At 35.9% G+C, this 57,671-nt stretch carries 39 protein-coding genes, 1 tRNA gene and 5 pseudogenes (1 of these 45 running past the window's edge); 2 read left to right on the top strand and 43 right to left on the bottom strand.

Translation table 11 applies throughout. The annotated features are described in order from the left end of the window. From G634_RS0102710 to G634_RS0102570, 30 genes and pseudogenes are all read right to left on the bottom strand, one after another. A protein-coding gene (locus G634_RS0102710) for a DUF5717 family protein (protein ID WP_026504007.1) crosses the window boundary here: on the bottom strand, positions 1 to 2,000 show its 5' portion. The gene continues 1,654 nt to the left of window position 1, outside the view; only the first 2,000 of its 3,654 coding nucleotides appear in the window; it begins with the start codon at positions 1,998 to 2,000; its stop codon lies off the left edge, out of view. A gap of 314 nt (positions 2,001 to 2,314) precedes the next feature. Beyond that, a complete protein-coding gene (gene htpG / locus G634_RS0102705; protein WP_026504006.1) occupies positions 2,315 to 4,402 on the bottom strand; it encodes a molecular chaperone HtpG in 2,088 nt (695 codons plus the stop codon). Between the two features lie 489 nt (positions 4,403 to 4,891). Beyond that, the gene (locus tag G634_RS20090; protein ID WP_051233639.1) at positions 4,892 to 5,944 is read right to left on the bottom strand and encodes an acyltransferase family protein; all 1,053 of its coding nucleotides are present in this window, start codon (positions 5,942 to 5,944) and stop codon (positions 4,892 to 4,894) included. A gap of 3 nt (positions 5,945 to 5,947) precedes the next feature. Next, positions 5,948 to 6,949: a peptidylprolyl isomerase gene (locus tag G634_RS0102695; RefSeq protein ID WP_196805273.1), complete on the bottom strand. Its 1,002-nt coding sequence runs from the start codon at positions 6,947 to 6,949 to the stop codon at positions 5,948 to 5,950. 314 nt (positions 6,950 to 7,263) lie between these two features. After that, positions 7,264 to 9,261: a 2-isopropylmalate synthase gene (locus tag G634_RS0102690; protein ID WP_026504004.1), complete on the bottom strand. Its 1,998-nt coding sequence runs from the start codon at positions 9,259 to 9,261 to the stop codon at positions 7,264 to 7,266. 442 nt (positions 9,262 to 9,703) lie between these two features. Continuing rightward, positions 9,704 to 10,162: a low molecular weight protein-tyrosine-phosphatase gene (locus G634_RS0102685; RefSeq protein WP_026504003.1), complete on the bottom strand. Its 459-nt coding sequence runs from the start codon at positions 10,160 to 10,162 to the stop codon at positions 9,704 to 9,706. Positions 10,163 to 10,304: 142 nt separating this feature from the next. Beyond that, positions 10,305 to 10,472 (bottom strand): annotated as a pseudogene (locus G634_RS21495) (tyrosine-type recombinase/integrase); the annotation flags it as partial. Between the two features lie 133 nt (positions 10,473 to 10,605). Beyond that, positions 10,606 to 10,668: pseudogene (locus tag G634_RS21945) on the bottom strand (integrase DNA-binding domain-containing protein); the annotation flags it as partial. Positions 10,669 to 10,837: 169 nt separating this feature from the next. Further along, positions 10,838 to 11,131: a helix-turn-helix domain-containing protein gene (locus tag G634_RS22065; protein WP_051233638.1), complete on the bottom strand. Its 294-nt coding sequence runs from the start codon at positions 11,129 to 11,131 to the stop codon at positions 10,838 to 10,840. Between the two features lie 74 nt (positions 11,132 to 11,205). Beyond that, positions 11,206 to 11,666: pseudogene (locus G634_RS0102670) on the bottom strand (IS110 family transposase); the annotation flags it as partial. Between the two features lie 124 nt (positions 11,667 to 11,790). Further along, entirely contained in the window at positions 11,791 to 12,078 is a 288-nt protein-coding gene (locus tag G634_RS0102665) for a helix-turn-helix domain-containing protein (protein WP_026504000.1), read from the bottom strand. Positions 12,079 to 12,322: 244 nt separating this feature from the next. Then, a complete protein-coding gene (locus G634_RS0102655) occupies positions 12,323 to 14,131 on the bottom strand; it encodes a GmrSD restriction endonuclease domain-containing protein (RefSeq protein WP_026503999.1) in 1,809 nt (602 codons plus the stop codon). A gap of 22 nt (positions 14,132 to 14,153) precedes the next feature. Beyond that, positions 14,154 to 17,406, bottom strand: a pseudogene (locus G634_RS21940) (DEAD/DEAH box helicase family protein). A gap of 142 nt (positions 17,407 to 17,548) precedes the next feature. Further along, positions 17,549 to 18,694 (bottom strand): protein kinase, encoded by a 1,146-nt coding sequence (locus G634_RS0102645; RefSeq protein WP_026503998.1) that lies wholly within the window; start codon positions 18,692 to 18,694, stop codon positions 17,549 to 17,551. A 170-nt stretch (positions 18,695 to 18,864) separates the two neighbouring features. Then, positions 18,865 to 19,488, bottom strand: coding sequence for a hypothetical protein (locus tag G634_RS0102640; protein ID WP_026503997.1), 624 nt, complete (start codon positions 19,486 to 19,488; stop codon positions 18,865 to 18,867). A 13-nt stretch (positions 19,489 to 19,501) separates the two neighbouring features. Then, entirely contained in the window at positions 19,502 to 20,086 is a 585-nt protein-coding gene (locus G634_RS0102635; RefSeq protein ID WP_026503996.1) for a restriction endonuclease subunit S, read from the bottom strand. After that, positions 20,083 to 21,582 (bottom strand): annotated as a pseudogene (locus tag G634_RS17715) (N-6 DNA methylase). The gene G634_RS0102635 and the pseudogene G634_RS17715 overlap by 4 nt, the downstream one beginning before the upstream one ends. Positions 21,583 to 21,594: 12 nt before the next feature. Next, positions 21,595 to 22,653, bottom strand: a complete 1,059-nt coding sequence (locus tag G634_RS0102625) for a Fic family protein (protein ID WP_026503995.1) — start codon at positions 22,651 to 22,653, stop codon at positions 21,595 to 21,597. Positions 22,654 to 23,022: 369 nt separating this feature from the next. Then, positions 23,023 to 24,495, bottom strand: a complete 1,473-nt coding sequence (locus tag G634_RS0102620) for a transposase (RefSeq protein ID WP_026503994.1) — start codon at positions 24,493 to 24,495, stop codon at positions 23,023 to 23,025. Positions 24,496 to 24,877: 382 nt separating this feature from the next. Next, positions 24,878 to 27,976, bottom strand: a complete 3,099-nt coding sequence (locus G634_RS0102615; protein ID WP_026503993.1) for a YARHG domain-containing protein — start codon at positions 27,974 to 27,976, stop codon at positions 24,878 to 24,880. 49 nt (positions 27,977 to 28,025) lie between these two features. Then, entirely contained in the window at positions 28,026 to 29,495 is a 1,470-nt protein-coding gene (locus tag G634_RS21330) for an AAA family ATPase (protein WP_196805272.1), read from the bottom strand. A gap of 665 nt (positions 29,496 to 30,160) precedes the next feature. Then, a complete protein-coding gene (locus G634_RS0102605) occupies positions 30,161 to 30,721 on the bottom strand; it encodes a DUF2087 domain-containing protein (protein WP_026503992.1) in 561 nt (186 codons plus the stop codon). 14 nt (positions 30,722 to 30,735) lie between these two features. Then, positions 30,736 to 31,092 carry a hypothetical protein gene (locus G634_RS0102600; protein ID WP_026503991.1) on the bottom strand — a complete coding sequence of 119 codons (357 nt, stop codon included), beginning with the start codon at positions 31,090 to 31,092 and terminating at the stop codon, positions 30,736 to 30,738. Positions 31,093 to 31,153: 61 nt separating this feature from the next. Next, on the bottom strand, positions 31,154 to 32,131 hold the full coding sequence (locus G634_RS0102595; protein WP_026503990.1) for an aminopeptidase: 978 nt from the start codon (positions 32,129 to 32,131) through the stop codon (positions 31,154 to 31,156). A gap of 250 nt (positions 32,132 to 32,381) precedes the next feature. After that, positions 32,382 to 32,474, bottom strand: coding sequence for a HepT-like ribonuclease domain-containing protein (locus G634_RS21935; protein ID WP_334291184.1), 93 nt, complete (start codon positions 32,472 to 32,474; stop codon positions 32,382 to 32,384). Further along, positions 32,471 to 34,966, bottom strand: a complete 2,496-nt coding sequence (locus G634_RS0102590) for a beta-mannosidase (protein WP_026503989.1) — start codon at positions 34,964 to 34,966, stop codon at positions 32,471 to 32,473. Before G634_RS0102590 ends, G634_RS21935 begins: the two co-directional genes overlap by 4 nt. A 199-nt stretch (positions 34,967 to 35,165) precedes the next feature. Further along, the gene (locus G634_RS17705) at positions 35,166 to 36,626 is read right to left on the bottom strand and encodes a S1C family serine protease (RefSeq protein ID WP_051233637.1); all 1,461 of its coding nucleotides are present in this window, start codon (positions 36,624 to 36,626) and stop codon (positions 35,166 to 35,168) included. A gap of 139 nt (positions 36,627 to 36,765) precedes the next feature. Continuing rightward, positions 36,766 to 37,275 (bottom strand): dihydrofolate reductase, encoded by a 510-nt coding sequence (locus G634_RS0102580; RefSeq protein WP_026503988.1) that lies wholly within the window; start codon positions 37,273 to 37,275, stop codon positions 36,766 to 36,768. 27 nt (positions 37,276 to 37,302) lie between these two features. Further along, on the bottom strand, positions 37,303 to 38,295 hold the full coding sequence (thyA, locus tag G634_RS0102575) for a thymidylate synthase (protein WP_026503987.1): 993 nt from the start codon (positions 38,293 to 38,295) through the stop codon (positions 37,303 to 37,305). Between the two features lie 124 nt (positions 38,296 to 38,419). After that, the gene (locus G634_RS0102570; protein WP_026503986.1) at positions 38,420 to 40,021 is read right to left on the bottom strand and encodes an MBL fold metallo-hydrolase RNA specificity domain-containing protein; all 1,602 of its coding nucleotides are present in this window, start codon (positions 40,019 to 40,021) and stop codon (positions 38,420 to 38,422) included. 236 nt (positions 40,022 to 40,257) lie between these two features. On the opposite strand from G634_RS0102570, the gene G634_RS0102565 reads away from it, so the two are divergent. Continuing rightward, positions 40,258 to 40,330 (top strand) — tRNA-Gly (locus tag G634_RS0102565). A gap of 105 nt (positions 40,331 to 40,435) precedes the next feature. Here the strand turns inward: G634_RS0102565 and G634_RS0102560 are convergent. The 7 genes from G634_RS0102560 to G634_RS20080 form a co-directional block, all read right to left on the bottom strand. Beyond that, positions 40,436 to 40,774 (bottom strand): hypothetical protein, encoded by a 339-nt coding sequence (locus tag G634_RS0102560; protein ID WP_026503985.1) that lies wholly within the window; start codon positions 40,772 to 40,774, stop codon positions 40,436 to 40,438. A 271-nt stretch (positions 40,775 to 41,045) separates the two neighbouring features. Next, positions 41,046 to 42,503 (bottom strand): methyl-accepting chemotaxis protein, encoded by a 1,458-nt coding sequence (locus tag G634_RS0102555; protein WP_026503984.1) that lies wholly within the window; start codon positions 42,501 to 42,503, stop codon positions 41,046 to 41,048. Between the two features lie 499 nt (positions 42,504 to 43,002). Next, positions 43,003 to 43,830 carry a sugar ABC transporter permease gene (locus G634_RS0102550; RefSeq protein WP_026503983.1) on the bottom strand — a complete coding sequence of 276 codons (828 nt, stop codon included), beginning with the start codon at positions 43,828 to 43,830 and terminating at the stop codon, positions 43,003 to 43,005. Beyond that, positions 43,827 to 45,113 carry a carbohydrate ABC transporter permease gene (locus G634_RS0102545; protein WP_026503982.1) on the bottom strand — a complete coding sequence of 429 codons (1,287 nt, stop codon included), beginning with the start codon at positions 45,111 to 45,113 and terminating at the stop codon, positions 43,827 to 43,829. The genes G634_RS0102550 and G634_RS0102545 overlap by 4 nt, the downstream gene beginning before the upstream one ends. Before the next feature lie 186 nt (positions 45,114 to 45,299). Beyond that, positions 45,300 to 46,751 carry a sugar ABC transporter substrate-binding protein gene (locus tag G634_RS0102540; protein WP_026503981.1) on the bottom strand — a complete coding sequence of 484 codons (1,452 nt, stop codon included), beginning with the start codon at positions 46,749 to 46,751 and terminating at the stop codon, positions 45,300 to 45,302. Further along, positions 46,748 to 48,430 carry a glycoside hydrolase family 13 protein gene (locus G634_RS17700; protein WP_035798650.1) on the bottom strand — a complete coding sequence of 561 codons (1,683 nt, stop codon included), beginning with the start codon at positions 48,428 to 48,430 and terminating at the stop codon, positions 46,748 to 46,750. The genes G634_RS0102540 and G634_RS17700 overlap by 4 nt, the downstream gene beginning before the upstream one ends. A gap of 12 nt (positions 48,431 to 48,442) precedes the next feature. Next, positions 48,443 to 49,177: a hypothetical protein gene (locus G634_RS20080; RefSeq protein WP_051233636.1), complete on the bottom strand. Its 735-nt coding sequence runs from the start codon at positions 49,175 to 49,177 to the stop codon at positions 48,443 to 48,445. A gap of 270 nt (positions 49,178 to 49,447) precedes the next feature. Here G634_RS20080 and G634_RS0102525 point away from each other — a divergent pair, with 270 nt between their 5' ends. Continuing rightward, positions 49,448 to 50,338, top strand: a complete 891-nt coding sequence (locus G634_RS0102525; protein WP_026503980.1) for a LacI family DNA-binding transcriptional regulator — start codon at positions 49,448 to 49,450, stop codon at positions 50,336 to 50,338. Between the two features lie 148 nt (positions 50,339 to 50,486). On the opposite strand, the gene pyk is transcribed toward G634_RS0102525, so the two are convergent. The 6 genes from pyk to G634_RS0102495 all read right to left on the bottom strand — a co-directional run bounded on the left by pyk (position 50,487) and on the right by G634_RS0102495 (position 57,265). After that, the gene (gene pyk / locus G634_RS0102520) at positions 50,487 to 51,914 is read right to left on the bottom strand and encodes a pyruvate kinase (RefSeq protein WP_026503979.1); all 1,428 of its coding nucleotides are present in this window, start codon (positions 51,912 to 51,914) and stop codon (positions 50,487 to 50,489) included. 132 nt (positions 51,915 to 52,046) lie between these two features. Beyond that, on the bottom strand, positions 52,047 to 52,907 hold the full coding sequence (locus G634_RS0102515) for a YitT family protein (protein ID WP_026503978.1): 861 nt from the start codon (positions 52,905 to 52,907) through the stop codon (positions 52,047 to 52,049). Between the two features lie 29 nt (positions 52,908 to 52,936). Continuing rightward, positions 52,937 to 55,096 carry an ATP-dependent helicase gene (locus G634_RS17690; protein WP_035798648.1) on the bottom strand — a complete coding sequence of 720 codons (2,160 nt, stop codon included), beginning with the start codon at positions 55,094 to 55,096 and terminating at the stop codon, positions 52,937 to 52,939. Between the two features lie 65 nt (positions 55,097 to 55,161). Beyond that, positions 55,162 to 56,550 carry a MocR-like pyridoxine biosynthesis transcription factor PdxR gene (gene pdxR / locus G634_RS0102505; protein ID WP_026503977.1) on the bottom strand — a complete coding sequence of 463 codons (1,389 nt, stop codon included), beginning with the start codon at positions 56,548 to 56,550 and terminating at the stop codon, positions 55,162 to 55,164. A gap of 8 nt (positions 56,551 to 56,558) precedes the next feature. Then, entirely contained in the window at positions 56,559 to 57,059 is a 501-nt protein-coding gene (locus tag G634_RS0102500) for a hypothetical protein (RefSeq protein WP_026503976.1), read from the bottom strand. A 2-nt stretch (positions 57,060 to 57,061) separates the two neighbouring features. Next, positions 57,062 to 57,265: a helix-turn-helix transcriptional regulator gene (locus G634_RS0102495; protein ID WP_026503975.1), complete on the bottom strand. Its 204-nt coding sequence runs from the start codon at positions 57,263 to 57,265 to the stop codon at positions 57,062 to 57,064. Between the last annotated feature and the right edge of the window lie 406 nt (positions 57,266 to 57,671).

Below are 57,671 nucleotides of genomic sequence, written 5' to 3'. Positions count from 1 at the left end.
ATGCTAGGCTTGATAAGTCTTTGATATAAAAAGCCAAGCGCAGGACATATATTTCCTTTATCAATCTGCTGCAAAAGATACTGCTCTATTTGAGGTTTATACACATCATAAAGCTGCTTGTAATCATCTTGATGTTCATACATGTATCTATACAAAACAGCATTACTTTCCCAATTCAAATCGCTTTGATATGAAAAATACATCAAGGCAAGTTTGCTTAGTTCAACAGTAGGTCTGCCTTCATTATCTGTCGTAACAGACAAAAGATAATACTCATACAGCCTTGTTACACGAAGCTGACGCTCAATTCCCCTTTGATACCAGAGAAAACTTTCCGGATCAGTTTTATCTCCTTGAATCAGCAAAGCACATACAGCCTCAAGAATCTCATCACAAGGATGTATGTCATAACTGTTTTTTAAAATCTTATACAGCTTTTTATCATATTTTTTGGAACGAAGCGCCAAATAAGTCATCTGTTCCATAACAGGAATGGTCATAATACCATATCTTGTTGCAAAATATAGCACTGATAAAGAAAAATCATTTAAGACTCGCAAAAGTGCTGGACATAGCCTCATACACTGCATCGCATCCAGATACAAAATTGGTGACCTACATCCCCTCTCAAACTGTTCTTCCAATAAATCAAATCTTCTTTGAACATTACTGTTCCCAGAATATTTGTTAGATACATACAAAAGCAGCCATGCTATTCTCCAACTGTCCGGATTCTTCTTGTATAATTCTTCTATCTTGAGAGCCACTTCTCCTATCTCATCTTCCTGTCTGGAAATAAGTGTTTCCAAATATAACTCATATGCCTTTATTTCATCGGCATAAATAGTTTTTGTACTATCTAACATTTCCATTACAGGCTTTAACTGTTCAAGTGCAAACTGAGCCTGACTATTCTTGTCAGCTGTGACAAGGTATTGAACATTATAAAGACCATATTCTAAATCATTGTTAGAAGAAGCAATCATCTTCTGAATAAGCTTACCAGTATCTAAAAGCCACTGTTTAGAATTAAGTTTTCTACAACGAAAATCAATGTAAAGTTTCATCAATTCAACTGTCATGAGCTTTTTTTCATGATACCCTTTACTCAAAGGCTCTTTATTAAGCACAAGACAGGTAATAGGTATAACAATATCTGTAGAAATATTCTGTAAACGAATTCTTCCAAGATTCTTACCACTATGAAGTTTACTGCTGTCTATTCTAATATGAAAATATCCTGTTCCATCTATAAAATCTTCATTTACAAGCTCTGTTTTATCAACTTCAAGAAAATCTCCGTCGCAAACAATATTTAATTTAGAATATCCCCATCCACTTCTATGTACAGGAACTTCATAGTCATCTACATTCTCACCTTCCTCTAAGATCATTTCAATATTCTCAGATTCAGTAAGATAAACCATCGGCTGCTTTTTACTTATTCCTATAAGAAACTCTTCCATGTTGCTCTCAGAGCCCGGAATCTTAACAAGACCACGGTATAAACCTTCATACTGAGCATCGTTTCCGCTTAAAATATGATGAAATAATGAAGGCGTATAAAAAAGACGCAATGCCTCTTCCCATTTTGCCTTAGCCAGATTAGCAAAATGAAATAGATTTCTGATATCTCCAAGACTTGATGAAGCTGTAATATTCTTAATGGTAACTGTATACGGAATAATATACTCTCCTCTATTAGATATTATCCTAAAATTACCATTTATAACATCACCGCCAACAAGTCCTTCACTCTTGAATCTGTATGATATCTCATCCTTTTCTCCAGAAAAAGCATCATTCAAAACAACCATTCTAAGTTCTGTAGATGACACAATTCCTTCTGTAACCTTATCTACAGGTCCTACTATCTGAAAGCTTCCTTCATACTCTTCACCTTCATTAATCTCTAGTTCGATTCTTTTAGTAGAAAAGTCAAGATCGCCTCGATTATATTCAAACTGTCCATTTAATAAACGTTCAACTATTTCTTTCAAAATTATGTCATTCCCCTTGATTCAAAACTATTTCTTATATCACCGACTATTATTTTACTTTTGTCAGCAACATTTACCTACTCTTCAACATTTGTTATCACAAAGAATTCCTCACAGATTACTTTCTGCCTATATCATGCTGTAAGCAATCTTTATCCAACTACTCAAAATCCTATATCATATATTTTACCATAAATCAATAAATAAAAGGGAATTTGTTAATTATTCTTAAAAACAAAAAGAAAAATATCTGAAATTCAGTTAAAAATCTGAATCTTCAAATATTTTTCTTTTTTCATTGCCTTTATAGACTATCAGTTTTCTTTTGTAAGAAGTACCATAATGTCATTTGAGCGAGAAATAAACTTAGCCATTTCATCACCTGTAAGAGGTGCATTCTGAATCTTAGCCAAATCATAAAGCTGCTCACAAATCATTCTGTTGTCTTTCGCATCTTCATGCTCTAAAACATATTTTACAAGAGGATGATTAGCATTAAGAATAAGAGTTTCATCATCCTTTAGCATATCTTCTGGCATTCCACCCATTCCGTTAAGTGCATACATACGCATCATATCTTGCATACGGCGACTCTGCTCAGATACAGTAAGAATTGAAGAAACTTTCTCATCTACAAGCTTCTGAATCTTAACTGTAAGCTTATCATTTCCAACTGCTTTGCGCATCTTCTCCTGAAGCTTTGTGGAAGCCTCTTCGAGCTCTTTCTCTGTTTCCTTAGAAGTTTCTGATGTAAAGCTATCTGTAATCTCAGCATCAATTCTCTGGAATCTAATATCTGTATTCTTTGACTCCAAAGCCTGAATGAAAGGAGTATCAATATGAGAATTCAGAATAAACGCTGTCATATTATGAGACTTAAACATACTTATGTACTGACTCTGCTGCTGAGGATCTGTTACATAATAAATAGTTCTCTGCTCTTTCTCTTCTTCCTTCTTATCCTTGTTATCATCTACTACTTCTGCCTCAACCTTCTTACCATCTTCATCAGTAGCATTTTCTGTTGATTCATCCTTTGCATCATTTATTTTGAGTGCTTCAGGAATTGTAAGATATTTGCCATCAAGATCTTTAAGAAGAATAAAGTCATTCATCTTCTCAGCAAATTTCTCATCCTTAAGATAACCATACTTAATGAAAGGAGCTATATCATCCCAATACTTATCATAAGTTTCTTTCTCTGTCTTACACATACCAGAAAGCTTCTCAGCAACCTTCTTGGAAATGTAATCACAAATCTTCTTTACAAATCCATCGTTCTGAAGAGCACTTCTTGATACGTTAAGCGGAAGATCAGGACAATCAATAACACCCTTTAAAAGCATAAGATAATCAGGAATTACTTCCTTTATATTATCTGCGATAAATACCTGATTGTTATAAAGCTTAATCACGCCCTCTGCAGATTCAAATTCCATGTTAATTTTAGGGAAGTAAAGAATTCCCTTAAGATTGAATGGATAATCCATATTAAGGTGAATCCAAAACAAAGGCTCTTTATAATCATGGAAAGTCTTGCGATAGAAATCCAAATATTCATCTTTTGTGCAATCCTTAGGAGTTTTGGTCCAAAGAGGATGAATATCATTAATCAGCTGAGGTCTCTTGCGAATCTTAAACTTTTTCTCTTCCTCTTTTTTCTCTTCGCCTTCTTTTACTTCCTCTTTCTTTGGTTCAGGGATAACTTCCTCGAGAACTATATCACTATCAAGTTTCTCAGACTCTTTAATAATCTCGTCTCTGTCTTCATTTGCCTTTGACAAATAGATTTCATAAGGCATGAAGGAGCAATACTTCTCAATTACTTCTCTTGCCTTATACTCATTACAAAATTCAAGACAATCATCAGAAAGATGCATAACGATAGTAGTACCAACACTATCCTTGCTTCCCTCACTCATCTCAAACTCTGAGCCGCCATCACATGTCCAGTGGACAGCTGTTGAACCTTCTTTATATGAAAGAGTCTCAATATCTACACTCTCTGAAACCATAAATGTTGAATAGAAACCAAGACCAAAATGTCCAATAATCTGGTCATCACTAGCCTTATCCTTGTATTTCTCAAGAAATGCAGTTGCACCAGAAAAAGCTACCTGGTTAATGTATTCCTCTACTTCCTCGGCAGTCATACCAATACCATTATCTGTAATAGTGATAGTCTTTGCCTTATCGTCAAGAATAACATCAACCCTTGGCTTAAAGTCTTCCGGAAGTGCATAATCTCCCATTGCATCCATCTTTTTAACTTTTGTAATAGCATCGCATGCATTAGAAATAACTTCACGATAAAAAATATCATGATCAGAATACAACCACTTCTTTATGATTGGAAACATATTTTCACTGTTAATTGAAAGATTACCCTTTTTTGAAGCCATAGTTACATCTTCCTTTCCTGAAATATAATTAACGGGATTCACTATCCCTACATAAGAACAAGTTTATATCCCTTATGACCAAAAGTCAATAAAAAATTAGCACTCAATTATAAAGAGTGCTAACAAAAACAAAATACAAAAAATTCAAATTGCCTATTGCATTAATTTGCTGTTGCATTTATAATAGCGGAGCGTTGAAAAAGTTTAAGCATTTCCAACTTCAGCGCACATAATATACACCTATTGTAACGCATATGAGTGCAGCTTATTTCCCCTAATATATAAGCTGCATTGTGATACAATTGATTGTTTTCTACATTGCACATAGAGCACTCCATGTTCTAGGATTTATGCTTTATAAATCCAGTGCAGCAAAAAGAGCCTTTAACAGGCTCTTTTTTGTTTTGCAATATAATATCTATAAATACATTTATATCGCTTGATTCCTATTTTAGAAACCAGCAATAATTGTAATCTTCTAAAAAACAATCAAGATTCAATTTTTTTATTATTTATTCCATTTTTTTGCATCATCGATACAGTTTTCCATGGATTAAAGAAAAAGTATGGAAAAATCAGTTTTTTCATAACCATAGCTGTTAATATGGATCCAAAAAATCCAGCACAAAATCCCAGCAAAAAATGCAACTGTATTGACTTTATATCAAAAAATAATAGAGCATTTCTAATTGCCGCTGCATAAATTGTATGAAGAAGATAGATTGGAAGAGTATACGGTACAAGCCATTCTATTATTGGATTCTCCCCTCTTTTGTAGCAGGCAAACCTAGTAATAAGGCAAATTCCCACAACAGCAACAAATCCTAGGAGAATTGTCCAGGGACTAAATCTATCTCTAATAAAGTTTTTGTACAACAAAAAACTCAAGACCGCAAATATACATTCAAATACAATTCCTGCTATAAATACATCTTTTCGAGATGAATCCATAGATAAAAAAATTCTTTCCAAAAGCATTCCAAGCACAAACCAAAATCCGTACTCTGCGATTGATAATAAAAAGAAATTACCTGCAAAAGAACCAGATATAAGGTACAACATGTAGAAAAACAAATTAAGCGCAAGCAGTTTCTTCATATTGTGTGTGTTAGGAATAAGCACAAACAAGAAGAATAATGTATACAAATACCAGTATGGCGTAGTTCCCGGAGACAGAAACAAAAAACTCACCATATCACCCGTTCGTATATTGGTTAAATCAGTAAAAATATTCTTTAAAAGCCATGTAAGTATTGCAAAAGAAAAATAAGGTACACCCAGTAGTATCAATTTGTGATAAAAGTGCCTAATCCAGGTTGAAAAGTCACAAATATGTTCGCTCTTACCATAAAGATATCCACTACACATAAAGAACAGCTGCACATGAAACAGATACATTGCATACAGAATGTAGCCTCCCAAAAAGGTCTGTTTCATAATACCAGTATTCTGTAATCCCTGCATTAAATGTCCCACTAGAATCAGAACACAGGCAATCACTTTTATATGGTCTATCCAAAATTCTCTTTTACCTGTCTGCATAGATTACTTTTCTCCAAAATATTTCTCAAAAACATCAAAAAATGTATGTGTTGTAGCCTTTTTATCAGTACACAAAGTCACCTTTTTCCATAGCTTTTTGTTAACTTCTTTAGATAAAGATGTTGCAAATGAATCATATTCCTTGCTGAAAGCTTCGCTTTTTCTCTGCTCAACAATTTTCTCTTTATTTGCTTTAGTTTCCTCTTTATTAAATGTAGTTACGCATTTCAAAATAATATATCCATCAGAAGTTTCCACTATATTACTAATCTGACCTGTAGACAGGTTAAAAGCAGCATTCTCAATTGCCTCTTCCTTGTCACCTTTTCCAAAAGAAATTGTGTCTTCTGCAGCCTCATTATAAGTGCTTATAAGTGCCTCAAACTCAGCTCCATCAGCAATCTTTTTCTTAACTTCTTCCATTTTTTTATAAACAGCTGCTTTCTGCTGTTTAGACATTTCTTTCTTGTTACCGTCAACATCTTTGACATACGTTTTCTTATAAATCTGCTCAACAGTTAAGGTTCTTGCCTCATCATCGCTTACTTCAGGATTAATGTCACGTATCATGTACTTATATAACTTCTTAGAAAAAGCTATATCTTCGTATAGATGCTGAATATCTTCTTGAGTTATATCATCCATTTGCGATATGTCAGCATCTGACAAAGATTCATAATACTCTTTGGCAGCTTCTAAAACCCTCTTTTCTTCATCTTTTGTAAGCGTAATCTTATACTTTTCAGCCAAAAGGCGCATTGTCTTAATCTGTGCTATTCGTTCAAGAGATGATGAACAAATCTTTTCTTCAAGGCTCTCACCATTTTGTTTTGCATTCCAGATATCACTTCCTAGAAGCTGCTGGTATGAATTCTGCGTATTAAGCAAAAAGACCTTAAGCTCTTTTAAAGAACATGACTTGTCTTCTATTCTAAATACTTCATTTCTTCCAAAGCCTGTTGTAAAAACAACTTTTGTCTTTTCATCCTCTTTTGTTTGTTTCAAATTGCACCCTGAAAGCTGGGGCATTAGTAACAATAAGAGTAGTAAATATATTGAATTTTTTTTGATTTTTTTCAAAAACATGATGATGTACTTCCTGTCTAAAAACTAATGATATCACTAGAAGGCTTCACACTTTATAAGTAGATTCTCAGATTTTTTACAAATAACTAGAATTGTAAATCCTTCTTTAAACCGACAAAAATATATCGTTTCCATTATATCATAACTCCAAAAAAAATTAAGCCAAATCCAAAATGGACCTGACTTAATTTAATGTTAGTGCTTTCTTTTGAGTATACCAACACAGTAACGATTTAATTTTTTACATTGCTTCTGTACTGAACTGGTGTCATTCCGTACTTTTTCTTAAAAAGCCTATTGAAGTGTTCAACATTCTGATAACCTGCTGCCTCTGCGACTCGTTCAACTTTCATATTTCCATTTTTAAGCAGAACAGAAGCTTTTTTTAGTCTGATAGCTTTAACATTCTCTCCAAAAGTTTTACCACTCTTTTCCTTAATGTATTTGGAAAGATATGGTTTTGACAAGAAGAACTGGTTAGAAAGATCTTCAAGTGTTACTGTTAAATAATTGTCTTGAATATAATTCATGATAGAATTTATTCTCTCATCTTGTCCATCTCCATTATTTTTCATCGAATCAAGTGTATTCACTGCAGAACAAAGCGCATCAATTGAAGATGTAATAATATCTTCGTTCATGCCTACACCCCAATAAGTCTTTCCATCCTGATTAATTCCAACATACGAAATAGCTTTTGAAGTAGATCCATGTGTAAGCGCATGCTCTTCATAAGTAACTACCTCATAAGTAATATCAAAATACTGCTTCAAAGCATTGCTGACAGCATCCAATCGACCATTACCCATGCTTTCAATCACATGTTCTTTTCCACCATACAAAACAGTAATCGTTGCAAATATTCCATCTCCCTGGCGGAAATGTGCATCCAATATTTGGAAAATTTCTGTATTCTTGACGTATTTTTTCTCAAACTCTTCATAAATCCTAGCAGGAGAAAGTTCAGCATGCTCTTTATCAGAAATATCCTTCATAGTATAGCTTACATCTGCCTGCATATCTTTTGGAATTGTAAGTCCATAATTGGTCTTAAGAATAAAGCTGACACCACCTTTTCCAGACTGACTATTGATACGAATGACATCACCGTCATAATTTCGCCCAACATCTTTTGGATCAATCGGAAGATATGGTACAGTCCAAAGTCCATTATCCTTTTCATCTTTATGCCATGCAAAACCTTTGGCAATAGCATCCTGATGTGATCCAGAAAAAGCTGTGAATACTAAGCCTCCAGCATAAGGAGCACGATCATAAATAGACATTCTAGTAAGACGTTCATATGTTTCTCCAATTTCTGGAAGATTAGAAAAGTCAAGTTTTGGATCAACTCCATGTGAGAACATATTAAGAGCAAGTGTAACAATGTCTACATTACCTGTTCTTTCACCATTACCAAAAAGAGTTCCTTCTATTCGGTCAGCTCCTGCCAATATACCAAGTTCAGCATCACTAACTCCGCTTCCTCTGTCATTGTGAGGATGAAGTGACAAAGTAACCGCATCTCTATACTTCAAATTTTTGTGAATATATTCAACCTGAGTAGCAAACACATGTGGCATTGCATTTTCAACCGTTGTAGGTATATTGATAATAACTTTATTATTCTCTGTTGGAGTCCATACATCCAAAACGGCATTACATACTTCAACTGCATAATCAACTTCAGTTCCTGGGAAACTTTCCGGTGAATACTCAAAAGAAAAGTTTCCACTTGTCTCATTAGCCAGTTTTTTCAAAAGCTGTGCACCATCAATTGCTATCTGTTTTACTTCCTCTTTGTCTTTGCCAAAAACCTGCTGTCTTTGAGCAACAGATGTAGAATTATACAAATGAATAATAGCTCTTGGTGCACCCTTTATAGCATCAAAAGTCTTTCTTATAATGTGCTCTCTAGCTTGTGTTAACACCTGAACCGTCACATCCTCAGGAATCATATTTCTCTCAATAAGAGTACGAGCAAATTCAAATTCTGTTTCTGAAGCTGCAGGAAAGCCAATTTCAATTTCTTTAAATCCAAGCTTAACCAGCATGGTAAAAAATTCTAGTTTTTCATCTAGACTCATCGGCTCAATAAGTGCCTGATTTCCATCACGCAAATCAACACTGCACCAAATAGGTGGTGTATCGATATAATCTTTTTGAACCCAATCATAGGTACAAATAGGTGGCATAAAATACTGTCTAGTATACTTCTGAAAATTTTCCATACTGCACTTCACTCCTTAGATTATCAAACATGATTTTATTTCAAATATCTTGATGTATATTATCATATCATATAGACATTTTTTAACTAGTGATAAATTTAATCGTTTTGATTGATTTATTTTAATCTAGTCAATATATCGTCAGAGTGCATTGCATTATTTAGAGTATTTCTCAGATTATTATAATCAGTAAACATGCTAACAGTTTCAGCTTGACTTTTGTTCTCACGAAACTCGCAGTAAATGCGAGTTTCTGAATGTAAGTGACAAGAAGTCATGACTTCTTGCTGAGATTTAGGATAATCATCAGCAAGAATCCTGCTTCGCAGGACAAAATTTCTCTTGACGACAAATTTTGGTCTGGTACGGTTCTTGATTTTCCTGATGAAAACAAGAACCTATGACTTCTTGCTGAAATTTAGGATAATCATCAGCAAAAAGACTACACCCTTACAATTGTCTCTAGGAATTTTTCACAGCCTTCTTTAATTTCCTGATAGCAAGTTTCAAAATCTCTGGTATACCATGGATCTTCTACATATCCTTCTTTTCCGGAATAACTCTTTATAAAGTGAATTTTGTGACCCAAGTCAGATCCCCAGATTTTCTTAGTTTCTCTCATATTCTCTTCGTCGAAAACTATAATATAATCCCAGTCCCAATATTCATCAGCTTTAAGCCTTCTTGCTTTATATCCGCTGCAATTAATACCATGACTTTCTAATATTTTCCTTATTGGAGGATATACCGGATTTCCGATTTCCTCTGCTGAGGTTGCTGCACTTTCAATATGAATATCAGCTTCACCCCATCCTTTTCTTGCTGCTATGTCTCTTAATAGATATGCCCCCATAGGGCTTCTGCAAATGCTGCCGTGGCAGACGAATAATATCTTTATCATATCGTTTTTCCTTGTTTTATCAGGGCTTAGACACCTTTTTCATTTTCATTTACCGGCATAATATATGCATATTTTGGCATATTTACACCGGCAAAAGGTGTAAAGTAAGGTGTAATTATTTTTCGTTTACACCTTGAGTTTTTCACTGGGAATTCAGCTTCTCAATCTCCGCTTTTGCATCCTCTAAATTCACGTGAGTATAGACATTAAGCGTGGTTCCGATGTCAGCATGTCCCATAAGATACTGAAGCGTTTTCGGATTCATCCCAGACTTTGCCATGTTGGAACAGTAGGTATGGCGGCATACATGAGAACTCCGAGATGCGAAGCCCCGTATGGAAAAGAATATAAATCCCTTCATAGTATTTGCAAAAATGAGGATCCTCTTTTACAAACTTCTCTTTTCCGTCAGCATCAATATACTTGAACTGATATCTGCCATCTTTACGCTGTATCTCTCCGTTGTGTAAAACTCTTCCTCTGTTATCCTTTCTTTTTTCACTCATATTTGTAGTCCTCCTTGTCATAATAGAAAAAGCGAACTACCCGACATTGACATTATATCAATCGGGCTGTTCGCCTGCCACGTATTTTTTGTTCTGTTTTCATTATTTGATGTGCTTATTCTCAGAGAAATCCGATTCTTTTAAACGTTTTGTATTATAAAAATAATCATCATCTAGCAAAATTCGCATTGCTGTCATTGCATTGCTTTTTTCCCGAATCATTTTCTCCAATAACTGTATTGGCTCCCTTTCCAAACTCAAACCGAGTCTTTCTCAAATTCTTATTCGATCCAATTCGCTCTATCAGACCCTTATTCTTTAAACTGACCAGCGTCCGCTCTATCGTTCTCCTTGTTACACCTACTTCTACAGCCATCTCCCCAGCTGTTTTTTCCGGATTACTTATCAGTATACCTAGTACAGCTTTTTCCGTTTTATTTATACCGACATTTTTCTTGCTCATCTCCAATACTTTTTCATCATACGGAATTCTACACTTTATATAGTTGTCTGTAATCTCAAAAGCTTCCTTGCCTTAATCTTTTCATAAACAGACAAACGTTCATGAACTTTATCAAAACGATAGCGGGTTAATGATTTCAACTCTTCGTTGTGATATGATGTTTCCGAGTAGGGCTTGAGATCCTATCGGTCATCAACATCATAGCAATCGAAGAGGCATCGACTTTATCCGTTTTCGTTTTTCTAAGGCTTAGACCTTTTCTGAAAAGATTTGTGTGTAGCGGGTTGATAACAACGATTGGGAAACCTTTATCAACGAGCGATGCCAAAAGATTGTTAGAATAGTGACCGGTAGCTTCAAGACCTAATTTTATTTCTGTCTTATCAGAAGTCACTTCTTCTATTCTGGAGAACAGCTCATCAAAAACGACCCTATCATTCGAGATGGTAAAGACTGAATAGAGTTTTCTGCCTTCGTCGTCAAGAATACAGCAGTCATGCTTGTCCTTGGCAACATCGATACCAACATAGATCATAATTGTGATTCTCCTTAAAAGTATTTGATGCTGCTGTTATAAGATCCACAGGTCTCTTTGCATGCTGTAACCTCGTTCTACATAAAACGTCATATTGCTATGATAAGCCGGAGTCTTAAGTAATTTATGCTCTCTGTTTAGGCACAAACTCTATTTTAAGAGCCATACCCATACCATCAGCCAATCTCTTTAACAGATTTAGTGATGGATTTCTGGTTCCGTTCTCGATTTTGCTGATATCTGCCTGATTGATACCGGTGCGCTCAGCAAGTTCCTTCTGAGTAAGATTCTGTGAATTTCTAGCATCAACTATAGCTCTGATTACGTCCATCTCAGGCTGAATAGCTTCATATTCTTTTCTAAATTCATCATCTTGCATCTGCTTATCAAGCATATCATTAAAAGTTCTCATGATTTATTCATCCTTTCTATCATAAGAGTATCTCCCTCAGCTTTAGTTACAAAATCATGTTCTTCAGCGAATTTAATATTTTCTTTTCCGAGATAATTCTTAACCATATCATGATAACCAATCAACATATAAAAAATGTTGACGTTTCAACAACCTCCGATAGTCACGCAAACGATTAAATGCACCTATAGAAAAAGCTTTATTTTAATAATCATTCGTTTCATTTTACTGCTATCATACCCCATTACTTAAGCGATTCATAATACGCTTTTATTTTCTTCGCCATCAGCTTCCTTCTTGCATCAAGGAACCTTGGATAATCGTCTATCGTCATACTCTCAAAGCCCTCCGGAATACAATTCATTTCCAAGTTTTTCTTTAGTTCAATCATGTTAGTGATTCCACCATACACTCCCTGGCCTGTTTCAATCTGGCCAAGAACCACAGACATATATTCATTTGGCGCATCATCACTGATTTTTATATTAATCTCTGTCTGTAAATAAGCATAGTTTGCAATTTGATTATACAGGCTCTTATTTGTAATTCCATTTTTCATCAAATATTTCTTTGGGAACAAATGATGAATGTCGCCACGTTCTTCAAGCATTGTTTTAATCTCTATCTGTTCAGATAAAAATCCCTTATCGTGTGCATTAACCTGTGCCATAAGAAATACATTGTAATACGGACTGCTTGCCACAGAAGTATTCAAATGATCAACCAAAGAATGCTCCCAAAATGCGTCAGAAAGTGAACCAGCCTCATATTGTTCTAAATACTCAAGCGGATTATCCAAAAACATAAAACGCTTGATATCATAATCAAACGAAGACTCAGGAGATCCAGAATATCTTCCCGTAAGCATTGTAGCCACAAGCCATCTTCTAACTGTTTTTTCTATGACATTAGAATCAATTCCTCGACTCCGCAATCCTATGAACAATGTATATCCGAAATTCAATACATTCTGCGATCTTACAAGAGATGCCTTCTCAATACCTATTGATTTAAGAATCATCAAATATCTCTTGAAATTAGTCTCATTTACAACGGATAACACTGCATCACGCAATTCCTCAAAAGATGTTTCCGCAATTTCATCTTTAAACTCACGAGTCTCGAAATCACGCCCGGATAACAACGCCACCAAATCTGACAATCTTCCTCTAACAAATTTATAAGTAAATGCGACTCTTAAAACATCCGTATAATCCGGAACATAAATGTCCTCATTTTCTTTTACTACCCATTTAATCTTGTCAAATTCACTCGTAGTTGAAAACTCAACATCATTGTTCTTTATAAGCTCATAATCTGCCGGAGACTGCATCAAATGACAAAAATAATCAATAATCTTTCGCGTGATATTTCCACCATATATCTCATTACTTGAAATCTTACTCATTGCAAAATCAGCCTGAGACAAAACCACTCCTTTGGAATTAATACGTATAAAGATATCAGTAACTTGCTCTATATCAAGTTCGTGTGAAAGATTAATCACGCCCAGATTATTATTCTCAATACTTTTTAATCTTGTGATTACTTTAGAAATTTTTGACTTCTCTTCTTTTATTTCCAGTCCATTCTTTTCACAATAATCTTCCACAAAACCATATACATCACAAGAAGGATTAAAAATTTCCGATATATCACTTATATATTTTACATCGTTAGATGTCGCCGGTGTTGCAACATCAAACTGTTCTTCAAGCGGATTAAACGCAATAACTATCCTCTTTTTCTTGTAGTCTGATCCAACTACCTCCTGTCCAACAATAGCGGCTGTCAAGGCGGTTATTCTCTGCTGACCATCTATAAGAACTTTTTTGCCTATAGACATAGTTCCATCTTTCAATCGGACATCCGGATTTTGCCAAACAATGATATATCCTACCGGATAATTCTGATATAAAGAATCGATAAGATCCCTTACTTTTGTACTATCCCATACAAACGGTCTTTGTATCTCTGGAATTGCAATTTCACCATTTTTAATGCTTGCAAGCAATGAACTTACAGCAATGTTGTTTACATCATAGTTAGACATTTTCATTCCCCTTTTTTAATATTTACGCTACCGCATTTGCGTTTATCTTCTCTATTACTTTTCTAATCCCGCTCCAAACCGTTAAATCAGTAAAGATATCAACAATACTTCCCTGATCTGTAAACGGCGATTCCTGAAACACAGAAAGGTCTGTCATCATGCCGTTATGTACGATGTATTCTACTATCTGGTTTACGAAATATATCTGTTTGCTATCAAGATTCGTATCCTCAAGGAATTCAGAGAAAGCTTTCTTAGCAGCATTCATATCAAGGCCTACAATACTACGAACAAATTCACCCAAAGGTTTCTGCCCATACTCCTGCTCATAGTCCTCTTTCGTACCCACTTCTTTCCAAAGAATCTCTTCAAGTGATTCCACATCAAAATGAGTAAGTGGCTGATTTGTACGAAGCTTCGCAATAACAATATTATCCTGGTGCTGATGAATATAATATTCTGCTTTCGCCTTATAATTCTTCAGCTCATCATTCTCAAGTTCAGATTCATTCCACTGTATATCCAAAATATCATCCGAAAAATCTGTATCATAACGAACCTTTCGATGAGGTAAATACTTCATTAGATTACGCAGACTATCTCTAATATGTTCAAAATCTTCAATTCCTGCACGTTCTACATAATCGGTATTAAGGATTCTCTCAATCAACTCTTTCTGGACCAGAATCTCCGGAATATTTGCAACGGTTGCTATTCCGCCAACCTTATCAAACAAATCAGATTTCAACCGGCCATACTTTTTCCCCGCAAGCTGCGCTAATTCTAATCCATACATCAATGCATCAAAACGAACCGCTGAAGCCTCATCACTATCCGGCAAAATCAACGGAGCCAATTCTTCTCGAACTAATAATGTATCCTCATATGTAAGTGCCTGGTAATTACTCTCAGATGAATATAAATCCACATATTTAATATGCTGACGAACCGCAAAGTTTTCGCGATTTAATTCCTTCACTTTTCCCGTCATCATTTGAACCAACTGATTACGATACGCAATCAATCGATTCACTTGAGAATTAATGTCCTGAAGTTTATAGGCAATCTGGAATTCCAAATTAAATACTGCTCCTTGTAAAGCAATCATATTAGCTGTTGGACGACCTTCTCCCATTCGGAAGAATTCAAAATTCCCACAGAAATCAAAGATATAGAACTTGCTCTTGTCTTCTCCATCTACAAGTCCCGGGCAAAGTCTGGTACCACGGCCAATCATCTGCCAAAACTTTGATTTACTCAATACTTTTTTGAAAAATACAAGATTTAATACTTCAGGTACATCGATACCGGTATCCATCATATCAACGGATATCGCAATCTGAGGCAACTTATTAGGAATCCTATTGTCGATTACCTGAGTAAATCCATTCAAATGCGGGTAATCCTTATTAAAGATTTCAAGAATCTTCTCCGCATGATCATGGTTTTTTTGCAAAAATGATAGTCTTACCAAGCTTCTGACCATAATCTATCTTGATACCCTCTGTCATAACAGTGTACAGTACCTGACGGATGGTATCTTCATTGAATATCCATGAATTGAGCGCGGATGAACTGATAGCTTCCGGAATATCTCCGTCTTCCATCTCAAATGTACTCTCATAAATAGCTTTATCTTCATCGGAAAGATCCGCATAAACGATTCCCTGTTCTATAAACTTAAGTTTAGTTTCTACAGACAGGAAATCCACAAGATATCCATCGGTTACAGCCTGTCCAAGCTCATAACCGTACGTCGGAACTCCGGGCTCCAATCCGAATATCTCATAAGTATTCTTATCGATATCATCTTTCGGCGGAGCCGTAAGACCTACCAGTGGAGCATCAAAGTATGTAAAAATGTCTCTGTATTTGTTATAAATAGACCTGTGTGCCTCGTCGCATATTACAAGGTCAAAATGGCCACTGGTAAACAGTTTCTGATCCTCAACCTTTACAGAATCAATGCAGTTCATCATAGTCTGATACGTAGAGAAAACGCAGTGAGCATTATAGTTATCCTTCTCTTCACAAAGGTTTGTCACCGAAAGGGATGAATAGTTGTTTACAAACGCCCTCTTTGCCTGAGTTACAAGCGATGTCCTGTCCGCAAGGAAAAGGATATTCTTAATCCATCCCGCATCAAGAAGCACATGGCACAGTTCTATTACAGTTCTTGTCTTACCGGAACCTGTTGCCATGACAAGAAGGGCTTTTCTGCGATTCTTCTTATCAAAGCTATCACATACTGCTTTAATTGCAGCTTCCTGATAATAGTGACCGGCAATCTTCTTATCTACATTTATATGATCAAGGGATGTCCGCATCCTTCTGAGATTGAACATCTTTTCAAGGTCTGCCTTGGAGTATATGCAGGCAACCTTTCTCTCCGGATACTGTCCATCTATAATTCTTGTTTCAAAACCATTTGTTAAAAAAACACACGGTCTTCTCTTATACTGTTTCTCTAAAAGATCCGCATAAAGCTTTGCCTGCTGACGTCCTTTAGATACATCGACGCAGGTTCTCTTTGCTTCTATAACAGCAAGTGGCTTATGAGTATTGTCATAAAGAACATAGTCCGCATAGCCGACTTCGGATTTATTAGGCATCCCCGGAAGTTCTACTTCATTGATCCAGTCGGAACCTTCTTTCCAACCGGCATCCATAAGCATGGCATCAATATAAATCTTTCGTGTTTTATACTCAGAAAAATCCAGCGGCTTCGGAACATAGTCTAAAGCCTGCTTCTCACGACGGGATGTCAGCTCTTTCTTTAATGCAGAATTCTCTGCAATGAGTTTCTCAATATCAACGTCCGGGAAATCTTTTGTAACCTGTTCGGTTTCGCCCTTTGTTAGCAAAGACTTGTCAAAGCTGTGCTCTTCGTATTCATCAGCATAGCAGTAACACACAAAGTCAAAGAAAATCTGAAGGTTTTTAAGGCAAAGAATCGCCTGGTCCTCTGTAATCTTCTTGCCAGAATGAGCAGCATTGTTACCCATCTTGCGGATGAAGTCCATACGCTTCATAAGGTCTTCGTCGATGATATCTCTGAATTCCTCTGTGCTCATGAGACTTATCAGATTATCCTGGTATAGCATTGTAAGGGACGCATCGACCGAATACATCCACTTTATGGCAAACTCCATTGCCCTGCGGCAGTTGATGATGCAGGAGGTAGGATCTATATATAATATTTTCTCAGCTGCAATTGCCACATCGGAAAATGTGTTGAATTTCGGCTCCTTTTTAAGATAATCGAAATTTGTCATAGCTACGAGAAACACATGACCGCGGAGACGGTTGAAGCAGGACATGCAAGCTTGCTTGCAATGGACTGCTTTAATCGGATCAGCGGGCTGTGTGGCGACAGCCACACAGCGAAAAAGCCGCAGGCTTTCGAGCGATCATGCCCTATGCCTCCTTCCCATCCAATATCATACGCGCTCTTTCCTGAATCATCCTACTGATCAATTTCAATCTATCAGAAGAATAATTATACGCACCTGATTTTTTCAGATTATATGTCAGCAACTTTCTTAACTTTTCTTTTAATCTGCTGTCCATTACCTTTTTTGCCTCTTCCATATAATCTTCATATACACAAGGAAGTAATGTCTCGGCATATTCCTTAAGTAGTTTCTCATCTGCCCAGTTTTCTTCTCCTGCTAGATTAAACAGGGAATTTCCATGGTCAAACAGTGGTGCTGGAGCTATTATCTTATTTGTTTTACTATCAACAAGCACTCCGAAATTGCCAAAGTGCCTGTCAGTATTGTAGATCACTGCATCTAACACTATCATATCGTTAAGTGCATCTACATATTCAGATCCAAGTTTCTCATAATACTCTCGTACTGCCCTCATCCCACCAGTTTTTACTACCCGACCTATAGGAACAAAAGCTATATCTTTACTCGTAAACAATTCACATGCAGAGCACAATTGCTTCTTCCATTTTGAAACCTTGTAAGGAACAACATTCATACCCAAGGCTGTCCCTATCTCATATGCATATAATTCCGAATACGGCTCATTTCCCGTATTGGATGCTCCCGATGTAGCTCCTTTATAAAGATAAACTTTCCCGCTAATTCTTCTCCAACATTTTGGAAGCATTCCGTTTGTTGTAAACTCCGGAGAAGATGCCAATGAAGATCTGGCACTACTCCCATATCCGGTAAAAGCAATCATGGCAAGCACACGGCTGAAATTATTCTCATAGAGATTATTATCTCCAAATGTTCCTGCAAATCCTTCTTCCACTACCCAGTATGAATCATTTAAGGATAAACCTCTGCAAACTGAGATTACATCCATAGGCCTGTTGGCATTAAGCCCACACTTTGCAAGGAAAGCATTAACATAGGCTCGGTTTTTGGGAATAGTCCTGTTCTTCAGCCAAGAAGCAATGCCTTTGTCGCTTAGTTCCATACCTAAAGGAAGCAGATGCTTTTTCTTTTCATTTATCCATGTAATCTGTAACACAGGATCAGACAAGTTCTCAATGATTTTAAATTTAATTAAATCTACGTCAAATAATTTTAAAATAAATTCCATAAAAGCTCCTATTTTGCATTCCAATTTATCAGATCACCTATCTTATTCACCATATACCATATTTTTTCAACTGCAATCACCCCATCAGAAAAAGTGGTGAATTTCAGTTCTTTTTAAAACAATAGAAATTATTCCTAATCATCTCCATCTCTCGATAAACTGGAATTACTTTATGCAAGCATCTTCTTATTTAACCTTAGTTTATTGACTACAGAATTATTATACTTCTTATATTTTTCTCTATGTATTTCGAAGTCTGTAATATTAATTTCATACCAAGACAACGGATTTATCACTTCTCCTGTAACATCATACTTTATCTGAGTAGCCAACAAAACATAATATGCTACTAACAGATTTTTTGCCTCTGCATCCACTTTTTCAATCATATTAGCATAGTTGTGCTTTTGCATAGTAGCCAATATTCTAATAGCGTCCTCTGATCCATATGAATAAATTGTATTAAACAATTCTTTCATCTCTATCGATGAATTATTTTTTTCCCGCTCTGCTTTATTTCGATACTCCTTAGCTTCTCTATCCGTCAACCCTAATACTTTAATCGTATTTTCAATGGTTACGGGAGCAATCATATGAGCATATAACTGCATTATATCAAAAGGAACTGTAGCCATTTTTTCCAAGGCAATATTATTCTTTTGTTTTTTTATTTCTTCTCTAACATTTCTTCGCATTGCATAATATGTAACTATAAATCCGATTATACTTATTATCGCAGGTATACCAGTTGAAATAATCGTTTGTCCTAAATCACTGTTAAAAAAATTCTGCATATATCAACTCCCACTATCCGAAATATTTCTGCATAAGACTGTCATACATAATATGTGTTTCATTAAGTGCCTTTTGCACAACAAATTTTGATTTGTCGACTTGTTCAACGAACGTATAATACTCATCCTGAACTTTTTTCGGTGGCTTTATAATTTGAAAATCCGAAACAATCGGCACATTAAGATTTGGCATGGTCTGGCCTACTGCCATATCCTCTATAGTCCGTTTAAACGACGGAAATGATATTATCTTCTGTATAAAATCTGCACTCAAATCGCCGTTACTTCGTATAAACAAACTCCCTGTTCCGCAAAGCAATCCTGGTCTATCCACTACTGCACATCTTCCCATCTCGCCTCTGCGTCCCATGACAACATCACCTTCTTTAAGTTGGTATGCTACTAACTCGGCATATTTTTCATCGGATATCGTCAAATCATTTTCTGGCGCTATTTTCCCTTCAATAATGTGAGATGGATTTATTAGCGCATGACCTCCAGTAATATAATCCTCTTTATGGAGTAATGAGCCAAAAGGTCCAATCTTTATTTCCGCTTCAAGTATCAACCGGTGATAAGTTGTAACCGATTGAGTCACTGCGCCAGCAGTTTCTCCAGCTCATCCATTTCCTGACTGATCTGCTTCTCGATTTCTCTGATATTTGCCATAATCTCTGACGTTGTCGGATACTCTACCGCAACATATTCAACCTCTTTATATTTATTGATTGAGAGATCATAGTCGTTGTCAGCAATTTCCTTCTTAGAAACCATAAAGGACTTGTCCGTACGTTTTCTGTCTTTTTCAGCTTCAAGATTTTTGAAGCGACTGATAATATCAGGGATATCGTTATCCTTGATTTCAGTACGCTTATCATCAAGACTGAAGCCGTCAGCAGTCATATCATAGAACCATACATCGTCTGTTCCACCATGTCCTGTCTTAGTAAAGATAAGTATTCCTGTAGAAACACCGGCATATGGCTTAAACACACCGGAGGGCATAGAGATTACAGCTTCCAGCCGCTGATTTTCTACGATTTCCTTTCTGATTGCCTTATGTGCATTGGAAGAGCCAAAGAGTACTCCATCAGGAATGATACAAGCGCATCTTCCGCCAATCTTAAGCATTCTTACAAACAATGCCAGGAATAATAACTCAGTCTTCTTTGTCTTACATACCTTCTGAAGATCTGTTGATACGGTGTCTGCATCGAGGTTGCCCTTAAATGGTGGATTTGCCAAAATAAGGGTATACATATCCTTATCAGGGTTCTGATCGGATAAGCTGTCACGGTACTCGATAAAAGGATTCTCAACGCCGTGAGTCATCATATTCATGGCGCCGATACGGAGCATAGTCCTGTCCATATCATATCCGTGGAACATGTCGTTCATGAAATGATTTCTGTTCTGTTTATCAAGAAGTACTTCCTTCTTGTATTTTTCTCTTAAGTAGTCTCCGCTGGTTACAAGGAATCCGGAAGTTCCGCAAGCTGGGTCACAGATAAAGTCTGTAGGCTTCGGATCCATCATCTCTACCATCATACGAATAATATGTCTCGGTGTTCTGAACTGGCCGTTAACGCCGGACTGAGCAATCTTGGAAAGAAGATACTCATATACATCCCCGCGGATATCTGTCTGGTGAAGCTCCTCCATCATGGAATAAATCTCATCCATGGCATCCACAATCTTGGAGAGCATCAATGGTGTATTTACCTTAAAGATTGCATCATCCATGTATTTGCTATACGCAGAGTTCTTGTCTCCATGAAGATTCTTTATAAAAGGGAATACCCATTCCTGGACAACTGAGTACATTCTCTACGCCGGGAAGTCGTGGAAGGTTGACCACTTAAGCTGATTACCATCTACCTTGCGGTCTCCGATTTCAACTTCATCTGCAAATATGCTCTTGTAAGGAAGTCCAAGCATAGCTGCTTCTTTTGCGCGAAGGTTGTCCGTATCATCCAGATCCTTTATGAACATAAGGTATGTCATCTGCTCTACAACATCAAGCGGATTTGTAATTCCCCCATTCCAGAAAATTTCCCACAAACTATCAATCTTATTGCCAAGTTCTCCGGTCATCTCTCTTCTCCTTTAGTCCTTATCCCTGTTCCAAACGTATTTTGTATATCTGCCGCCACCAATCTTTATTATGCTTTCCGATGACAAAAGTTCTGACAGTGCTCTTTCAACAGTTATGCGGCTGATGTCGGGGCATTTCTCCATAATCTGTGACTTTGTGATCTCACCGTAAGTGTTCTTGATCAGTTCAGCCACACGCTCTGGCTTTGAAAGGCCGCTTGTGACCAAAGTTTCTACCCTGTCAGAAAAATCTCTGTATGCTGCAACTACAACACCAAGCATATACCGCACAAATGGAACATAATTATTTTCTTCCTCATGCCAGTTAAGGGAACTTTCATACAGGCACTCATAATACGATGTTTTAGTCTTTTCAATCAGATGCTCGATACTGATGTACTTTCCTACAATGTATCCGGCCCTATACAGCATCAGCAATGTAAGCAGTCTGCTCATTCTTCCGTTGCCGTCATTAAACGGATGGATGCATAAAAAATCCAGTATAAACATTGGTATCAGAAGAAGCGGATCTATTGTCCCGGTTCCGAGAGCTTTGTCAAATTCATTACAAAGATTTTCGATTGCCTCAGGCGTTTCCCATGCAGGAACCGGTCTGAATCTTACAAATTTGCTGCCCTGTTCATCCTCTTCCTCAATGATGTTATCCGCTACTTTATACTTTCCGCCGATATCATAACCTTCAAACTTATATAAATCTCTGTGAAGCTGAAGGATCATATTCGGTCTTATCGAGATGTAATCATGACTCTCATGGATTGTATTAAGTACATCCCTGTATCCAGCAATCTCTCGCTCGTTTCTCGTCTTAGGCGTAGTCTTATCTTTAACAAGTGCTTTCAGTCTCGCATCGGAAGTATAGATACCTTCAATCTTGTTGGATGCTTCGGTACTCTGAATCTTCGCAATCTCAACAAGTTGCGTCAGCGAATCTGCCTTCGCTTCTATAAAAAGTGACTGCTCACCTTTATACTCATGGATCTGCGTAAGCAGTGCCACTATTTCCGGTGTCAGTAGTTTTTCCCATTTTTTACTGTAATCAAAATTTCTCATTTCAATATCCTCATTCAAACATCAATTCACTCATGAGTGGATAAAATGATGCACTTAAATAATACCACTCAATATACTCATTATCAACGTTAACTGCATCAAATTTGCAAAAATGATGCAATTAAGCAATTGATGATGTAATTAAATAGTTTATCTATATGATGCTGTATAGTTAAACTTGACAACTTGTTCTCGTATATCTTGAAATATAGGTAAGAGTAGGTAATTGCGAAACTCATTAGAAATTTATGTGTAACCTTAACAAAAGCGTTCTTAAACGTTTTTTGAGAGCGGTAACGTGAACTGAGCTGATAAATCTTATTTAAGGCGCACTTTAATAAGGCTGGCACTTTATTAAGTTGGTAAGTCCTATGCTATGAGAGTCTTGAGGCTTCTGATGTATTCATGGTGATGAATCTTGTCAGCAAGCACGACAGATATTAGCTGAGTGATTCCAGCAAGTATCAGATCGGCATGCAAAGTTTTCTCATTCTGAGTGTGGCGGCCAGCCAAACAAAGGTTGTCCTTCATGTGATTGATATCCCGTTCTACGGTGGTCCTGATCTTATAGGTGTTAGCCCATTCTTCAGTTCCACGGAGGACACCAGGATAGGCGCGAAGATTCTTTTCAGGATAGATGTATATCATACGTCCACATGGAGAATCGGTACAGGGATTGTTGCATTGACATTTTCGATGACATTTGCGTGTGCTTTTATCATAGACATACTTGATTTTGGAACATACAAACTTGTATCTTACAAGACCGTTATTCCTTTTCGAAGAGCCTTCACGTTTCATAGCAAGTGAGTCATCGTTAGGACAGCATGGAATGCCATCTGCGTTAACTTTGCAATCAGGATATTTGATGCCAGATCTGTAATTAAGCGGTATATAAGCTCTGGAGAAATGCTTGTTATCACCAAATGTATCTCCAGTAAGTAGCTGACGATACAAAAGTGCTGAGTCAAATGCAGCATCTCCAAGAAATGTTTTAGGGTTAATTAAAGGGTGCTTTGTAAAGAAATCTTTTAGCGTAGGAATGAGCAGTTTTGCATCATGAACGCATTTATCTTCATCAGGAGAGGATGATTTCTTTTCGACAACTATATCTGGATGTGATGCTAGAAATTCCTTGTTATAAAAGGATATGTGGCGGACAATGCCAAGACCATTTGTAACAATACCAAACTTGAAGACATAACAAAAATGGCCATTGATGTATAACTGCTTTATCTCCGGATTTGCAGAAGCATGTGAAGGCATGGAGCTATAGGCTGCTTTATAAGGATCATAAGATTTGGAAAATCCCCTGGTTTTAGCATATGCTTTAAGCTGCCTGATTATCTGATTTGCATACTTTGGATTGTTTTCAGTAACAAAGGCTTCTATGCCTGATGAATCAAAGATGGTCATATCTGCTTTCGCAGAGTCAATGGCCTGACAGATAGGCTCTGTGACATCAACGAGCTTATCGAAAACGAGCTGAAGATCATCAAGGAAATCCTGCTTAAAACGGGTAATCTTGGAAGCATCAGGAACTTTGGTGAAACCACAGAATTCACGAAGTGATTTTGAATAAGTCAGGAAAGCTAATAGAAGCTGGTCAGTTGGTATCGAGAAGATACGCTGAATAATAAGAGCCCACAGAAGAGCTTTTAAATGGTATTTACGGGATCTACCCGTTGATGCATAGAAATGATTTCTAAAAGAAATCGGAATAATTTCATCAAGGTCGATATGGTTTTCTAATAGAGACAGAAATGCAGGCTTGTCATTTTCAAGTTTATCTTGGCAATCTGAATAAATATCAGCCAAAGAAAGCTGTTTATATGGTATCATATATATCAGAATAACTCCTTTCTTGGTGTGTGCAGTGGTTTCTCGTCAATTCTATTGTACCATATCCAGTGAGGGGTTATTCTTTTTTGCTGCAATAAAAACGCCGTATTTATGCGGCTTTTGGCGTTTCACAAACGCCTATCAATAACTACCAACAGGTAGGTATCAGTTTTGGGTTCAGTTTCATTAATATTGTATATTTGAATTGTTTATTCTTTTGCCTCAGCATATAAAGTCGGGCTTTGCAACAGCCAGCAGAAGCAAACCATCGAAAAGAGAGTAATTATATTTATTTTTTTATTCAAACAAGCTCTCATCATGATCCCAAATTCCTTTATCCAATAAAAGCCGTTACAATATTAAAAACATCCGGATACAATCATTATTTCTCGTATTTCTTAATAAATTCCATATTTTGCTGCTCTATATCGCTGACCTTTACAGTTCGATCAAATACATCTGGATCATACACTCCCACATACCACGACTGTGCATCAAAATATGCCTGCAATTCTTTATCATTAAGTTTTCTACCAAATCTATCAACAATCTCATTTCTAGCCCTTTTTAGGTCATCTTTTGAAAGACCTACTAGATCGGCCTCAGTCAAAAGCCTTTCTGAACTATCTGGAAGAATGTAGTCATCATTACCTTGATTAACTGCACCTTTTTCAGCATCTTTATATAATGTCATTTCCGGTGCAAAATCATATTCCCAAACACCTCTTAGAATATGTAACGCCAATCCTTTGCTATCCTTATCTACTAAAAACGACATTTGATCTTGCCCTTTTGATAAGAATACTATAATCGCATCTCCATTCCTAAGATCACTATACTCAATGTTCCAAAGATTACTTTTTTCTCCAGAATATGTAAATCTAACTTGCGTTGGAGATATGAATTCAGCGGTTCTGTACTGATCACTGTATGATCCTTTTAATACTTCATATCCATCATCCGGAAGACACCCTTCCCATGCGCCTTCCAAAAATCCTTGTCCATACCAAGGGGTTGAATTCTTTTCTTCGCTTGTTGCAGGATTCGCATTATCATTTTTACCCTCAGATTGGAATCCCTCTAAGAATAAATCAACCTGTATGTTTGGATCCATAGTTATAACAGGACATAATGGAATAGCCTCACCATCAACCTTAAAGTATATTACATTATTCATTTCAACCCAATGTCCACTCGAAATTAAAGTATCAATTTTATCGTAAAAGTTGTAATACTCATAATTAAAGTGAGCAACATTACTAGAATCATAATAGTAACTTTCTGCAAGCCCAATCTGAGCATCCTTTGTAATCTTTTTCTCATGTGAAAAAGGAATGGGATTGCCACCATCAACAGGGTATAGGCATGAAGATTCACTTGCAGGGACAAGGTATACAAAGCCATCTGACCTTTTTTCCAAATTGGCATCTGGCACATAATACTTCGTTGAATAATATGTATCCATGATTTCGTCAAAAGTCACGGATGTATCTTCGCTAATCCTCTCCAAGGTCGAATAACAATGCGTCTTCTCATAATCCCATCCCCCACCTTCCATCAGCGAAAGATAGAATTTTCCTTCCTTATCATGCCATGATTCTACAATACTCCCCGTATCAACATACAATATTAGTGAATCACCTCTGTATTCATATTTTTCTATTCTTATAGTTTCTGAAGTTGTTCCATTATCATCAATTATTTCATTAGGAGATACTATTTTATAAGCAATAAAGTTCACGCCTGAATAGTATGTCCCCTTTATTTCTTCATAGACATCTTCTGGCAATCCGCCTTCGTGATTATCACTTATATCTTGTTCTTTTTCTTGTAATGATTCATCTTTATCAGTTTGAGCTTCATCTAATACTATTTGCTTTGACTCTTCTTCTGCTATTTCATTTTCTACTTTTTTACCATTATTATTGGATTTTATTCCCGCAGTTATAGCAATGATTAAAATCACTGCAAAAACAGGTACTAATACGCAAGCCCAACCGAGTATATTTATCTTTCCATTTTTAAAGAAGAAGTCTTTTATAGATTGTCCAAGCGTTTTACCTGATACTACACTTGTCACTTGTTTTGCAATATCACTATTTCCAGATGGTTGCTTATCAGCATCATGTCCTACATCATTGTCTAAAGAAACACTATCAACGAGTTCTTTAACTGATTGTTTCCGTTCTTCCTCATTAAGCCTATCATCTTGGATAATAGAATATATTTTCTCTTTTATTTTGCTGTTATTATCATCGAAAGACTGTAATCTCTCCTCTATTCTTTCAAATTCTTTTTTATCCCTTTGACAAAGATAAAGATAAATTAAGCCTATAAGATATGCGACTATAGCAGCTATAATCCAAGTTGAGCCACCTCCAAAAAGGGAAATAAGCATTAAAAGAGTACCGACTCCAATCAAAACGCCACTAGCTGTCTTCCATTTTGAATGACTCTTTTTCTTTTTTTCTATTTCTTCTTTATATTTTAAATGTTTTTCATCAATAGACTCTTCTGTTGGATAATTCGATACTATGACATCGTCTTTACATCCATCAGAACTCATATAACATTCAAATTGCTTACCCTTATATTTGTAAAAAATATGATAAACACTCAGAAACAATGTCTGTCTCTTCACACCTCGTATATCATGTCCTGAAAGTGTAAACTTTTCGTATCGATTTCCAGGAATATCATATCTTGCATCACTTCCCAATTTTGAAAAAGCTTTTGTTATTGCTTGATCTTCAGCCTCATCAAAAGTAAGATTTTCCGCTATTCGGTTGTAATTTGAAAAATATTCATCATTAACTTCAATAAACTTATCGCTTGCATAATTATCAGCCCATTTCATTACAGTATCAGCTATTTCACTAGTAACCGTACCTATTTTTACAGCATATTCCCTCGGCCCAATATGACCACTTGTCTGTTGAACATTATCAGTAACTACTCTTTTTTTGTCTTCATATACTGTTTTTGACAATGGCTTACGTTCTCTATATACGCTACCATTTGCTGTGATTTCTCTATCCGATCCATTACGGTTATGTTCTCTTCCTCTGTAATCTATATAAACTGTAACTTGATGTGCCACTTGATATGTTTCTTGATGCTCCCAAATACTTGTGGCATTCCAATCTGCTCCACAATTGATATGGAAAATAGCATGCGGAAAATATTCTTTTTCGACCTTAGTTATCTCAACGCCATAAGCCACATCGATCGGTGCGTTATCTTTACTTATCAAATAGCATAATAAATCTTGTTTGATCTGTTCTTCATCAGTGATAAATTCAGCCGCCAATAATTGATTCGCGCCTAAAAAACTGCTGGATAAACTATTAAACAATGATTTATCTATATCGTCAGGAGCATCGTTATCTCCTAACGCCTCAGACTCATCCAATAATGCATTTTGTATACTATTCCAATTTTCCCAACTAAATTCATATCCATGTTTAGTTTTTCTTATCATGTCCTACTCCAATATCAGCTATAAACTCGTCGTTCAAATTACTTGCGTATCAGAGTTCAATATTTTGAACATCCGTTATATCTAAACCTTTTAGCATCTCTTTTGTTATGTTTTTATTACCATATAATCTATCTGCTTGATTCAAAATGGCTTTTTCAAATAAATTTCGCACCTCTCTTGCATTTGCAAAATATCTATCATGTTGTTTTATTCTATTATCGAACTTTGATTTAACAGCTTCCAACACATCGTTGTTGTAGGTATATCCACCTTTCTCACACATTATTGAAAAAATTTTGCCCAGCTCTTCTACAGTGTAATCCTCGAAGTATAAATACTTATTAAATCTAGACTGAAGTCCTGGGTTTGAATTAATAAAATCTTTCATAGGCTCTGTATAACCGGCAACAATAACAATTAAATCATTTCTGTTATCTTCCATTGCCTTAAGCAATGTATCAATCGCTTCTTGCCCATAATCATTATTAGAAGATTTGTCCTGTGCCAGAGTATATGCTTCATCTATAAAAAGTACTCCTCCCATTGCCTTATTTATAACTTCCTGAGTTTTAATAGCTGTTTGACCAACGTATCCTGCAACTAACCCTGACCTGTCAACCTCCACTAAATGGCCTTTTGATAGTACGCCGATCTTATGATAAATATCTGCCAAAAGTCTTGCGACTGTCGTTTTTCCAGTCCCAGGATTACCATAAAAGACCAAATGGTTTGACAAATCCGTTCCACTCAACCCATTTTTGATTCGTAGACTTTCAATTTCTTTCATATGAACTAATTGATTAACATCTTTCTTTACCGCATTTAATCCTACCAATGCATTCAATTCAGATAGCAAATCATCCACATTCGTCTCAGAATCACATGAACTCGATGTATTTTCAGCCTCATCTGCAAACAAGGTACCATTATATTCATTGATTAGATTTATATACTCATTAAAAAAAACAAGCGACGACTCATCATCACCATACTGATTCATTAAGTCAGTGCCCATCTCCGTTAACTTTTGTATGTCAAAATTTAGAATCAGCTGCGAATATTCCTCTGAGATTTTGTTTACAACATCTCTTTTGTCAGGGTGTACAAATTGAATCAATCCTCCGGCATAATAAAACAACTTAGAAATTGAATCAAAATAGCCATCGACATCTGCGTTTTCTCTTGGCATTGTCGCAGCTAAATAATATGGCAACATAGGCGGTATCTTTTCAAATATCGGTGGCAAAAAATCTATCTTATAATCTTCTAACACCGATGGCTTTATGTAATCCGTTCCAAGTGCTGTACATATCATTTCTGCTTCTATTGAATCTATGGGTCCAATCGATACCGCAATGTATACCATTAAATTAAAAACTTCAGCATACAATATTTTGTCTTCTATAATTTTCCTCAAAGGAGTATCTCGATAAATGGTTGACAATCCATCATTGAAACCCTGAATCATCTCTAATGTTTTTTTTGCTATCTCTTCTTGTTTTTCATTTATATATTTCACAATAAGCTCCTTTGTGTAACAAATAAAAAATATATCCGAATCAATCGTGCAAAAACAGCTATAAATCCAGACAGGGTGCTAATCTCCCTTATATTAAACATTATAGATTTTTGATTTTACTAATTCCACTTTATAGGTGATATTTAATAATATTTAGAAAGTTTTTATTTTCTATAACGTTTTCCGCTCGTCATTATTCCGTTCCAAATAAATATAGCCAAGCTCATCTCCAAGCCAGGCTATCTATCAATCCATCATTATTAAATTCAAATCTATCCTTCCAAACTTAGCATAGCATGGGTTTTTATCTAAGATGCTACACAAAAAAATAACAGCTCAGCAAAAAGCCAAGCTGTTCTCATACATGAATGTGCCATATCGGAGCCGGTTTATATTGTTACTGTAAAGGGTGCTAACGAGGTGCAAATAGGATGATGAAGTGCTCAGAATGTGCCTAAAATACGGCATTTTATCACTTTTGTCGGCACGCTGCCGTGGTAGACGAATAAAATTCTTATCATTTATCTTTGCTCCTTGAAATTCTGAGTTATTCCCTGTAATGCGCACCATTGCGGGATAAAAATTGTGTTCACATATCACGGTGACAGAACTATAATATCACAGTTTGTGTGATAACAATGTATTTTCTGCTTATTATCCGGCATCTACTTTAGGATATCAGTAATAGTATACACCCCGTCTTTTCTCTCCAAAATCCCTTCTGCAACCATATCCCTCCTGATAGTGCAAAAGTCATCATGGAAATCAGCGATGATCAGATTCACTTCTTTCTCCGTATATTTTTTGCCCTTCTTAAATGCTTTTCCAATTTCTTCAAGAACAATCTTTTCTTTCTTGCGCTGACTGGGAATAGCTTTAAGCTTGCCATATTCAAAGAAAGCATCAATTACTTTTTTGCGATATGCATCGTCGCGCTCTTTTTGCAGTTCACTCTCCGATGTCTTTTCTCTTAAGATATCAATAATGTTAACCTCAAAAAGCTCCTTATTGATGGAATACATAGTATAGTACTGATCTTTGTAAGACTTAACTGCCCCTGCATCTTCGAGTTTTTTCAGGTGAAAAGAAACTGTGGCAGAGGTCAGTTCAAGGCGCTCTGCAAGGCGCTCAACGTACATATCTTCTACCATAAGCGACTTTAGTATAGACAGTCTTGATCTATCTGCAAGGCATTTAAAAAAAGCAATTGTTTCCTTATCTGTCATGACTACCTCCCGTTTCAAAATAATTCATCAAATTTCTCTATGATACTATCGGCCACTTTAAGCTTGGCTTCTTCAATCATGATCTTCTCTGCATCATCATGCTCTTTTGCTTTTGATAGAGAATTTCTCCACTGCGCAGGGACATTAACAGATAGCTTTTTAAAGCCGTCTATGAAGCCCCTCTCATCTCCGGCCGCCTGCTTATATGGCACATCTATGAGTGAAGTAAAAACATCATAAATGTTAAGAGCAGCCCTATATGCTCTGGCTTCATCCTCTCTGTCGTCAGCAATAAGAGAATCTATCCGGGACTGTGTCTTCTGCTTTTCATCTGCCATAAATTCTTTTAATTCTTTAATCTTGTTTTCCATAATGTAAATTTCTTGTACCTCATAATATCTATTTTTTAGTAAATAACCATTTGTACGGCTCTTAATAAACTTCTCCAATATCTACAAAATCCATATGAAACCTGGCCTTATTAGTTCCACCAAACAAATAGTTCATTCCAAGTCCGATATGAAATGTTCCAAGTGCATCCTCGTCAAGAGCAGCCCCTTTTCCGGAATATGAAACCGCCGGATTCATGCCAATTCCAAGTTCTCCGACTATCCTTGCCCCTTCTTCCTGCCCAGAAAGAAGCTCATTAAGTGCGTCACAGTCAGAATCTGTTACTCTTCCATTCTTTATTGTCATTGTTATATTGTCAAAAGAGCCAACATCTTCAATAAACAGATTCTTATAAAAAACAGTTCCGTTTGTCTTATCTTCTAATGGCGCTATATAGATCTCTCCGCATGGAAAAGCACCTTCTCCCGCATCAATGATCCACTCTCTTCCTGTAACATCCATAGTAAGTGTACTATCTTCACCGGTTCTTATTGTTATGATATTTGAAGTAAAGCTATCAATCTTCTTCTGACATTCTAAGGTAAGTGCTTCGTAGTCAATATTCAAAGCCTTATCCATCCTGACCTTATATTCTTCATAGTCTTCTCCTGCAAGTGCAGCATTAGTCTGTGACGGCATAGTAATCTGAATAAGCTTTTCGTGACTGCTCATGAATGAAAAAAGTAATCTAAGAACCATAGAAAAATCTGCATATTTATCTTTTTCAAGTCCCCTTGGAGGCATTCCGGCAGGTCTTTGAAGAACATCTATGACCATAGTACAATCTTTAAACGGCTCAAAAAAGCTGTCATCTATATTTTCAGCACCTTTACTGGCAAGCTCTATAAGATATTCCTCTGTGAAGTTCAGCGTTTTGTATTTAATCCCTTTACTATTTAACTCGTTTTCAAACAGTTTAAGGTCACTGTCATCTCCCTCACTCCAATAATTGAGTAGGACTATGTCGTCAGCAGCTATCTTCATGGCGTTTATCATTTTCTCAATAGTATTTTGATTCATGTCTATTCTCCAGTCTATTTTCTTTTAGATATCCATCTAATTATTTTATATTATTTTTACATCAGTAAATTTAAGTTGTCAATATTATTTTGATGAGTATCTAATCATTTGCATTAAAAGAAGGCCAATCCTATATCTATTTGGATTAGCCTTTCTATAAACTGCGTTTTATCTAGTTGTCTTTTAATCGCTCCATAAGCTCCGGAATATCGTATTTAAGTGTTTCATACACAATCTCAAGATCCACATTTCAGTAATCATGAACAATCCGATTTTTAAGGCCTGACATTGCATCCCACGTAATATTACTATCGTCAGACTTATACTCAAGCGATAGTTTCAAATACTTGTAAGTTTCAAGCCGTTTAAGCTTCCGCTTATTACCTTAACTCTTCTTTCACCTGCGTTAAGGTCAAAATAGTTATCTGACAAAACAAGGTTATCTTCTTCATTGAAGATTGCTACGCTCTTCGCATAGGCTGATGCTGAAACAACAATTTCATCTCCCTCAACCCTTAAGTTCAAATTTGGCTCTACAAAATTGAAATGTTTTGGCGGGCAGAACAAAACTGTACCTTCAGAAATTACATTTCCATTTTCTGTAAGCTGATAGGATACGTAATTGTCATGAAGAAGTGCCTCGGAAAGCTCAACCTCAGGAAGCCAAAGTGATGAAAGCTTATCTACTACAAGCGATTCTTTCTCTTGTCTTAACACATTTGCATAAGCATCTCTAAGCTGCCAGCATACTGTAACCCCATGTGATGAAAGGGTTTCATTTGCAATATTCAAACGTATTGATTTTGTAATACTATCAATCTCATCATTAACACTTACACATTGATCAAGATAGCCTCTTTCTGCACAGGAAATCATAAGCGGAGCAAAAAATCTCTTGGCATAATACTGCAGGGCTTTCCATCTTCCATAATAATCAATAGAAGACCATGACGCTACAGGCCAGCAATCATTCAGCTGCCAATACACAGTACCCATACATCTTCCACGATTTCTTCTAAAATGCTCAACTCCGTAACGAATAGCCTCAGCTTGCAACAACTGAGAATAATATACTAACTGGTCAAGACTTTCAGGGTAACGAAATGTCTGACTCATATAGTTCATTATTTTACCATTTGCTACAGAATTTCTCTGATGTTTTTCCATAACATATGAAAAAATATTTCTATCTTTTGGTTCTGTAAAACTTTCTATAGTCTTTACAGACGGAAACGACTGGAAACCAAATTCAGAAAGATATCTGAAATAAAAGCTTCTATATGCAGTAAAAGGCTGATTTCCGTGCCATACTTCCCAATAATGTACATCTCCTCGATTTTCATCATTTGGATTATCAAAACCTCCGCCTGATGAAGGACTTGCTGGCCAGTAGAATGTCTGTGGATCTTCTTTTTTCAAAATCTTAGGAAAAATATATTCATACATCTTCACATAATCAGACTTAAGCGTGTTCTTGGCTCCCCATGTTCCCTGACCAACGAAAAGCTCCATCTCATTATTTCCGCACCAAAGTCCAAGAGAAGCATGGTGACGAAGTCTTCGAACATTTTCTCTTACTTCTTCAACAATGTTTTCCTCAAAATCTTCAGATAATCGATATACAGCACATGCAAACATCAAGTCCTGCCATACCACAAGACCAAGTTCATCGCATATATCATAAAAATCATCTTCAGGATAGTATCCACCGCCCCACACTCTAATGCAGTTAAAGTTAGACATTACACATGTTTCAAGAAGCTTCCTTGTTCTATCTTTATTAACTCTTCCAAGAATATTATCCTGAGGTATGTAATCAGCTCCCATGGCAAATATCTTTATACCGTTAACTTTATGCGCAAATTCTTCGCCGTACTGGTCTTTTTCTCTGGAAATTTCCATTGTTCTAAGACCAATTCTCTTATCCCAGACATCAACTACATCTTCGTTTTCATAGACAAGTTCAGCCTTTACGCGATAAAGAGGATGCTTTCCATAGCCATTCGGCCACCAGAGCTTAGGATTTGAAATCTCAATCTTTTCCCCTAGCTTTACATTCTCATAAATAACCTCTCCATCTGGAGAAAATACATTTACTCTAACCTGATATTTATCAAGAGTATTCCTTGAAACATAATCATTTGCAATGCTGTCAGGATTCAAAAGATCTATCTCACTCTTTTTGCCAGCTTCTTTAATCAGAGCTCTGGTAGTTAAATAAACTTTTCCATCTGTATGTTCCTGTTTTACATAAAAAGATGAAAAGAAGGCCTTCTTAACATATAAAAAGCTTACCTTTCCCTGTAAACCTGCATCAGGAAGTCGCGGGCCCCAATCCCATCCAAACATATAGTGAGCTTTTCTAATCTTAGGAAATCCTCTACTACAGTCCTCTGCTCCAAGAACAGGATCTTTTTCAAACTCACTTCTAATAAATTTGTTAGGTGAATGAATAATAACTCTTAGCCTGTTTCTTCCAGACATTAGAAGCTCTTTTACAGGTATTTCATACCTTCTATGCATATTTGCAACAGATAATAAGTGCTCTTCATTAAGATAAATATCAGCAACAGTATCTATCATATCGAATACAAGAAAAATTTCATCACATTCCTGATAATCTTTATCTTCAACAAATTTAAACTCATTAAAGTATTCATAGTCATAATCCATCAAGGCTCTTGCTTTATCTTCATTGTCCCTGAAATATGGATCATCCATTCTACCATTATTAAGAAGATTAGTATAAACAGAACCAGGTACCTTGGCATCAAGCCATCCATCATCACCGATTCTCCTCATCTTCCAGCCTTCGCTTAATATTTTGCTATACAACCTCTTTTTCTCCTTCCGTAAGTTGACTAAACAGCTACTGCCAAAAGCAATAACTAAAAATCAAAGATAACGTAAACCCATATAACCCTCTAAATAATTATAAGCAAAATGCGATTATCAAAACCACACTTTGCTTATAACCAAACGTAATCTTATGTAATTATTTTACTCCATTTATGACTCAAGCGTCAAAATTTTTTTAAAATCCAAACGGAAATTCTCCAAAGAAGGAATCTCCATTTTCTCCGCCTTCACCTTCACTATCTCCCGGCATCTGATTACCATTTCCGTCTCTTTGTCTATTTCCATCAATGCCATCATCAGCTGAATTGTCACTGTTTTCCTGAGACTTACTCAAATCTTTAGCACTATCTAAAGTCACCTTGACGTCCATTGTCTGGTACTTACCATCGACTTTTCTAAGAAGAGTGATTGTAACTTCATCACCTTTGGCATAATACTTCATAAGTCCTGTAAGCGTACTTGCTGAATCGACCGCATTTTTGTCAATTCCTGTGATGAGATCGCCTTTCTTGATTCCAGCCTTATCTGCAGCACTATCCTTTGTAACAGCTGCAACATAAGCTCCTTCAATTCCTGTAGGTGACATGACTGAAACTCCCAGCGCGCCCTTCTTTGCATCATCTACAGCAATCTTAGTATTAGAATTCATGAACTGATTTATCAAATCTACAACATCCGAAATAGGTATTGCAAATCCCATTCCTTCAACTGTCGTAGCTCCAATCTTACTGGAAGTTACACCTATAACTTCTCCCTTTGAATTCAGTAAAGCACCGCCGGAGTTACCAGGGTTAATAGCTGCATCTGTCTGTATGAAAGTACTCTTTTCATCCTTCTGTGTCTCAATTTCTCTATTAGTGGCACTAACTACACCTGTTGTAACTGACTGACCATAACCTAGTGCATTACCTATTGCTATTGCCGGTTCACCAACTGTAAGATTATTGGAATCTCCAAGATTTGCTACCGCAATTGAACTTAATGTATCATTTGATAAATCTGATAGTTCGACTGCTACTACGCCAATATCTTTTCCTGAATCTGTTCCCTTCAGATAAGCGGTAGCTTTCTTTCCATCAGCAAAAGTAACTTTCATTGAATTAGCATTTGATATTACATGATTATTAGTTACAATAATAAGTTCTTTATCATTTTTGGCTACTATTATTCCCGAACCGGATCCACTGGATTTTTGTTCAGCTGTCTGTCCAAAAATATTCATAGTAGTTGTCGTAAAATCGCAATCAATTGCTACAATAGACGGCATGCATGCTTTAACAACTGAAGTTACATCTGTTGTAACTATTGAATTAGAACTACTAGTTGAAAGCCTAACAGTATTATCAGTATTATCTTTTGCAGTTAACTTTCCTGTATCTACAGACTGTACTATAGCGCTCTTATGAAAAAGAGTATTATAATTCATTGCACCATACATTCCAGCGCCGGCACTTACACCGAATATAGCTGCTAGTGCTGTGGCACATAACGCTTTTCTTACAAACTTGCCTTTTGATTTAGCTTTTTTTGGCTTTCCATTGCCTGTAGATTTATTAGCTGCATTATCATTACTGTCAGAATTAACTACGCTTCCTGTTACATCATATATGTTGTTGTTTTCGTTCCAATTCTCCATAATAGAAACCTTCCTTTCATCAAAACAAAAACTTGAATCTCTTTCTTGTTTACATTTTCAAGTCTAGTTTTGTTTTGTGAAGGAATTGTGTTCTATTTTTGTTTCAATTGTGTTCTTTTATTTTTAGTCCCTAAACACCTTATTTGTTCTTTCTTTTCCATACCTGGAATGTATAGCAGGTATCAAAGTATGTCTTTTCATCAGTCTCATCAGCAAGTTCCCAGTCATCATCTTTCTCAAGATTAGGGAAAAAGCAGTCAGCTTCATAATCTCTGTCTATTGCAGTTACAATACATGTATCAACATATGGAAGAAGTTCTTTGTAAACACTTGCTCCTCCTATTACATATACGTCTTCGCTGTCATATTCTTTGCAAAGTTCGAGCACATCTTCGATGCTTCTGGCCATTATTGCCTTACCGGTTTCAGTGCTTCTTACATTTATATCTTCGTTACGTGACAAAATGATATTGGTACGCTGATCAAGAGGAAGTGAATTAGGGAAAGTGCTGAGAGTTTTTCTTCCCAGAATTACAACCTTATTTTTAGTCTCTTTTCTGAACATACGATGATCTTCAGGAATGCTTACAAGAAGCTGACCTTTATTACCAATGCCCCATTTAGAATCTACTGCTACTATTGCTTTCATATTCTCTCCATTTTTCTTTTTTATTTGTCAAATTGCAATCGGAATATTTGTTATCTGATTGCCCGCAACCTCGTATCCTTCCACTTTAACATCATTTCTGGTGAAATCATAGAAATCCTTGATGTCAGGATTAAGTACAAATTTAGGTGCAGGAAGTGGCGTTCTCTCAATAAGCTCTTTGATAAGAGGAATGTGTCTGTCATAAATATGACAGTCAGCTATTACGTGAACAAGTTTTCCGACCTTCATACCTACTACCTGTGCCAGCATATGCAATAAAACTGCATACTGAACAATATTCCAGTTATTGGCAGCCAGCATATCCTGTGAACGCTGATTCAAAATTGCGTTAAGTGTAAGCTTATCATCATCTTTTTCCTGAGTAACATTGTAAGTCATACTATAAGCACATGGCTCCAAGTTCATTTCAGACAGTTCACTTACATGCCAGGTTGTAGTCATGATACGTCTGCTGAAAGGTGTAATCTTCAAATCATATATAACCTTGTTCATCTGATCCATGATTGCAATATTATTCTTTTTATCAAAAACAATATCTGCCTCCACGTTTTTGGAATTATCAAGACCTACATGTCTGTATTCAACTGTATCTATAGTTTCTTTCTTTTCCCAATTAGAAAAAGCCTCGTCAAGACCTTCTATTGTTACACCCTTATATTTATTTTTTTCTCCAATCTGGTATCCATAAGCTTTTCCGATTGAGCCGGCTTCATCTGCCCATTCATCCCAGATATGAGAATTCAGGTCATTAATATTGTTGGATTTTTTTTGATAAATCCACAACATCTCATCTGTTGCGCTCTTAAGAGCAGTCTTTCTAAGCGTCATAATAGGAAATTCTTCAGAAAGATCATAAGTATGAACCTGACCAAAACTCTTTAATGTATAGGCAAGAGTTCCATCTTCCCAGTGCGGACGAACTTTTTGTCCTTTGGTACTAGTACCATTTTCTAAAATTTCCTTACACATTGATATAAAAATTTCATCTGCTTTTGACAATTTTATTCTCCCATCATTTCTTCAATCTGAATACAATATAGCAACTAAAAATTATTAACACTCGAATCATTTTATTATCAACAAAAAAATGTTTCAAGCATCATACTTATCCAATATATTTATATTATTTTTCCCATTTATCACAAAGTGAATTAATCTGATCTGCAAATTTTGCTTTATCTTTATTGCTTAATCCCTCAAGACGCGTAATAAGCGCAACAAGTCTTGCACCTGCTGCCTTAAGCCTTGAGTAAACATCCTGTCCTGTAATGGCAGTTTTCTTCTGCGCAGGAATAGGAATTGCTTCTTTCTCAAAACGGCCATTTACTAAATCAAATACCGTTCCACTATATGGAGCATACGTATTAAATCCATATTCTTTTTCCAAAAACTGTGAAAAAGCAACCGTTACCGAATCTTCACCGTGGACGATGAATACTCTCCTTGGCATTTTGCGAAAACTTCTTATCCACTCAGTAAGTCCGTCTCTGTCAGCATGTCCAGACAACCCCTCAAGTTTAGCGATTTGAGCATTAACATCAACTTCCTCACCAAGAACTTTAACTTGCGTTGCCCCATCTATAATAGCACGTCCAAGTGTTCCTATCGACTGATATCCCACAAATAATATCGTGCATTCTTTTCTCCAGAGATTATGCTTGAGATGGTGCTTGATTCTGCCCGCATCACACATTCCTGAGGCAGACAAAATAACTTTTGGTGTTTCATCAAAGTTTATTCCAACTGATTCCTCTTTTGTTATAGACAACTTTAATCCGGGAAAAGTAATAGGATTTATACCTTTTCTTATAAGATTAAGTGCCTCCTCTTCATAATACTTGTACTGATGATTATTAAATATTTCTGTTGCATCAACGGCCATGGGACTATCAACATAAACTGGAAAGTTTGGAAGAGCAGTTACAAGATTCCGCTCTTTTATTTGACGAAGAAAATATAACATTTCCTGCGTTCTTCCAACTGCAAAAGATGGAATTACAACATTTCCTCCTCTTGCAAACGTACTATTCAAAATCTCTGCTAGTTCGTAAACATAATTTGTTTTTTGAGCCGCATGAAGCCTGTCTCCATAGGTAGATTCCATAACTACATAGTCGGCTTCATCAGTTGTCTTGGGATCTCTTAAAAGAGGTTGGGATTTGTTTCCAATATCGCCAGAAAAAACAATTTTTCTCTTTTGGCCTTTCTCTTCCATCCATACTTCTATGCTGGCAGAGCCAAGGAGATGGCCAATATCGGTAAAACGAATTTGAATTCCCTCACAAACATCTATCACCTCATCATACTCACAGGAAACAAAAAGACGCATAACGCCTTCAGCATCCTCCATTACATAAAGAGGTTCGATTTGCTTAATTTTGCTGCTTCTTTTTCCTTTTCTTGTATGCCACTCAGCTTCCTGCATTTGGATGTGAGCACAATCTCTTAACATAATACTGCATAAATCAGTTGTCGCTCTAGTGGCAAAAATAGATCCTCTAAATCCCTGTGCATATAAAAGTGGAAGAAGTCCGCTGTGATCAACATGTGCGTGAGTTAAGAAAACATAGTCAACAAGTGCCGCAGAAACAGGAAGTTTTGCGTTTTCATACACATCTTTTCCCTGTTCCATACCATAATCGATAAGAATTGTTTTGCCACATACTTCTATAACATGACAACTTCCGGTTACTTCATGATCTGCTCCGATAAAAGTTAGTTTCATACGCATTCTCCTTGTTAGTGGGAAAAAGAGGTGTCGATGTTATCTTAATCATACTAAAGATGTTTGGATAAAAAGGTATTTCAAATAAACTGATGTAAATGATGATGTGAACGAATTGCTTTCTTGAATCATATTAATATTAACACTAATATTTTTTTGAAAAAAGTGTTGACAAAGAGATTAAAAAGAAGTAATATATTTTTTGTCCGACAGATGTCGGTTCAAGTATCAGAAATGCGATAGTGGCGTAGTTGGTAACGCGCGACCTTGCCAAGGTCGAGACCGCGGGTTCGAGCCCCGTCTATCGCTTTTTATTTTATCAAAAAAACCTCAAGCTGTGCTTGAGGTTTTTTCTATATCCGCTTTAATATTACAATTCTTTCTTCTGAATGTTAACTCCCATCACTTAAGAGCCTAATCATTTATAGTAAATGTCGTTTTTATTCTATCTCCTTTTTCAACGTAGCCTTCTAAAACTTCCGTTTTCTTTTTACCATCTTTATCTTTATAGCAAATAGTAAGTCTGCCTTCATCAAAGTCATCCGGAAGTTCATATTTTACTGTTTCCTTTTTTCCCGGCCTTAAATTAATACTATACTCTTTGCTATCTTTATCTCCACATGATATTGAAACTTCATTAACATCATGCACAGAATTATTGCAGATAGTAATGCTTATTCCTTTTGGAAAAAGAATCACTATACATGCAACCGCGGCTACTATAACAGCTATTGCAATCAGAACTCTTCTCATAGTTATTATCCTCCACTTTTTTACATATGGTTACATTTTTATTGTATCATCCTTAACTTTTTTGTCAATTAGGAAGCTTTTGTTAAATTTTCACACCAATAAGTTTCATGAGTTTTTGCCATAAAAATCCCCCTTCTTACTGAACATAACATTGTCTAGTAAGAAGGGGATTATCGATTGCTATTTGCAACTATTACTTTTCTTTTAATTTTATAGATTTATCCGCTTTTACTACAATCTAGTAAATAATCATTTTAGTCTAAGAGTTTTTTTACATATTTGACAGTTTTCCGGCTTCTGCGTTTATTTTTCTAAGAAGCTGATGAAGTTCATCAAAATTTTCTTTTGCTGTACTCGAAGCATTTGCACCTTCATTTGATAATGATGCCACTTCCTGACTAGTTGCAGACAGATTTGAAATATTATCACTTATCTCATTTGTCGCTTCCGCAATAGCTTCCATTTTTTCTCCAATTGTATCTACATTGTTAAGCAATACTCCAACACTTTCATTAATCGAATTAAAACTTTCCTCTGTTGTCATAATAGCTTCGTTCTGCGCTTTAACAGATTCAACAGTCTGCTCGACACTTTCCATAGCCTTACTGGCTTCCTTGGTAAGTTCTGTTATAATACCTGCAATCTCATTTGAAGCCTCATTCGTCTGCTCTGAAAGTTTTCTAACATCTTCTGCTACAACAGCGAAGCCTTTTCCTGCTTCACCTGCTCTTGCAGCTTCGATAGATGCATTAAGTGCCAATAGATTTGTTCTCTTTGCTATAGCAATAATAGACCCCACAATATTCTCTACAGCTTCTATTCTTTCAAGAACAGATTGGGTTGACTCATGTGTAATATCGCTTGCTTTGGATACTCCCTCTGCCTTTTCTCTAAGCAAGGATATTGCGCTTACTCCATTTGTAACATACTCTTTTGCTTCACTTCCTGCAGATATCATCTCACGTGCCATTTCCTGAGCTGAATCAGTTTGTGTTTTGATATCACTAACTCTTGCCGCCTGTTCTGTAACAGCTTCCGCAGTTGACTCACTACTTTTGGCAATATTATTAATACTGTTATTGGAAGTATCCATAATATCTGACATTTCATGAATTCTTCCTCTTGATTCTTCGAATAAGTCTGCTATGTTACTTGCAATATCAGTTATATTCGAAGCCTTCTCCGACTCTTTTTTAGCACTTTCCTGGAGATTTCTTGCATTTTCTTCATTAAAGCTTACAAGTGTAGAAATAGTCTGGAATGCAGCCAAAATGCACATTCCGTTTTCAAGAAATAGTACTACGCATTCCAAAATATTTCCTTTAAAATCTACTACAAGATGGTTAAGCATTATGACCAGCATTCCAATCGTAAGACCTATCATTCCTGTCGTAGTAGCTTTTCTGTTAAGATACATCATACTAACCATTACTACGCCAAGTCCCATAGAATAATAGGCAAGATAATTAGTGCAGCACATGACAATTATAAAGCCAGTAGCTACACTAACCATTATTATTACCTCACCTTTATGTTCATGCGCATGCTTAAAAAAACCAATGCATAAACCAACCGTTCCAACAGTTGCTGCCAAAAGACCTAATGCAAATCTTGGCTGAAAACCAAATAATACGATTTCACTTATCATTACCACATAACAGCATATCATAACCCCGATATAAACACGAAAAGCATTTCTGTTAGCAATAACATATTGTTTTTCTGTCATGACAAAACTCCTTTCTGAATATGACAATAACATCCTCAGTCATGCCTATATAAGGTATATCGGTATTATTAAAACTATTTTTAGTAAAAACTGTAGTTTATTGTCCTAGATTTCAGCAAGAAGTCATAACTTCTTGTCAACTTCATTCAGAAACTCGCATTTACTGCGAGTTTCGTGAGAACAAAAGTCAAGCGGCAAACTGGTCCAAGGTGAAGCCTTTTTAAATGACCAGTTTGCGTGGTTTTTGGAACGCAGTGACAAAAATCTATACTTTTTTATTTTTATATAATCTGTTCTGATGTTTGTATATTTCGTCGCAGACACGCTTTCGCTTGATTATAAACGTAATGGTTCGTAATGCGCTAAAAACCGGGGCTTACGAACCAACGTTTATAAACAGTTCTGCTCATGAAATATTACAAGCCATCAGAACTCATCTAATTAGTTCAAATAACAAAGAAGTCATGACTTCTTGTCACTTATATTCAGAAACTCGCATTTACTGCTTCACGGCTCCGTCAGATACACCTGCTACGAGGAATCTGGAAAGTGCAAAATACAATATTACAATCGGTACTGCGATAAATATTGCTCCTGCTGCAAATCTTGAAAATTCAGTATCATCCAAATGTGTAAGTCCTACTGCAACCGTCCACAGATCTCTATTTTTAAGAAGCATATTCGGTAAAATAAAATCACTCCAAGGCCATGCAAAAGAGGTCAGTGCTGTATACACCAAAATAGGTTTCGACAATGGAAGTGTAACCTTAAAGAAGATAGTAGGATTCGAAGCTCCATCTATACGCGCTGCTTCATAAATAGAGTTGCTTATCGTATCAAAATAACCTTTTTGTACCAAATATCCCATTGGAGCCCCTGCTGAATAAATAAGTATAAGACTCCACAGATTGTTAATCATATTAAAATTAATCATGATAAGATAAACCGCTGTCATTCCCATAAAACTTGGGAACATACTAAGTACCAGTGTTGTCTTCATAAGCGGTTTTCTCATCTTGAATCTAAATCTACTCATTGTATATGCTGTCAGTATTACCAATACAGTTGATAACACGCAGCAAAAGGCTGATACAAAAAGTGTATTTCTAAGCCAGCTTGGATAGTCATACATCTGAGTATCAGTAAAAAGTTTCTGATAAGTTGACAAACTATAGCTTTTCGGGAAAAATCCCTCAAAGTCATAAATAGAACCAGAAGCTGAGAATGAAGCAAGTACCAACCACAATACAGGAAAAAAGAATATAAAGGATACTGCAATAAGTATCACATATGTTATTACTGCTTCAGATATTCTACCTTTTTTCATCTGAATGTATCCTCCTTCTTAAATGCCTGTGAATTCACATATGCTGTCAATGATATAAGCGAAGTAATAACGAATATTATAAGACTTACTGCTGCCCCGATTCCATAATAGTTGTTGTCGATAGACAGGTTATACAGCCAGTTAATCAATAAATCCGTGTCACTTGCCAAAAAGTATTTATCAAGATATAAACCGCCTCTAAGGAAATAAAACACACCAAAATTATTGAAGTTTCCAACAAAGCTGGTTATAAGAGTAGGTGTTGTTGAAAAAATAACAAAGGGCAATGTAAGTTTGGTAAACTGTTTCCATCTTCCTGCGCCATCAAGGCTTGCAGCCTCATAAAGTTCCGTGTTCATATTGGACAAAATACCTGTTGCAAGAAGCATTGAAGTAGGGATTGATATCCATGCATTAACCAAAAGTCCTATAATTCTTGCTTTCCATCCAGCATCTATATCCAAAAATCCTATAGGCTGTGAACCAAGCATTTTAAGATAATAGTTAATAGGTCCGCCATAGGAAAACATAAATTTAAATCCAAGAAGCGTTATAAATCCAGGTACTGCATATGCAAGAATAGGGAATGCACGCCAAAAGCTCTTTCCCTTAACACACTTTTTATTCAAAAGAAGAGCAAGCAAAAGTCCTCCAAAATAGTTAATAAATGTTGCAAGTACTGCCCATAAAATGTTCCATCCAAGTATTTTAACAAACGTACTTTTTATTCCTGATAATGCAAAAATCTGCTTGAAATTCCCAAGGCCTATCCAATCCACAAGTTTTGGTGGAACGATATTTCCTCCATAATTTGTGAATGCGATAAGTATCATGAATATAATAGGAAGCACATTAAATACCGCAACTCCTACGATAGGCAAAAATAAAGCAACAACATAAAATTTCTTATCTGTAAAATCCAGTAAAGACTTCCAAAATCCCGGAACAATCTTTCCCTGACTTACAAGATTTTCAGTCTTTTTGACATCTTTTATATTAGCAATATATATAAGAACTACTGCTGTAAGCACCAAAAATGCCAAAATTCCTCTAAGGAGCATTATGATAGAATCATCACCTTCTACTCCCAGCCATGGATCAGCTTCCTGAGTTCCCAAGGTAAAGAAGCCTATCATATCCTGTAACCCTTGCATACAAAAATACCAAAGGTATAATCCAAGAACAGACATATATAATATGCCTTTTATTCTCTGACCATACAGAAATTGTCCAAGTCCCATAATTATATAAGAACTTTTCGTTTTGAAACTACTTTTTTTCATTTAACATTTCTCTCTATTATTATGCGCATTTCCAAAGTTATTGATTTAACTAGAAAACAATCAACTTGGAAATGCACATTTTCCTGTGAACAGTGACTACAACGTTACTTGATACTACTTTCTTAAAAACAGTTTATTATCTTATAAAATAAATCTCATGTCTCAAATATCACAAATTCCAACATCTTAATTTGCTAATGTGTAAATCGCATCATAGATGCTCTTTGATGCATTATCAAGCGCACTTTGAATAGACTTTTCGTCAGCGTATTTGATTTTTTCACCTTTCTTTTCTCTAAACGCATCTTTTGCAATATCGCTTAATAAAGTCTGCATAGGATCCCAAATCTGATCAACCGCTTTTATAGAAGGCATAAGATAGATGTGGCCTGCGTTAAGACTTTCGAATATTGTATTGGTAACTCCGCCCATTTCTTTGGCAACATCTGATCTTGTAGGTGCAATTCCAAGAATTTGAGCTCTCTTTGTAATCATTTCCTTACCAGTTGCAAAGTTAACGAACTCTATACAAGCCTCCTTGTGCTTGGTATAGGCACTTATACCATATCCATTAATACCACCCATTACGATAGTATCTTTATCTTTCTTATCTCCTTCAAGGTTACCATCAGAAGGCATCTTGGAAGGCATCTCTATCATTCCCAGATTTTCTGTAGCTTTCTTTGCTGCTTCTTCTTTGCTTAAGCCTTCTTTTTCATATACAAGAGCAAGCTTATCATGGAAAAGAACATATGTGTCAGGAGTAGAAATAGAGCAAAAATATGTTCCATCAGCAACTTTAGAATATCTACTTTGCTTAATTGAATCATCAATTGCTTCTTCATTCATAACAGTTGCAAATGTCTTAAGTGCAGTCATTCCCTTAGCACAATCTGCCTTATTAAAGCCTATATCCTTGGAATCAAACACACCATCTTTGTTTTTTCCAAACACATATCCGTCATACGAAAAGAAAAACTCTGCCATCATATAAAGGTCATTGCAGGGAGCAACAAGACCATAGTTCTTTCCCTTTGACTCCTCAACCATTTGCTTTGAGAATTTGTAGAGACTTCCAAAATCTTGGAAGAAATCCGGAGTCTTGTCTCCATCTTTATCCCAGTCTTTTTCCCAGTTTTCAGGAAGCTTATCCTTTCTGTAAAAAAGCATAGGCTCCTGAACATTTACTGGAATACCACATGTATAATTTTTGCCATCAACATTTATCTCAAATGCATTCCATGCCTCGTCAGGAATATACTGTGAAGACTCAAAATCATCTCTGTTAAGTGCAAGAATATGTTTGTCTTCTGCATATGCCATAAGCTTATCATTTGCTTGATAAATAACGTCAGGGCCATAGCCATAAGGGCCATTTTCGGCAAGGTCACTGTATTCTTCCATATTTGCATCGACAGCGCATATTCCTTTATCTTTATAAGCTTCATTAAAAGCTTTCAAAAGTTCATCAAGATACCCTTGAGACTTTGCAGTGTCATTTTCAAGAATTCTAAGTGTAATTTTTCCGTCTTTTGACTCATCCCCATTTGCTGCATTACTACTGCTCTTGCAGGCAGTCATTCCCATACACATCGATGCTGCCAAAAAAAACGATACAACTTTTTTTAAAGTTTTCATATCACACTTCCTCCATCTACAAACAATCTAAAGCTTCTTGCCTCTACTGGTATACTTTCATCCATTCCAGGCTCGTTTGTCATATTAATAAGCAGTTTTGCACAGGATTTTTCACCATGTCTTTCCATGCATAACAGTTTTTTATCCTCAGAAGAATAAATTCTTGTTCCTTCAAAAACAAATCTGCATTTATTTCTGATTTCAGAAAGCTTTTGCAAAAGAGGGATAATATCATTATCTTTGGAACTTGCCTTATCCCAATCCATGCATCTTCTGCAATCAGGATCATAGCCACCTTCTGTATAATTCTCAGTTCCATAAAACACTGAAGGAGAACCTGGGAAAAGATACAATAAACATAACGCAGCTTTAAGTTTTATCTTATCCTTATGAACCTCGCTAAAAAATCTGTCTGTGTCGTGACTATCAAGAAGATTCATCATCATATCATTAACAGTATCACTGTTTCTTGCCAAAATATCATTTAGTTTATTAGATACTGCCTCTGCATCCATCTTGTCATAAGCAAAATAGTCAAGCGCTGCCTTTGTAAATGCATAATTCATAATACTGTCATACTGATCGCCCTTCAAATAATTAGAAGCATTATGCCAGTTTTCTCCAATTATGGCCGCATCTTTTTTAACAGACTTTATTTCTTTCCTGAATCTTCTCCAGAAATCGTGGCTTATTTCATCGGATACGTCCAGTCTCCAACCATCGATATCGAATTCCTCAATATAATATTTTGCAATCGAAATAAGATAGTCCTGAACTTTTTTATTTGATGTATTCCATTTAGGCATATAGTCACAGCTGGCAAAGACTTCATAGTTAAGAGGATCTTTTGTAGGATAATCTCCTCGTATTACAAAATAGTCGTGATATGGAGATTGTCTGCCTTTTTTTACTACATCTGCAAACATTGTGTTTAACTCGCTTACATGATTAAATACTGCATCGAGTACAATCTTCATACCTTTTTCATGTAGCGTTTTGACAAGTTTTTTCAAATCTTCCTTTGTTCCAAAATGTCTATCTATTTCGAAATAATCAATAATATCATACTTATGATTTGATATAGACTTAAAAATTGGTGTTAAATAAAGTGCATTAAAGCCAAGTTTATGTATATAATCCACTTTGTTTAGTATTCCCTTTAAGTCTCCTCCAGCAAAGCTTTTAGGATTTGGAATATCTCCCCATCTAAGATTGATATAATCCATGTCTTTGTAGGCATCACCGATGCAAAATCTATCTATAAATATCTGATAGAAAAAAGCATTTGTAAGCCATTCAACTCTATCTGCTATATCAGCCCTATTGATATAAGGATACTGGAAAAAATTATAATATCCTTTCTTAAAATCATACTCTTTTGTAGCTCCGTCTTCGGAAAAATAGTAATAATCTTTTCCATCAAATACATAGAATACATATGCAAGTCTCGTATCTGTAAGGTTCAATCTTATAGCATAATAATCAAACATTGTTCCGCTAAGTTCTTTTTCCATAAGCTTTTTCTGCTGACTTATACCTATCTGATACTTACTTTCATATATTATCCAGACTTTTACCAAATCATTCTTCGCAGCTCTAAGCCTTATTACAATTTCATTTTCAGAAACCGGAAAACAATACTCAGAGTCGGTAATATGTAACATTGCAAACTGATTCATCTGATGCTCCAATCATTTGTTTCTAACAAGTGTAAGCGTATCCTGTGCCGGATTATCAGGATTAGTAGTAAGTGTGATTGTATAATTACCAGCTGTCTTTATCTGCACATTTGACTTATCTTTAGACGCATCAAGTCCGCCTGCATTCTCAGCATCATTTTCATCAATTTGAGTAAACTTACCAAAACCTTTTTGACCTTCCCATGACCAGTCTGGAATAACCTGGAACTGATCACCCTCTTCAAAGTCTATAGTAAGAGAAAACTCATTCTTATTCTTTCCTGTTGGTACAAGTTCGAATTGTTTCTTTTCTTCATCACTAAGCTTTCCAGCCCAGTTATTTGACTTTAAGATTCCTTTTTCAGATGTTCCTGCAATATACCAGTGTCTTGTGTCTTCTTTAGCTTCCTGCGCTCTGAAATCTCCATAAAGAGTGGTATCACTATCAAATGTATCTTTAGTCAAATCTTTTTTGCTTGGTGCTACAAATGTTGGTGTTTCAAACCATCCATTAAACTCTGCATCATCGCTCTTTTCATAAGATTCATATAAACCTTTGTCTAAAACTTCTCCCTTTGCAGCCTTCGCCTGACCAAGTGTCTTATCACTTCTCATGAATGTAATAGTTACTTCCTCTTTTGCTGCGTCCTCAGTTTTTTTCGAAGAACATCCTGCAAGTGTAGATGCTGCTATCATAATCCCCAAGCAAACAACAGCTGCCTTCGTACCAAATACTCTACGCTTCATAAAAACACCTCCATAAATATAATTGATCTATTTGTTAACCTTGTTAACTTAACTGTTAAATTATTTCTATCACTTTTATTTATCCTTGTCAATACCGTGAACTTTTGATATTATTAGGTTAACTTGTTAAGTGAAAGATGATTTCACGCAGTTTGCCGTTAGTATTACTTTCTCACGAAAATAGCAGTAACTGCGAGTTTATGAATCAATTAGCACAAGGTCCTAATTCAGAAATCTGATAAATCAGAATAATAACAAGAAGGAAAACAAATGATGAACGAAAAAAAAGCAACGGTACGCGACATTGCCCAAAAAGCCGGGGTATCTGTTGCCACAGTTTCTTATGTACTTAACGATAAAAAGGGTACCAAAATCAGTGACGCTACCAGAAAAAAGGTTCTGCAGATAGCCAATCTTTTAAATTACTCAATTCCAGAGAAATACAAAAATATAGATACGAAAAAAAGTACTTACTCTATTGGTATCATGTATTCTTTCAAGCACGATACTCCATCCAGAAATATTGAGATAATGCAGCTGATAAACCTTTTAGCAGAAAGATTTGGAAGAATAAATTTCAACTGCCAGCTAATTCCTATCAGTAACACTTCAGAAAGTATTGCTCCAGTATCAGGATTAGACGGAATAATAGCCATAGATTTAAGCGAACAGGAATTTAAAAGGATGTCAGGGCTTTATTTTATTCCTATTCTATGCCTGGATATGATGATAAATGATTTTCTTTTCTATCAGATTCATACAGATATTGAAGGAATTCTCGAGAAAGCAAAAAATATCTTTGGCGATGATTTTTATCTTGTCACAGATAGATACTGCAATGAAGGTTTTCAAAAATATATTTTAGAAGCAATGCCAAAAGAAAGAGTACTGCTTTTTTCTGATGTAGAAAAAAATAATTTTGAAGATATAAAAGGAAAAAAAATAGTAGCTCTTGGGCAGGCTCTTGGAGTTATCCTTTTACATATCATAAATTCAGAAAATTTAATAATCGTATCCAGCAAAGAGTCTCCTATTTGCTACGGCGAAAAAGTTCATGTTATTTATAACGATATTGAGAAAAAATCAAATCTTGCAATGAATATCATTATGAATGCCCTGGAAAAGAAATTTGATGTAAAGCATGAATATAAGATTTTTTAAAAGAAAAAACTTCCTCAAGAACCTTCATAGGTTAAAGATTCTTGAGGAAGAATAAAATTTCTAATATAGCACCTTACTACTTTTTTGAGTAGTGACAGGCATATGTAATACAAATCATTTGCATTGTAAAAACAAAATCAAATTGATTTTAATTATACATCTTGTGAATTGTCTCAACCTTAATCATATTAGTGTGACCTGTTGTTCCGCCAATCTGTCCGCCTGTAAGAACAACGTTATCTCCAAGCTTTAAGTCAAGCTTCTTTACCGCCTGCTGCATAGCATGGAAGAACAAAACATCAAGTGATTCGAACTCATCACACAAAATAGGTACTACGCCCCATGAAAGCGCAAGCTTTCTGAATACCTTATGAGATGTTGTCATTCCGATGATAGTAACAGGACAACGGAATCTGCTGACAAGGCGTGCTGTAAGTCCACTTACTGAGCTTACTACGATGCACTTAGCCTGAACATCAATAGCCATCTGACAGGTTGAATGAGAAATAGCGTCAAGATTGTTACGGTTAACAAACTCTGTATTCTTGAAACGTTTCTCATAATTGATATGCTGCTCTGTGTACTCAGCAACTTCTGACATTGTTCTAACAGCTTCTACAGGATACTTGCCGGCAGCAGATTCTCCAGAAAGCATGATAGCAGAAGTTCCATCATAAACAGCATTGGCAACGTCAGAAATTTCAGCTCTTGTAGGACGAACATTGTTAATCATAGACTCGAGCATTTCTGTAGCGATAATAACTCTCTTGCCAAGAAGTCTACACTTCTGAACAATTTCCTTCTGAACAGCCGGTACTTCCATGAAAGGAATTTCAACACCAAGGTCACCTCTTGCAACCATGATACCATCTACAACTTCAGAAATCTCTTCGATATTCTCTACACCTGCACGATTCTCAATCTTAGCAATAATATCGATATCTTTTCCGCCGTTAGCATCAAGGAAATCACGCATATCCTGAGCATCTTTTCTTGTAGATACAAAAGAAGCTGCTACAAAATCAACATCCTGTTCGATACCAAACTTAAGATCTGACTTGTCCTGCTCGCTAAGGAAACTACTGTTCAAAAGCTTACCTGGGAAGTTCATGCTCTTCTTATCAGAAAGAACACCACCAGCCTTAACCTTTGTAGTAACGTTATGACCTTTAACCTTGATAACTTCGCATACTACAAGACCATTATTAACAAGAATAGTATCACCGATTTTCAAATCATCGGCAAAACCCTTATAATTAACGGAAACATGAGTATTATCACCAACACAGTCATCGGTTGTAAATGTAAATTCCTGTCCCTCTTCAAGTGTAACTTTGTGATCCTTGAACACACCAATACGGTACTCAGGTCCCTTGGTATCAAGCATGATTGCGATAGGAAGTCCTAATTTTTCACGAACTTTCTTAATCATCTTAATCTTTCCAAGCTGCTCTTCATGATCACCATGAGAGAAATTCAATCTAGCAACATTCATACCTGCCTTACACATATTTGTAAGCACAGCTTCAGATGAACTTGCCGGACCGATGGTACATATAATCTTGGTTTTTCTCATATTTAATGTTTCCTCCAAAAACGTAAATCCAAAAAATAAAAATCCTCATACAAAATAAATATCGCACATGAAACGTTTTTTATCAAGACAGTTTTGGAAAAAAAGCATATTTTTTTGAGGCTTTTATAAAAATCAGAAGATTCTCTCCTCCAGTTTTTTGGAACGATAATGCATATCACTTACCTTGTAAACTGTAACAAACGCCTGCGGATCACATTCCTGAATAAAATTCATAAGTTTAAGAAATTCCTGTTTATCAACAATGGTAATTATTTCTGTATGTTCTTTCATCCTATAAGCACCGATTGCCTTATATAACGTTGCCCCACTTCCAAGTTCTCTTAGAATAAAATCTCTTATTTCTTCCTCTTTTGGAGAAACAATGCACACTCTACGCTTTAGATTGTGATCAAAAATAAAGTGGTCAAGGATAATTCCATTAAAGTAGCTTCCAAGAACACTTAATGCTACCGTCTTTCCATCAAATGCAAGTGCCGCAGAAAAAGCTACGAGAAGACCTGATATTGACATAGCTCTTCCTAAATCCATACGAAGATACTTGTTCATTATTTTTGCAACTATATCAAGTCCTCCTGAAGACGCATTTCTATTAAACAAAATGCTAAGTCCTATACTGACTGTAAATATGTAACATATAACATCAATAGTTGCGTCTCCTGTAAGCGATTTTGCATTAGGAAATATTTTTTCCAATATTCCCAAAAAAACGGGCATAAGAAGTGATGTATAAACAGTCTTTAATCCAAATTCATGTCCGCAGGTAATAAACCCTATTATCAACAAAAAAATGTTGATTACAAATGTAATAGACGAAATTGAATAGGGTATAAAGTTGTTAATTACAATTGCAAGTCCCGAAATACTACTGACTGCTGCATGGCTTGGCACCATAAAGAAAAATACAGACAACGCAACTATAAGAGTTCCAAATGTCATGGCCGTAAAATCAACAAACATATCTTTTTTTCTCATATCTTTTTCTCCACACAAGTCTTTTATCATTACATTTCAAGTAAATCATGTTCCAGAAGATACTTAAGTGAAAACGTTTTTTGCACATTGTCTTCAAAACATGCTGTTATTAAATCATCTGGCATTGATATAATTTCTCCCTCGCCTAATGTCTTATGTTTTAAATATCCAGTAAGTGATAATTCTTCTCTACATTCCCTGTATTCGCTTTCAGTCACCTTATGAAAGGATTTTTTTACACCATAAGGAGTTTTTTTCAAATAAGAGTTCACCTTGATATTTTTTTGTTTAACTGTTGCTTTGTTATTAACTTTAGGCCTGTTTATTTCCTGAATGAATACCGAAGAACGCGTTTCAACCTTGAAAATTGATAAGTTTTCTTTTGCTCTAGTCATTGCAACATAGAATAGTCTTCTCTCCTCTTCAAAGTCGCGCCTTTCCTGATCTGACATTTTGTCACTTGGCGATGGACTTTTTTCCGGAAAAACTCCATCTATTACATCCAATAAGTAGACACTATCATACTCAAGACCTTTACTTGAATGCACTGTTGAAAGAACAAGTTTTGCTCTAGGATCATATTCTTTTTCTTTTATAAGTTCATTAAGCTCATCAAGTCTTTGAAGCAGCATTTTAGGATTTTCCAGGTTTCTACCAATTTCTTCTAATATCTCAACTTTATTTGGTTTAATATGATTTCTCTCAAGATAATCGCTATATCCCATATAGTGTTGAATACGATACACCGCATCTGCCGCATTAATAGTCTTCAAATTATTTAAATGTGTTTGTATAGTCTTGGCATTTTTCTTTATATTTGATGGAAGATCTAAAAACTTTACTGCTGCCTCCAAAACAGGAATATTCTTCCTCTCACTTATCCTGCAGGCCTTAAGTGCCAAATCTCTGCTCATGTACAGTTCCAGCTTGTAATATATTCTCATGAACAATTCCACATCTACCATATCATAGGCAAATCTAATAATATCTCTTATATCATTAACTACTCTATTCGAGAAAAAGGTAAGGTCGGCATTTCTGCATTTATAAGGAATATTCTCTTCTTCCAACATATTAATAAACGGAATGGCACTTTCATTATCCCTATACAAAACTGCCGTTATTTTATCTGAATTCCCCTGACTTTCAAGAAGCCTTGCCTCTTTCATCAAAACCTGATACTGCCCTTTTCTGTTTTTGACACTTATCTGCTTTATTTGCGCACCTTCTGGTCTTGAAGGTACCATTCTTTTGGGATGGCGATATCTGTTTTGCTGAATAAACTTGTCGGCCACTTCTACTATCCTTGCATTTGAACGGAAATTTGTCTCCATTAGGAGAACCTGTGCATTAGTATGCTTTTTTTCAAAATGAAGAAGTGCTTCTGGGTAAGCTGCTCTAAATCCGTAAATACTTTGGTCTTCGTCACCAACCATAAATAACCTGCTGTCATTTCCTGACAACAGGTCTATAATTTCATGCTGTATTTTAGATGTATCCTGCGCTTCATCTACACATATATATGGATATTCCTTTTGGAAATGTTCTCGTAAAAAAGGAACATGAGTCAACATAGTCCTTGCATATACCATCTGATCATCAAAATCCATAACACCTTTATCTTTCATTGCATCGCAGTAACTTTTGTACATCTCGTAAAGATTAGATAAAGACTGCCTCTCTCCAAGAGCTGCAATGGCATTTTTATCAAGAGACATGTTTTTGATATAGGTAATAAGTGTGCTTAGAGTCTTTAGATCACTTTCTGTTGGATAACCCTTTTCATAATGCCTGTAAATTTCAAGAAGAAGCCTGTTTTGAACTGATTCATCATTTAAAAGCTCATATGGCTTCTTGCCTACACATCTTCCATAATATTGAATAATTTTGGCGCATATTCCATTAATGGTTCGAAATTCCATTCTGTCTGCAAGCTGTTGACCAAAAATCAAAGCAAATCTATTACGCATATCCTTTGTTGCAGCAACAGTATACGTAATGGTTAGAATACTCTCTGGTGCAATTCCCCTGCAAAAAATCATATATCCCAAACGAGTTACAAGCACTGTTGTCTTACCACTTCCCGGAACAGCAAGTAAAAGCGTAGGGTTATCTACGCTTTGCACCGCTGCAAGCTGCTGACTGGTAAGATTGACATTATATCTGCTTTTAAATGTTTCAAAGTCCATTCTGATATTTTGCATCCTCTTCTATTACATAATTTTAACTTCAAAAGTGATATCAGACTTTATAGTCATATATCTTTAATAATCTGCATTGCCTCGAATACTTTCTGACTACTCAGATTAGAATAGTTTACCAAAAATAAATGCTGTCTGCATTCTTCTTTAGTAAAATAATAATCAGAAAGTGCGCGGATTTTTATTCCATTTTTTTCCAGCTTTCTTTCAACTTCCACATCTGAAAGTTTTGTTTCTATTTTTAACAGAAAATGAAGTCCTGAGTCATTTTCAATAATGTGAAACTTACTACCTTGATTACTTTTTTCTATTACTTCAATGATACTCTGACGCTTTCTTGTATAATACAGTCTCATTCTATTAATATGCTTTTCCAGATATCCTCCGGAAATAAATCTGGCAAGTGTAAACTGTTCAAAATTTGAAACAGTACAAGAATAGAAAGACATTTCCTCATAAAACCTGTTTATAAGATGAGCAGGAAGCACCATATAGCTTATTCTTATTGTCGGTGTAAGTGACTTTGAAAAAGTATTCATATATATTACTTTTTCGCAGGCATCAATAGAAAAAAGCGGAGGTATAGGCTTTCCCTCCAACCTGAATTCACTGTCATAATCATCTTCCACGATATATCTTTCATTTTGCTCATTTGCCCAGGACAAAATCTCATATCTTCTGCTGGCCGGCATTGTAATTCCTGTGGGAAAGTGGTGATTAGGACATATATGCGCTATATCTGCCCTGCTTTTATTAAGGCTATCAACAGTTACTCCTTTTTCATCCATTGACACATAACCATAATCTACCTTTTGATGCTGATAAATAAGTGCAAGCTTCTTATAGCCCGGGTTTTCTATTGCATATTTTTTATCTTTTCCTATTAGCTGTACTAATAATCCATATAAATACTCTGTTCCTGCGCCAATTACTATTTGATCTGGATCTACTATCATTCCGCGAAAAGACTTAAGGTGCTCTGCAATTGCTTCTCTGAGCTGTCTTACTCCAGATGTTGGTGAAATCTTCATCAGCTCATCTTTGTTGTCAGACATAACTTCTCTTGAAAGCCTTGCCCATATAGAAAAGGGGAAATTATCCGAATCTACTCCGTTGCTGGAAAAATCATATTTATATATTGCAGTCTTGGGGATGTTTATATCATATTTCATTTCTTTAGAAACTGTTCTTGGAACCATTCCAGAAATGTTAGCAACATAGTATCCTTTTTTGGGTAACGTATAAACATATCCTTCGCTTATTAACTGATCATATGCATTTTGAATAGTAATAGTACTGATACCATTATTTCTGGCAAAGGTTCTCTTGGATGGAAGCTTTTGACCTGGTTTCAAGTTTCCTTCAAGAATATCATTTTTAATACACTTATATACATGTGCATAAATAGGACCTTCTATATGTTCAAAATCATATGTAATCATCTAAAAAGTTACTCCTGTCCGGTAAATGTATTAGTATAGTAGATAAAGCTTATTTTATTAATAATGCAGATAATAAATGTCGCCGCAACAAGTACTACAGCACCCTCAAAACTAAAAATGCCTACTATAAAAGCAAGTACTAAAAAGCTGATTGCAGCAATTTCAACAGTTCTTTTTCCAGATAATGCTTCAATCTGTTTCATTCGCTCATCATTTAACTCGTTGTAAATCTTTGTAAGCGATGCCTCATCTTTCATAGCTCTTGTATTCTTCGCTATATTATAGACACAAACAAGCATAAACGCAATTGAAAGACCAGTTACAAATCCCATTATCAAATCTGCCTGAACACTATTCTTATTCGATAAAAAAACTTCAGCCAAGTCATTTCTAAAAAATAAACAAAACGTGCTCACTAATCCAATCAAAAACTGATTGATTCTATTCTTTCTTGTAAGTTCATTTTTTATTTTCTGTATTTTATTCATTTTTGCTGTATTTGTCTCCATCTTTAATCCTCCAGATTAGAAAAATCGAATACTTCTTCGATAGTTAAGTTAAAATAGTGTGCTATCTTGTACGCAAGTCCAAGTGATGCTGTGTATTTCCCGACTTCTATTGATGTAATAGTCTGCCTGGTAGTTCCTACAGCATCCGCAAGCTCTGTCTGCGATAGCTTGTTTTCCTTACGAAGCTCTTTTATCCTATTCTTCATATGCCCTCCTTTTTGTAAAGTTTACTTTGCACGTTTAGAATAGTATACTTTGCATTTTTTGTCAAGTGTACTTTGCAAAAAAATAAACTTATCAAATTAATGATAAGTTTATTTCTTGTCAGTTTTTTGAATAAATCCTTGCCTCATACGGTCTAAACACGGATTCATTTGCATTTTCACTATAGTTTGATATTAGAAGTGTTTTATCTCCTTCTATCTCCTTATCAGGAAACGTAACTGTTTTGCAAGTAAAATTGCATATAACTAATAGTTTATCTTCCTTTGATTATCCTAAATCTCAGCAAGAAGTCATGACTTCTTGTCACTTACATTCAGAAACTCGCATTTACTGCGAGTTTCGTGAGAACAAAAGTCAAGTGGCAAACTGGTCCAAGGCGAAGCCTTT

It is taken from the genome of Butyrivibrio sp. NC3005 (assembly GCF_000424545.1).
In the GTDB taxonomy this organism is placed as follows: domain Bacteria; phylum Bacillota; class Clostridia; order Lachnospirales; family Lachnospiraceae; genus Butyrivibrio.
The sequence above is the reverse complement of the archived record's forward strand: the minus strand, read 5'-3'. Positions and strand labels throughout refer to the sequence as shown.

Coding starts and splice junctions, on each gene's coding strand:
- htpG (WP_026504006.1), bottom strand. CDS start 4,402: ATGGCTTCAAAAAAGGGTAATCTTTCAATTAACAGTGAAAATATGTTT.
- G634_RS20090 (WP_051233639.1), bottom strand. CDS start 5,944: ATGCAGACAGGTAAAAGAGAATTTTGGATAGACCATATAAAAGTGATT.
- G634_RS0102690 (WP_026504004.1), bottom strand. CDS start 9,261: ATGGAAAATTTTCAGAAGTATACTAGACAGTATTTTATGCCACCTATT.
- G634_RS0102685 (WP_026504003.1), bottom strand. CDS start 10,162: ATGATAAAGATATTATTCGTCTGCCACGGCAGCATTTGCAGAAGCCCT.
- G634_RS22065 (WP_051233638.1), bottom strand. CDS start 11,131: ATGAGCAAGAAAAATGTCGGTATAAATAAAACGGAAAAAGCTGTACTA.
- G634_RS0102665 (WP_026504000.1), bottom strand. CDS start 12,078: ATGAGAACTTTTAATGATATGCTTGATAAGCAGATGCAAGATGATGAA.
- G634_RS0102655 (WP_026503999.1), bottom strand. CDS start 14,131: ATGTCTAACTATGATGTAAACAACATTGCTGTAAGTTCATTGCTTGCA.
- G634_RS0102645 (WP_026503998.1), bottom strand. CDS start 18,694: ATGGAATTTATTTTAAAATTATTTGACGTAGATTTAATTAAATTTAAA.
- G634_RS0102640 (WP_026503997.1), bottom strand. CDS start 19,488: ATGCAGAATTTTTTTAACAGTGATTTAGGACAAACGATTATTTCAACT.
- G634_RS0102625 (WP_026503995.1), bottom strand. CDS start 22,653: ATGAGAAATTTTGATTACAGTAAAAAATGGGAAAAACTACTGACACCG.
- G634_RS0102620 (WP_026503994.1), bottom strand. CDS start 24,495: ATGATACCATATAAACAGCTTTCTTTGGCTGATATTTATTCAGATTGC.
- G634_RS0102615 (WP_026503993.1), bottom strand. CDS start 27,976: ATGATAAGAAAAACTAAACATGGATATGAATTTAGTTGGGAAAATTGG.
- G634_RS0102605 (WP_026503992.1), bottom strand. CDS start 30,721: ATGACAGATAAGGAAACAATTGCTTTTTTTAAATGCCTTGCAGATAGA.
- G634_RS0102600 (WP_026503991.1), bottom strand. CDS start 31,092: ATGGAAAACAAGATTAAAGAATTAAAAGAATTTATGGCAGATGAAAAG.
- G634_RS0102595 (WP_026503990.1), bottom strand. CDS start 32,131: ATGAATCAAAATACTATTGAGAAAATGATAAACGCCATGAAGATAGCT.
- G634_RS17705 (WP_051233637.1), bottom strand. CDS start 36,626: ATGGAGAATTGGAACGAAAACAACAACATATATGATGTAACAGGAAGC.
- G634_RS0102580 (WP_026503988.1), bottom strand. CDS start 37,275: ATGAAAGCAATAGTAGCAGTAGATTCTAAATGGGGCATTGGTAATAAA.
- G634_RS0102570 (WP_026503986.1), bottom strand. CDS start 40,021: ATGAAACTAACTTTTATCGGAGCAGATCATGAAGTAACCGGAAGTTGT.
- G634_RS0102560 (WP_026503985.1), bottom strand. CDS start 40,774: ATGAGAAGAGTTCTGATTGCAATAGCTGTTATAGTAGCCGCGGTTGCA.
- G634_RS0102555 (WP_026503984.1), bottom strand. CDS start 42,503: ATGACAGAAAAACAATATGTTATTGCTAACAGAAATGCTTTTCGTGTT.
- G634_RS0102550 (WP_026503983.1), bottom strand. CDS start 43,830: ATGAAAAAAGGTAGAATATCTGAAGCAGTAATAACATATGTGATACTT.
- G634_RS0102545 (WP_026503982.1), bottom strand. CDS start 45,113: ATGAAAAAAAGTAGTTTCAAAACGAAAAGTTCTTATATAATTATGGGA.
- G634_RS0102540 (WP_026503981.1), bottom strand. CDS start 46,751: ATGAAAACTTTAAAAAAAGTTGTATCGTTTTTTTTGGCAGCATCGATG.
- G634_RS17700 (WP_035798650.1), bottom strand. CDS start 48,430: ATGAATCAGTTTGCAATGTTACATATTACCGACTCTGAGTATTGTTTT.
- G634_RS20080 (WP_051233636.1), bottom strand. CDS start 49,177: ATGAAGCGTAGAGTATTTGGTACGAAGGCAGCTGTTGTTTGCTTGGGG.
- G634_RS0102525 (WP_026503980.1), top strand. CDS start 49,448: ATGATGAACGAAAAAAAAGCAACGGTACGCGACATTGCCCAAAAAGCC.
- pyk (WP_026503979.1), bottom strand. CDS start 51,914: ATGAGAAAAACCAAGATTATATGTACCATCGGTCCGGCAAGTTCATCT.
- G634_RS0102515 (WP_026503978.1), bottom strand. CDS start 52,907: ATGAGAAAAAAAGATATGTTTGTTGATTTTACGGCCATGACATTTGGA.
- G634_RS17690 (WP_035798648.1), bottom strand. CDS start 55,096: ATGGACTTTGAAACATTTAAAAGCAGATATAATGTCAATCTTACCAGT.
- pdxR (WP_026503977.1), bottom strand. CDS start 56,550: ATGATTACATATGATTTTGAACATATAGAAGGTCCTATTTATGCACAT.
- G634_RS0102500 (WP_026503976.1), bottom strand. CDS start 57,059: ATGGAGACAAATACAGCAAAAATGAATAAAATACAGAAAATAAAAAAT.
- G634_RS0102495 (WP_026503975.1), bottom strand. CDS start 57,265: ATGAAGAATAGGATAAAAGAGCTTCGTAAGGAAAACAAGCTATCGCAG.